46 protein-coding genes are annotated in these 51,262 nt (G+C 71.2%); 10 read left to right on the plus strand and 36 right to left on the minus strand.

Annotated features, from left to right (window positions below; translation table 11 throughout):
- The 13 genes from ACWEV3_RS39470 to ACWEV3_RS39530 all read right to left on the minus strand — a co-directional run.
- Positions 1–1,515, minus strand: a 1,515-nt coding sequence (locus ACWEV3_RS39470) for a Clp protease N-terminal domain-containing protein (RefSeq protein WP_452618803.1), incomplete at its 3' end; no start/stop codon positions are given.
- A 244-nt stretch (positions 1,516–1,759) separates the two neighbouring features.
- Complete coding sequence (locus ACWEV3_RS39475) at positions 1,760–2,632, minus strand: ABC transporter ATP-binding protein (RefSeq protein ID WP_452618804.1); 873 nt, start codon at positions 2,630–2,632, stop codon at positions 1,760–1,762.
- A complete protein-coding gene (locus ACWEV3_RS39480; protein ID WP_452618805.1) occupies positions 2,629–3,720 on the minus strand; it encodes a FecCD family ABC transporter permease in 1,092 nt (363 codons plus the stop codon). The genes ACWEV3_RS39475 and ACWEV3_RS39480 overlap by 4 nt, the downstream gene beginning before the upstream one ends.
- Complete coding sequence (locus ACWEV3_RS39485) at positions 3,717–4,799, minus strand: FecCD family ABC transporter permease (protein WP_452618806.1); 1,083 nt, start codon at positions 4,797–4,799, stop codon at positions 3,717–3,719. Before ACWEV3_RS39485 ends, ACWEV3_RS39480 begins: the two co-directional genes overlap by 4 nt.
- A gap of 289 nt (positions 4,800–5,088) precedes the next feature.
- Positions 5,089–5,442, minus strand: coding sequence for a histone-like nucleoid-structuring protein Lsr2 (locus tag ACWEV3_RS39490; RefSeq protein ID WP_358597049.1), 354 nt, complete (start codon positions 5,440–5,442; stop codon positions 5,089–5,091).
- A 185-nt stretch (positions 5,443–5,627) separates the two neighbouring features.
- On the minus strand, positions 5,628–7,082 hold the full coding sequence (lysS, locus tag ACWEV3_RS39495; protein ID WP_452618837.1) for a lysine--tRNA ligase: 1,455 nt from the start codon (positions 7,080–7,082) through the stop codon (positions 5,628–5,630).
- Between the two features lie 320 nt (positions 7,083–7,402).
- Positions 7,403–8,197: a type III pantothenate kinase gene (locus tag ACWEV3_RS39500; RefSeq protein ID WP_358567185.1), complete on the minus strand. Its 795-nt coding sequence runs from the start codon at positions 8,195–8,197 to the stop codon at positions 7,403–7,405.
- A 91-nt stretch (positions 8,198–8,288) separates the two neighbouring features.
- A complete protein-coding gene (gene panD, locus ACWEV3_RS39505) occupies positions 8,289–8,765 on the minus strand; it encodes an aspartate 1-decarboxylase (RefSeq protein WP_093267982.1) in 477 nt (158 codons plus the stop codon).
- 84 nt (positions 8,766–8,849) lie between these two features.
- Positions 8,850–9,761, minus strand: a complete 912-nt coding sequence (gene panC / locus ACWEV3_RS39510) for a pantoate--beta-alanine ligase (RefSeq protein ID WP_452618807.1) — start codon at positions 9,759–9,761, stop codon at positions 8,850–8,852.
- Positions 9,758–10,657, minus strand: a complete 900-nt coding sequence (locus tag ACWEV3_RS39515) for a Rossmann-like and DUF2520 domain-containing protein (RefSeq protein ID WP_358568441.1) — start codon at positions 10,655–10,657, stop codon at positions 9,758–9,760. Before ACWEV3_RS39515 ends, panC begins: the two co-directional genes overlap by 4 nt.
- Before the next feature lie 592 nt (positions 10,658–11,249).
- Positions 11,250–12,533 carry a PrsW family intramembrane metalloprotease gene (locus tag ACWEV3_RS39520; RefSeq protein WP_452618808.1) on the minus strand — a complete coding sequence of 428 codons (1,284 nt, stop codon included), beginning with the start codon at positions 12,531–12,533 and terminating at the stop codon, positions 11,250–11,252.
- Between the two features lie 50 nt (positions 12,534–12,583).
- Entirely contained in the window at positions 12,584–13,438 is an 855-nt protein-coding gene (locus tag ACWEV3_RS39525) for a DUF6779 domain-containing protein (protein WP_452618809.1), read from the minus strand.
- Between the two features lie 109 nt (positions 13,439–13,547).
- A complete protein-coding gene (locus ACWEV3_RS39530; RefSeq protein WP_452618810.1) occupies positions 13,548–14,033 on the minus strand; it encodes a DUF3180 domain-containing protein in 486 nt (161 codons plus the stop codon).
- Positions 14,034–14,124: 91 nt separating this feature from the next.
- Here ACWEV3_RS39530 and ACWEV3_RS39535 point away from each other — a divergent pair, with 91 nt between their 5' ends.
- Positions 14,125–15,072 (plus strand): MerR family transcriptional regulator, encoded by a 948-nt coding sequence (locus ACWEV3_RS39535; protein ID WP_452618811.1) that lies wholly within the window; start codon positions 14,125–14,127, stop codon positions 15,070–15,072.
- Positions 15,073–15,206: 134 nt separating this feature from the next.
- Here the strand turns inward: ACWEV3_RS39535 and folK are convergent, their stop codons facing one another.
- The 9 genes from folK to dacB all read right to left on the minus strand — a co-directional run bounded on the left by folK (position 15,207) and on the right by dacB (position 27,211).
- Entirely contained in the window at positions 15,207–15,701 is a 495-nt protein-coding gene (gene folK / locus ACWEV3_RS39540) for a 2-amino-4-hydroxy-6-hydroxymethyldihydropteridine diphosphokinase (protein WP_358305190.1), read from the minus strand.
- Positions 15,702–15,883: 182 nt separating this feature from the next.
- Positions 15,884–16,273 (minus strand): dihydroneopterin aldolase, encoded by a 390-nt coding sequence (folB, locus tag ACWEV3_RS39545; RefSeq protein WP_132484506.1) that lies wholly within the window; start codon positions 16,271–16,273, stop codon positions 15,884–15,886.
- Entirely contained in the window at positions 16,266–17,114 is an 849-nt protein-coding gene (gene folP / locus ACWEV3_RS39550; protein ID WP_452618812.1) for a dihydropteroate synthase, read from the minus strand. Before folP ends, folB begins: the two co-directional genes overlap by 8 nt.
- Positions 17,114–17,728: a GTP cyclohydrolase I FolE gene (folE, locus tag ACWEV3_RS39555; protein WP_452618838.1), complete on the minus strand. Its 615-nt coding sequence runs from the start codon at positions 17,726–17,728 to the stop codon at positions 17,114–17,116. The genes folP and folE overlap by 1 nt, the downstream gene beginning before the upstream one ends.
- A 78-nt stretch (positions 17,729–17,806) precedes the next feature.
- Positions 17,807–20,167, minus strand: coding sequence for an ATP-dependent zinc metalloprotease FtsH (gene ftsH, locus ACWEV3_RS39560; RefSeq protein ID WP_452618813.1), 2,361 nt, complete (start codon positions 20,165–20,167; stop codon positions 17,807–17,809).
- Between the two features lie 230 nt (positions 20,168–20,397).
- Entirely contained in the window at positions 20,398–20,952 is a 555-nt protein-coding gene (gene hpt / locus ACWEV3_RS39565) for a hypoxanthine phosphoribosyltransferase (protein WP_132484498.1), read from the minus strand.
- Positions 20,953–21,041: 89 nt separating this feature from the next.
- Positions 21,042–22,031, minus strand: a complete 990-nt coding sequence (gene tilS, locus ACWEV3_RS39570; protein WP_452618814.1) for a tRNA lysidine(34) synthetase TilS — start codon at positions 22,029–22,031, stop codon at positions 21,042–21,044.
- An 81-nt stretch (positions 22,032–22,112) separates the two neighbouring features.
- Complete coding sequence (locus ACWEV3_RS39575) at positions 22,113–23,240, minus strand: zinc-dependent metalloprotease (protein ID WP_452618815.1); 1,128 nt, start codon at positions 23,238–23,240, stop codon at positions 22,113–22,115.
- A gap of 212 nt (positions 23,241–23,452) precedes the next feature.
- Positions 23,453–27,211: a D-alanyl-D-alanine carboxypeptidase/D-alanyl-D-alanine endopeptidase gene (gene dacB / locus ACWEV3_RS39580; protein WP_452618816.1), complete on the minus strand. Its 3,759-nt coding sequence runs from the start codon at positions 27,209–27,211 to the stop codon at positions 23,453–23,455.
- Between the two features lie 146 nt (positions 27,212–27,357).
- Between dacB and ACWEV3_RS39585 the strand changes: the two genes are divergently transcribed.
- On the plus strand, positions 27,358–27,846 hold the full coding sequence (locus tag ACWEV3_RS39585) for an inorganic diphosphatase (protein WP_010308085.1): 489 nt from the start codon (positions 27,358–27,360) through the stop codon (positions 27,844–27,846).
- 272 nt (positions 27,847–28,118) lie between these two features.
- On the opposite strand, the gene ACWEV3_RS39590 is transcribed toward ACWEV3_RS39585, so the two are convergent.
- Both ACWEV3_RS39590 and ACWEV3_RS39595 read right to left on the minus strand, forming a co-directional pair.
- Entirely contained in the window at positions 28,119–29,738 is a 1,620-nt protein-coding gene (locus ACWEV3_RS39590) for an MDR family MFS transporter (protein WP_452618817.1), read from the minus strand.
- 173 nt (positions 29,739–29,911) lie between these two features.
- Positions 29,912–30,163 (minus strand): hypothetical protein, encoded by a 252-nt coding sequence (locus ACWEV3_RS39595; RefSeq protein ID WP_452618818.1) that lies wholly within the window; start codon positions 30,161–30,163, stop codon positions 29,912–29,914.
- A 157-nt stretch (positions 30,164–30,320) separates the two neighbouring features.
- On the opposite strand from ACWEV3_RS39595, the gene ACWEV3_RS39600 reads away from it, so the two are divergent.
- The gene (locus ACWEV3_RS39600) at positions 30,321–32,936 is read left to right on the plus strand and encodes a PEP/pyruvate-binding domain-containing protein (protein ID WP_452618819.1); all 2,616 of its coding nucleotides are present in this window, start codon (positions 30,321–30,323) and stop codon (positions 32,934–32,936) included.
- A 134-nt stretch (positions 32,937–33,070) separates the two neighbouring features.
- On the opposite strand, the gene ACWEV3_RS39605 is transcribed toward ACWEV3_RS39600, so the two are convergent.
- The 4 genes from ACWEV3_RS39605 to ACWEV3_RS39620 all read right to left on the minus strand — a co-directional run bounded on the left by ACWEV3_RS39605 (position 33,071) and on the right by ACWEV3_RS39620 (position 36,610).
- Positions 33,071–33,766: a hypothetical protein gene (locus ACWEV3_RS39605; RefSeq protein ID WP_452618820.1), complete on the minus strand. Its 696-nt coding sequence runs from the start codon at positions 33,764–33,766 to the stop codon at positions 33,071–33,073.
- Positions 33,767–33,928: 162 nt separating this feature from the next.
- Positions 33,929–34,741 carry an SLATT domain-containing protein gene (locus ACWEV3_RS39610; RefSeq protein ID WP_452618821.1) on the minus strand — a complete coding sequence of 271 codons (813 nt, stop codon included), beginning with the start codon at positions 34,739–34,741 and terminating at the stop codon, positions 33,929–33,931.
- 260 nt (positions 34,742–35,001) lie between these two features.
- Positions 35,002–35,589, minus strand: a complete 588-nt coding sequence (locus ACWEV3_RS39615) for a M23 family metallopeptidase (RefSeq protein WP_452618822.1) — start codon at positions 35,587–35,589, stop codon at positions 35,002–35,004.
- A gap of 478 nt (positions 35,590–36,067) precedes the next feature.
- The gene (locus ACWEV3_RS39620) at positions 36,068–36,610 is read right to left on the minus strand and encodes a YceI family protein (protein ID WP_452618823.1); all 543 of its coding nucleotides are present in this window, start codon (positions 36,608–36,610) and stop codon (positions 36,068–36,070) included.
- A gap of 100 nt (positions 36,611–36,710) precedes the next feature.
- Between ACWEV3_RS39620 and ACWEV3_RS39625 the strand changes: the two genes are divergently transcribed.
- Positions 36,711–37,565, plus strand: a complete 855-nt coding sequence (locus ACWEV3_RS39625; RefSeq protein WP_452618824.1) for a helix-turn-helix transcriptional regulator — start codon at positions 36,711–36,713, stop codon at positions 37,563–37,565.
- 101 nt (positions 37,566–37,666) lie between these two features.
- Here the strand turns inward: ACWEV3_RS39625 and ACWEV3_RS39630 are convergent, their stop codons facing one another.
- A complete protein-coding gene (locus tag ACWEV3_RS39630) occupies positions 37,667–38,311 on the minus strand; it encodes a TetR family transcriptional regulator (protein WP_452618825.1) in 645 nt (214 codons plus the stop codon).
- 89 nt (positions 38,312–38,400) lie between these two features.
- Between ACWEV3_RS39630 and ACWEV3_RS39635 the strand changes: the two genes are divergently transcribed.
- Complete coding sequence (locus tag ACWEV3_RS39635; RefSeq protein WP_452618826.1) at positions 38,401–39,327, plus strand: zinc-binding dehydrogenase; 927 nt, start codon at positions 38,401–38,403, stop codon at positions 39,325–39,327.
- Positions 39,328–39,343: 16 nt separating this feature from the next.
- Positions 39,344–39,532 carry a hypothetical protein gene (locus tag ACWEV3_RS39640; RefSeq protein WP_452618827.1) on the plus strand — a complete coding sequence of 63 codons (189 nt, stop codon included), beginning with the start codon at positions 39,344–39,346 and terminating at the stop codon, positions 39,530–39,532.
- A gap of 112 nt (positions 39,533–39,644) precedes the next feature.
- Here ACWEV3_RS39640 and ACWEV3_RS39645 read toward each other — a convergent pair whose 3' ends face one another.
- On the minus strand, positions 39,645–41,360 hold the full coding sequence (locus ACWEV3_RS39645) for a 2-isopropylmalate synthase (protein WP_452618828.1): 1,716 nt from the start codon (positions 41,358–41,360) through the stop codon (positions 39,645–39,647).
- Positions 41,361–41,535: 175 nt separating this feature from the next.
- Between ACWEV3_RS39645 and ACWEV3_RS39650 the strand changes: the two genes are divergently transcribed.
- Positions 41,536–42,219 carry a FadR/GntR family transcriptional regulator gene (locus ACWEV3_RS39650; protein ID WP_452618829.1) on the plus strand — a complete coding sequence of 228 codons (684 nt, stop codon included), beginning with the start codon at positions 41,536–41,538 and terminating at the stop codon, positions 42,217–42,219.
- Between the two features lie 45 nt (positions 42,220–42,264).
- Here the strand turns inward: ACWEV3_RS39650 and ACWEV3_RS39655 are convergent, their stop codons facing one another.
- The 4 genes from ACWEV3_RS39655 to ACWEV3_RS39670 form a co-directional block, all read right to left on the minus strand.
- On the minus strand, positions 42,265–44,409 hold the full coding sequence (locus ACWEV3_RS39655) for an MMPL family transporter (RefSeq protein ID WP_452618830.1): 2,145 nt from the start codon (positions 44,407–44,409) through the stop codon (positions 42,265–42,267).
- A gap of 165 nt (positions 44,410–44,574) precedes the next feature.
- Entirely contained in the window at positions 44,575–44,808 is a 234-nt protein-coding gene (locus tag ACWEV3_RS39660) for a hypothetical protein (RefSeq protein ID WP_132484466.1), read from the minus strand.
- Positions 44,805–45,137, minus strand: a complete 333-nt coding sequence (locus ACWEV3_RS39665) for an ArsR/SmtB family transcription factor (protein WP_452618831.1) — start codon at positions 45,135–45,137, stop codon at positions 44,805–44,807. The genes ACWEV3_RS39660 and ACWEV3_RS39665 overlap by 4 nt, the downstream gene beginning before the upstream one ends.
- Before the next feature lie 215 nt (positions 45,138–45,352).
- Entirely contained in the window at positions 45,353–46,522 is a 1,170-nt protein-coding gene (locus ACWEV3_RS39670; RefSeq protein WP_452618832.1) for an MFS transporter, read from the minus strand.
- Positions 46,523–46,609: 87 nt separating this feature from the next.
- Here ACWEV3_RS39670 and ACWEV3_RS39675 point away from each other — a divergent pair, with 87 nt between their 5' ends.
- Positions 46,610–47,494: a LysR family transcriptional regulator gene (locus ACWEV3_RS39675; RefSeq protein ID WP_452618833.1), complete on the plus strand. Its 885-nt coding sequence runs from the start codon at positions 46,610–46,612 to the stop codon at positions 47,492–47,494.
- On the opposite strand, the gene ACWEV3_RS39680 is transcribed toward ACWEV3_RS39675, so the two are convergent.
- The gene (locus ACWEV3_RS39680) at positions 47,491–48,390 is read right to left on the minus strand and encodes a LysR family transcriptional regulator (protein ID WP_452618834.1); all 900 of its coding nucleotides are present in this window, start codon (positions 48,388–48,390) and stop codon (positions 47,491–47,493) included. The two genes, ACWEV3_RS39675 and ACWEV3_RS39680, sit on opposite strands and share 4 nt — an antisense overlap.
- Before the next feature lie 123 nt (positions 48,391–48,513).
- Between ACWEV3_RS39680 and ACWEV3_RS39685 the strand changes: the two genes are divergently transcribed.
- A complete protein-coding gene (locus ACWEV3_RS39685; protein WP_452618835.1) occupies positions 48,514–49,881 on the plus strand; it encodes an MFS transporter in 1,368 nt (455 codons plus the stop codon).
- Between the two features lie 370 nt (positions 49,882–50,251).
- Here the strand turns inward: ACWEV3_RS39685 and ACWEV3_RS39690 are convergent, their stop codons facing one another.
- Positions 50,252–50,710 (minus strand): DinB family protein, encoded by a 459-nt coding sequence (locus ACWEV3_RS39690; protein WP_397527643.1) that lies wholly within the window; start codon positions 50,708–50,710, stop codon positions 50,252–50,254.
- Between the two features lie 137 nt (positions 50,711–50,847).
- On the opposite strand from ACWEV3_RS39690, the gene ACWEV3_RS39695 reads away from it, so the two are divergent.
- Positions 50,848–51,018 carry a VOC family protein gene (locus ACWEV3_RS39695; RefSeq protein WP_452618836.1) on the plus strand — a complete coding sequence of 57 codons (171 nt, stop codon included), beginning with the start codon at positions 50,848–50,850 and terminating at the stop codon, positions 51,016–51,018.
- Positions 51,019–51,262 lie beyond the last annotated feature (244 nt).

Genomic DNA, 51,262 nt, shown 5'->3' on the forward strand with positions numbered 1-51,262 from the left:
GCGCAGCAGGCGGGTCGTCTCCTCCTCGGTGAGCTTGAACACCGGGATGCCCGTCCAGTTCGCCAGCACCTCGGCGATCTGCTCGTCATCGACCTCGGCGACGACGTCGAGGTCACCGGCCTTCCACTGCTTCTCCCGCTCCTCCTTCTGGCCGAGGAGCTGCTTCTCCTCGTCCCGCAGGCGGGCGGCCCGCTCGAAGTCCTGCGCGTCGATCGCGGACTCCTTCTCCCGGCGCACGTCGGCGATCTTCTCGTCGAACTCGCGCAGGTCCGGCGGCGCGGTCATGCGGCGGATGCGCATCCGGGCGCCGGCCTCGTCGATCAGGTCGATCGCCTTGTCCGGCAGGAAGCGGTCGTTGATGTAGCGGTCGGCCAGGCTCGCCGCGGCGACCAGCGCGGAGTCGGTGATCGACACCCGGTGGTGCGCCTCGTAGCGGTCCCGCAGGCCCTTGAGGATCTCGACGGTGTGCTGCAGCGACGGCTCGCCGACCTGGATCGGCTGGAAGCGGCGCTCCAGGGCCGGGTCCTTCTCGACGTACTTCCGGTACTCCTCGAGCGTGGTGGCACCGATGGTCTGCAGCTCGCCGCGGGCCAGCATCGGCTTGAGGATGCTCGCCGCGTCGATCGCACCCTCGGCGGCGCCCGCGCCGACCAGGGTGTGGATCTCGTCGATGAACAGGATGATGTCGCCGCGGGTCTTGATCTCCTTGAGCACCTTCTTCAGGCGCTCTTCGAAGTCACCGCGGTACCGGGAACCGGCGACCAGCGAACCCAGGTCCAGGGTGTAGAGCTGCTTGTCCTTCAGCGTCTCGGGCACCTCGCCCTTGACGACCTTCTGGGCCAGCCCCTCCACGACCGCCGTCTTGCCGACGCCGGCCTCGCCGATGAGCACCGGGTTGTTCTTGGTGCGCCGCGAGAGGACCTGCATGATCCGCTCGATTTCCTTCTCCCGGCCGATCACCGGGTCGAGCTTGCCCTCGCGGGCGCTCTGCGTGAGGTTGCGGCCGAACTGGTCCAGCACCAGCGACGACGACGGGGTGCCCTCACCGCGGCCGCCGGCCTCCGCGGGCTCCTTGCCCTGGTAGCCCGAGAGCAGCTGCAGCACCTGCTGGCGCACCCGGTTGAGGTCCGCACCGAGCTTGACGAGCACCTGTGCGGCGACGCCCTCGCCCTCGCGGATCAGCCCGAGCAGGATGTGCTCGGTGCCGATGTAGTTGTGGCCGAGCTGCAGCGCCTCGCGCAACGACAGCTCCAGCACCTTCTTGGCCCGTGGGGTGAACGGGATGTGTCCGCTGGGGGCCTGCTGTCCCTGGCCGATGATCTCCTCGACCTGTTGGCGCACGCCCTCAAGCGCGATACCCAGCGACTCCAACGCCTTGGCGGCGACACCCTCACCCTCGTGGATCAAGCCCAGGAGAATGTGCTCGGTGCCGATGTAGTTGTGGTTGAGCATCCGGGCCTCTTCTTGGGCCAGGACGACCACCCGCCTCGCGCGGTCGGTGAACCTCTCGAACATTCGCACTCCCTGACTGCTGCGCCGGCGGTCTCGTTGGCGGGACACGGCTCCTGCATCGCCGATGCCCACGACGGGGTTCAGCACTCTTGAGGACCACTGTAGTAGCCCCACCCGGTCGCGGTCCGTGCCCGCTACGGCCTACTGCCCACATTCTTGTCCGGCACCCTGACCAACGGCACGCTGGCCTGCGAGATTCCGGATTTGGACCGATCGGATGGCCCTGTCCGCTCAGCGCGAACAGGCCTTACTGCTCGGACTGACCGGCGGACGAGCCGCGCCTCCCGCCGATCGGCACCACCATCGGGGTACCCGCGACGGGATCAGCAATCACCCGCGCCTTCAGCCCGAAAACCTCGGCCAGCAGCTCCTCGGTGAGCACCTCGCCCGGCTCGCCCTCGGCGACGATCGCGCCGGCCTTCATCGCCACCAGCCGGTCGGCGTAGCGGGCGGCCAGGTTCAGGTCGTGCAGCACCATCACGACGGTACGACCGCTCTCGTCGTGCAGCTGCCCGACCAGCTCCAGCACGTCCACCTGGTGCGAGAGGTCCAGGTAGGTGGTCGGCTCGTCGAGCAGCAGCAGGTCGGTGCCCTGCGCCAGCGCCATGGACAGCCAGGCGCGCTGCCGCTGGCCGCCGGAGAGCTCGTCCAGGGTGCGGTCGGCGAGGTCGGCGATGCCGGTCATGCCCAGCGCCTCGGCCACCGCCGACTCGTCGTCGGAGGACCACTGCCGGTACCAGGACTGGTGCGGGTGCCTGCCGCGGGCGACCAGGTCGGCGACGGTCAGGCCCTCCGGCGCCACCGGCGACTGCGGGAGCACCCCGAGCACCCTGGCGACTTCCTTGGTGGACATCTTGTGGATCTGCTTGCCGTCCAGCAGCACGCTGCCGCGCCGCGGGTTCAGCAGCCGGCCCAGCGCGCGCAGCAGCGTCGACTTGCCGCAGCCGTTCGGGCCGATCACCGCGGTGATGGTGCCGTCCACGACGTCGAAGTCCAGGCCGTCGACGATGACGCGGTCGCCGTAGGCCAGCTGCAGGTCGGTGGCGTGCAGCCGCTGCCGGTCGCCAGCGCGCACCGCGCGTCCGTCGTCGGTCGTCTTGGACGTGGCGGATGCGGTCATGCGCGGGCCTCCCGGTACCGACGGACGAGCAGGTAGATCAGGTACGGGGCGCCGAGGATGGCGGTGATGATGCCGACCGGCAGCTCGGTGCCGCCGAAGGCGGTCCGGGAGATCACGTCCGAACCGACGACGAGCGCGGCGCCGAGCACGGCCGAGGTGAGCAGCGGCGGCCGCGAGGTGCGCGCCACGCGCAGCGCGATCTGCGGGGTGGCCAGCGCGACGAACTGGATCGGCCCAGCCGCGGCGGTGGCGATCGACGCCAGCGCGACCGAGGCCAGCAGCAGCACGCCGCGCGAGAAGTCCATCCGGACGCCCAGGCCGCGCACCGTGTCGTCGTCGAACTGCAGCGCGCCGAGCACGTGCGCGCCGATCAGGGCCAGCGGGATCAGCACGACCAGGGCGATCCCCACCGGGATGACGTGCTCCCAGCCGCGTGCGTTGAGGCTGCCGGTCAGCCACACCACGGCCCGGCTCGCCTCGGTGACGTCGCCGACGGTGAGCAACCAGTAGGTCGCGTTGCCCGCCAGCGCGCTGACGCCGACGCCGACCAGCACCAACCGGAAGGAGTCCACGCCGCGGCGGTAGGCCAGCCCGTAGACGGCGATGCCGGTGACCAGCCCGCCCGCCAGCGCCACCAGCGGCAGGCCGTAGTCGGCCAGCGCGCCCGCGAGGCTGCCCGCGGTGCCGCCGAGCACGATCACCAGCGTCGCGGCGGTGCCCGCGCCCCAGGTGATGCCGAGCATGTCCGGGCTGGCCAGCGGGTTGCGGGCGAGGGCCTGCATGATCGCGCCGGCGAGGCCGAGCGCGGCGCCGACCAGCAGGCCGGTCAGCGACCTCGGCAGCCGCAGCTCCCAGATGATGATCTGCCGCGCCCGGTCGCCGCCGCCGAACAGCGTGTTGAGCACCTCCAGCGGGCTGATCTGGTACTCGCCGAGGCCGACGTTGAGCACGAACACGGCCAGCAGCACGACCAGGCCGCCCAGCAGCGCCACCAGCGGCCGCAAGCGCAGCACGCCGGAGAACGGGCCCACCCGGACCGGCCGGCGACCGGAGACGCCCGGCTGCTCGTCTTCGAGGACCTGGGTCACAACCGCACCAACTTCCGGCGGCGCACGAGCGCGATGAAGAACGGTGCGCCGACCATCGCCAGCATCACCCCGACCTGCACTTCGGACGGCCGCGCCACGACCCGGCCGAGCACGTCGGCGAGCAGCACCAGCGACGCGCCCAGCAGCCCGGCGAACGGCAGCAGCCAGCGGTAGTCGGCGCCGGTGAAGTAGCGGGCCACGTGCGGCACGATCAGCCCGACGAACCCGATCGGGCCGCAGATCGCGACCGCGCCGCCGACCAGGATCGCGATCGCGGCGATGCCCATCCGGCGGGCCCACTCGACGCGGTGGCCGAGCGAGCGGGCCACGTCGTCGCCGAGCGACAGGGCGTTGAGGCTCGACGCGTTGGCCAGCGCCAGCACCACGCCCACCACCAGGAACGGCAGCACCTGGGGGATCACCGCGGTGTCGGTGATCGCGATGGAGCCGACCTTCCAGAACCGGTAGGTGTCCATGGTCTGCTGGTCGGAGATCACCAGCGCCGAGGTGATGGCCTGCAGCAGGTGGCTGATCGCGGTGCCGGCCAGCGCCAGCGTCACCGGGGTGGGGCCGCCGCGGCCGAGGGAGCCGATCGCGAACACCGCGAGCGCGCCCAGCATCGCGCCGGCGAAGCCGAACCAGATGAAGCCGATCAGCGTCGTGACGCCGAAGGTGTAGACCGCGAGCACGACGGCCAGCGCCGCGCCCTGCGTGATGCCGAGGATGCCCGGGTCGGCGATCGGGTTGCGGGTGTGGCCCTGCATCAGCGCGCCGGCCAGGCCCAGCGCCGCGCCCGCGAGGACGCCGACCACGGTGCGCGGCACCCGCAGCTCGCGGATGATCAGGTCGTTCTCCGTGCCGGTCGGCGCGAACAGCCCGGCCCACACGTCCGCCAGCGGGATCGTCTTGGCGCCGATCACCACGCTGAGCACGCAGCTGACCGCCAGCACGACCAGCAGGACGACGATGCCCGTGACCCGGCGGCGCCGGCGTTGTCGCAGGCGTTCGCCGCTTGCAGCGGTGGACGACGCGGCCTGCTCGGACCCGGGAGGGCCGTCGACGGCCACGCTGCGACTCACGTCCCACTCCCTCTGTTCACCCGTCCGGACCGCACTTAGGTTAGGCCCACCTAAGGCCGAACCAACAGGGTGGGCCGGAATGTCCGATGTCACATGCCGGCGGAGGGCGGCGGTCTACCGGCGCCGGGGCAACCGGGAAAAAGGGCGACTCGGGTCGCAATCGGACAAGATCTCGCGTTGATCAATCGCCACTTTTCGGCCCGGCAAGCGGCGAATAGAGTTATCCGAACGCAACGAGGGGCGTTTGCGGGGCCCATCTGCCCGCAAACGCCCCTCGGCGTCGGTTACTTCAGTTCGCCTGGTGGTACTGCTCGACGATGTCGGCGGGGATACGGCCCCGGTCCGACACCTTCAGACCGCGCTTGCGAGCCCATTCCCGAATGGCCTGGTTCTGCTCGCGATCGGCACTCGTGGAACCACCGGCGGAACGCGCCGTGGCGCCCGGACGCGGACCCGGCTTCTTCCGGCCGCCCGCCCGGCGCGCGTTCGAGACGTAGTTCGCGAGCGCATCCCGCAACTCACCGGCATTGTCGGCGGAGAGGTCGATCTGGTACGAGACGCCGTCCAATCCGAACTCGACGGTTTCATCCGCCTGTCCGCCGTCGAGATCGTCGACAAGGGTGACTGTGACCTTCTGCGCCATCTTCGAAGTCCTCCCCGGAGCAAAAAATGTGCAATAGCGGGACAGCGACATCCGCCAGGAGCGCAACTCCCTTGCGAGTACGTCAATAAGCCGTCACCGGAACATTCTGAGCACAGGTTAGCGCAGTAACTGCGACAATGCACTCACCCGGGCCGGAAAATTCACCGCCTCCCGCCCTGATCGGGTCATTCCGGCCGGACCAGCGGGAACAGGATCGTCTCCCGGATACCGAGACCGGTCAACGCCATCAACAACCGGTCGATACCGATTCCGACCCCACCGCTGGGCGGCATTCCGTACTCCAGGGCGCGGAGAAAGTCCTCGTCGATCGGCATGGCCTCGTCGTCTCCGGCGGCCGCGAGTGCGGCCTGTTCCTCGAGGCGAGCGCGTTCCACGACCGGGTCGACGAGTTCGGAGTATCCGGTCCCGAGCTCGAACCCGCGAACGTACAGATCCCATTTTTCCGCCACGCCCGGCTCGGTGCGGTGCTGCCGGGTCAGCGGGGAGGTCTCCAACGGGAAGTCGCGAACGAACGTCGGAGCGGTCAAATGATCGCCGACCAGGTGCTCCCACAGCTCCTCGACGAGCTTTCCGTGGCCGTGCTTGGGATCGGCCTGCAATCCGTAGGAGTCCGCGTGCTTGCGCAGCACCTCGACCGGAGTTTCCGGGGTGATCTCCGAATCCAGCGCTTCCGACAAGGAGTCGTACATCCGCAGCGACGCCCACTCACCGGACAAGTCGTACTCGGTCCCGTCGAACCAGGTGACCACCTGCGAACCCGCGACCGCCTCGGCCGCTTCCTGGATCAGCGACCGGGTGAGCTCGGCCATGTCGTTGTAATCGGCATACGCCTGGTAGAACTCCAACATCGCGAACTCCGGCGAGTGGGAAGAATCACTGCCCTCGTTGCGGAAGTTCCGGTTGATCTCGAAAACCTTCTCGATCCCGCCGACCACGCATCGCTTCAGATACAACTCCGGCGCGATCCGCAGGAACAGGTCGATGTCGAAGGCGTTGGAATGCGTCGTGAACGGGCGAGCCGCGGCACCGCCTTGCAGCGTCTGCAACATCGGGGTTTCCACCTCGACGAAACCGCGCCGGTCGAACGAATCCCGCAGCGATCGCTGAACCGCGGCGCGGGTGCGCACCGTGTCGGCGGCCTGCTTTCGCACGATCAGATCGACGTAGCGCTGCCGGACGCGGGTTTCCTCGCCGAGGTCCTTGTGCATCACCGGCAGCGGGCGCAGCGTCTTGGCCGCCATCCGCCATTCGTCGGCCATCACGGACAGCTCGCCGCGCCGGGAGGTGATCACCTCGCCGTGCACGAAGACGTGGTCGCCGAGGTCGACATCGGCCTTCCAGGCCGCCAGCGAGTCCTCACCGACCTGCTTGAGGCTGAGCATGGCCTGCAGCTCGGTCCCGTCGCCGGCGCGCAGCGTCGCGAAGCAGAGCTTTCCGGTGTTGCGCAAGAACATCACGCGGCCCGCGACGCCGACCTGGTCGCCGGTGGCGGTGTCGGGCTCCAGGTCCGGGTGCGCGGCGCGCACCTCGGCGAGGCCGTGCGTGATCGGCAGGGTCACCGGGTAGGGGTCGACTCCGGCGGCGAGCAGGCGCTCCCGCTTCTCCCGCCGGATCCGCATCTGTTCCGGCAGATCGTCGACGCCGTCAGCGCTGGTTGCCGGAGGGTTGGGAAGGTCCTGGTCAGTCACGGCCTCCAAGGGTACGTTTCGCCCTCCGCGACGCCGCCACCAGGCGTCCTTTCAGCGGTTGACACCACGCGGCCCGTTTCACGGCCGGTGTGGAGCGAACGGACCGTTCGCCTCGGTGGGCGACGTGAACGGACCGTTCGCTCCACCTCCCCGATCCGCTGGAACGAGGTGAACGGACCGTTCGTCCCGATAGGGGAGGTCAACGGGCCGTTCACACCACCCACCGGAAGACGAGCCGCGCACCCCGGGTGTCAGCGGAAGTTGCGGTCGAAGACGAGGCGGAGGCCCAGCAGCGTCAGGTCCGGGACGTGGTGGGTGATCGTCGTCGACTCGGTGACCACCAGCGGCGCCAGACCGCCCGTGGCGAGGACCGTGGTGGGGCCGCCGTGGGTGGACTCCAGCTCGGCGACGATGCGCCGCACCAGCCCGTCCACCTGGCCCGCGAACCCGAAGAGGATGCCGGACTGCAGGCACTCCACGGTGTTCTTGCCGATCACCGAGCGCGGGCGGACCAGCTCGACCTTGCGCAGCTGCGCGGCCCGGGAGGCCAGCGCGTCCAGCGAGATCTCGATGCCCGGGGCGAATGCGCCGCCCAGGAACTCGCCCTTGGACGAGATCACGTCGATGTTCGTGGACGTGCCGAAGTCGACCACCACGCAGTTCGTCGCGTGCAGGTGGTGCGCCGCCAGGGTGTTGATCACCCGGTCGGCGCCGACCTCCTTCGGGTTGTCCACCAGCAGCGGCACCCCGGTGCGCACGCCCGGCTCCACGACCACGCGCGGCACATCGCTCCAGTACCGGCCGAGCATCACGCGGAGCTCGCGCAGCAGTGCGGGCACTGTGGACAGCGCCGCGATGCCGGTGATCTCCTCCGCGTAGTCGCCGAGCAGCCCGCGCATGGTCAACGCCATCTCGTCGGCGGTCATCCGCGGCTCGGTGCGCATCCGCCAGTCCCGCACCAGCGTTTTCGCGACGTCGGCATCCGGGCGATCGGCGTAGAGGCCGAGCACGATGTTGGTGTTTCCGACGTCGATGGCGAGCAGCACCGTCGTTCGTCCCTTCGGGAGATTCGTGCCAGGTCACGACTCGTGAGTGGTCGTTCCGGCCCGTGCCGGGACGACCACTCACGACAGCTGCTCAGTGCTCCGGCTGCTGCAGGAGGGCGTCCAGCTTCGCGGCGTCGTCCGTCTCGGCCGTGGGATCGGCCAGCACGGCGCCGCTGGTGAGCCCGGAGCCCTCCGGGGCGCGGGCCGGGTCCTCGCCGCGCTCCACGATGCGGTTGTCCGCGTCGACGAAGATCACCTTCGGCCGCACCGAACGCGCCTCCATCTCGTCCATCACCCCGTAGGAGATCAGGATGACGAGATCGCCGGGCTCGATCAGGTGCGCGGCCGCGCCGTTGATGCCGATCACCCCGGAGCCGCGCTCGCCGGTGATCACGTAGGTCTCCAGCCGGGCGCCGTTGGTGACGTCGACGATCGCGACCTGCTCGCCTTCCAGCAGGTCCGCGGCGTCCATCAGGTCCGCGTCCACCGTCACCGAGCCGACGTAGTGCAGGTCGGCCTGGGTCACCGTCGCACGGTGGATCTTGGACTTCAGCATGGTGCGGAACATCGCAGACCTCCTACTGCCGATACCGCGGCTTGCCGACGTATCTTGCGCGACACCCGATCGGGTCTGACGGGCGCCTTCCCCGACTCACGGCCGCGCCGCCACCCCGGGGCTGCCCAGCAGCACCAGCGCGTTGTCGAGCAGCCTGGTCGAGCCGACCTTCGCCGCTACCAGCAGCCGCGCCTCGCCCTCGGCCGGGACCGGGCCCAGCTCGGTGTCGCGCAGCTCCAGGTAGTCGACCGCCACCGACGGCTCGGTGGCCAGCACCGCACCGGCGGCTTCGAGCACCGCGTCCGCGCCGGCCGCACCCGCGTGTGCCCCGGCCGTCAGCGCCGCCGAGAGCACCAGCGCCGCTTCGCGCTGCTCGGCGGTGAGGTAGGCGTTGCGGGAGGACAGCGCCAGGCCGTCGGCTTCCCGCACGGTGGGGATGCCCTGGATCCGGGCGTCCAGGTTCAGCTCCCGCGCCATCCGGCGGATCAGCACGAGCTGCTGGTAGTCCTTCTCGCCGAAGAAGGCCAGGTCCGGGCGCACGATGTTGAGCAGCTTCAGCACCACGGTGAGCATCCCGTCGAAGTGGCCCTGGCGGGAGGCGCCCTCCAGCTGCTCGCCCAGCGGTCCGGAGTGGACGGTGATCTGCGGGTCGGTGCCGTACATCGCCTCGACCGACGGCGCGAAGACCAGCTCCGCCCCGGCCTCCCGGCACGCCGCCAGGTCGGTCTCGAAGCTGCGCGGGTAGCGGTCGAAGTCCTCGTTCGGCCCGAACTGCAGCGGGTTCACGAAGATCGACACCACGGTCACGGCGTTGATGTCCTGCCGGGCCCGGCGGATCAGCTCCAGGTGGCCGCGGTGCAGCGCGCCCATGGTCGGCACCAGGTGGATCTTGCGGCCGGTGGCCCGCAGCGCGCGGGTGACCCCGGCCAGCTCGGCGGGATCGCGGTGCACGGTCAGCTCGCCCCGCGCGAAACCCGGGCTTTCACTCATGACGACTCCAGTGCTCATGACGGCTCCTCGCCCAACGCCTCGCGGACCGCTTCGGCCCCGTCGGCGCGCAGGATTCCGGCGTCCTCGGCGCGCTCCGCGGTCCGCTTCGCCAGCTCGCGGTAGCTGGGCACGACCTCGGGGTTCGCGCCGGACAGCGCCGCGAGGTGGGCCCGGACCGTGCCGGCGTCGCCGCGCATCACCGGACCGGTGATGGCGCGGTCGCCGAGGCGCAGCGCGTTGTCCAGCGAAGCGGACAGGATCGGCGCCATGACCCGCTCCGGGACCTCGATGCCCGCGCCGCGCAGCAGCTCGGCGCACTCGTTGACCAGCGTGATCAGGTGGTTGGCACCGTGCGAGAGCGCGGCGTGGTAGAGGCCGCGGGACTCCTCCGGGACCCGCACCGGCTCCATCCCGAGCTCCAGCGCCAGCGCCTCCGCGACGTGCCAGCCGGCCTCGTCCGCAGTGGACGCGGTGACGGCCATGCAGGCGGTGGCGAGGCGTTCGACGTCTTCCGCGCGGCCGGTGAAGGTCATCGCCGGGTGCAGCGCCAGGGGCAGCACGCCGATGTCGGCGGCAGCGGCGAGGACGTCCACGCCGTGCGCGCCGGAGGTGTGCACGAGGATCTGCCCGCCGCGCAGCGATTCGGTGGCGACCAGGCCGCGGACCAGTCCGGCTATCGCGTCGTCCGGCACGGCCAGCAGCACCAGGTCGGCCTGCCTGGCGACCTCGTCGGGCGGCAGCACGGCGACCCCGGGGAGCAGCTCCTCGGCCCGGCGCAGCGAAGCCTCGGACACCGCGGAAACCGCGGAGACCTGATGACCCGCGCGCCGCAGCGCCGCGCCCAGCACGGCGCCCACCCGGCCGGCGGAGATGATTCCGACCCGCAGCCGAGGGCCCGTGCGACCAGCAGCAATCGCCACGTCGTCCTCCAATACCGTTCCAGTCCCAACCACCGGGTACCGGACAGCAGCGCGAGAGTAGCCCGCGAATCCCGCCGCCGTGCCCGTCAGGTGGCGAGGACCACGCAATCCGGTCCCGCCACCCACCCCAGCCCGGCAGTCTCCAGCCCCGCACCCCCGACGAACACCCGGGGCCCACTTCCAGGACCCCAGGACTCGGCGTCCCAGACCCCAGGACTCAACTTCCAGGACCCCAGAACTCGGCCTCCCACGGAACTCGGGGGGCCCGGCTTCCAGGACCTCAAGATTCAACTTCCAGGACCCCAGAACTCGGCGTCCCGCACCCCCGGACTCGACTTCCCGGGGAACTCGGGGCCCGGCTTCCAGGGAACTCAGGACTCCGCTTCCACGGACTCCGGGCCCAGTTTCAATTGAAACTGGGCCCGGGTTCCGGTCGAAACCGGACCCCGGTTTCCGTTGGAACCGGGCCGGGACCATCCACACCCCTCCGGTGTGTCGTGCCCCGACACGCCGTAGATCCGCAATTTCAAATGGAAATCGAAGGTCCGATTTCCATTGAAATTGCGGTCCGTCACCCGAGCAGCGGTCAGTCTCGGGAGCGCTGGATCGGGGGCTTGGGGCGGTTGCCGGGGTACGGCGGGCGCTTGAGGTTGTGCTGGGTGAGCTCGTTGATCTTGATGCGCGCCGTCTGGATCGCCTGCTGGGTGCCCGCCGCCGACCGCCGGGCCTGCTTCAGGTCCGCGATCAGCTTCTCCCGGCGCGCCCGGCGCGCCGCGCTGGTGGTCCGGCCCTGCTCCGCCCGGTGCTGCAGGAACGCCAGCTCGGTCACCGCGATCTGGTAGTCCCGCACCGCCTTCGCCGCCTCGTTCCCGGCGCTGCGCCGCACCTTGCGCAGCCAGCCGCGACGACCCGTGAGCGTCGCGAGCATCTCCATCTCGCTGCGCACGATCAGCCCGGCCCGCTCCAGCACCGGCAGCTGCTGGATGACGATCCGCTGCTCCCGCTTGCGCTGCCACACCACCAGCCAGAAGGTGCCCAGGAAGATCGGCACCATGATCAGGAAGTAGACGTTCAGGAACTCCGCGCCGCCGAACAGCGTGGACGCGTTCCACACCGCGTGCAGCAGCACCGCGCCGGCGAAGCCGAGCACCAGGTACAGCACCCGGATCCGCTTCCGGTCGGTGCGCGAGGCCAACCCGATGCCGATGCCGAACATCGAGCTGAACAGCGGGTGCGAGAACGGCGCGAGCACGCCGCGCACGATGAACAGCGCCACGACACCGCCGCTGACGCCGCCGAGCCCACCGGCCACGAACGCCTTGCCGAAGTACAGGATGTTCTCGGTGAAGGCGAAGCCCGCCGCGGTCAGCGCCGCGTACACGATGCCGTCGACGAGCCCGTTGAACTCCGACCGGCGGCGGAACCACAGCGCCACCACGAACAGCGCCTTCGCCGCCTCCTCGACCAGCGGACCCATCACGGCCGTGGCGAAGAACCGGTCGCCGCCCGCGCTGAACAGGACGTTGCCGAGCCCGATCATCGCGTCGTTGAGCAGCAGCGAGCACGCGGTCGCCCCGCCTGCGCCCCACAGGAACGCGCCGAGCAGCAGCATCGGCGGCTCCGGCTCCCAGCGGTCGATCCAGATGATCGCGGCGAACACCACGCCCACCGGGAGCAGCGCGGCCACCGCGCCGACGAGCGCCGCCGCCACGCCGACCTTCGAGGTGGTGACGCCGACCATCACCAGCCCGCAGATTCCGAGCACGATCAGGCCGGCGACGGGCCATCCGACGGCGTGGTTCTTGCGGGTCTGCAGCCTGCGCGCGCCGGAAAGATCGGCGGGCTGCCTCCGAAGGTCAGGACTCGACACGGACAAAACCCTAGAGAACGGCCTCAGGGCATGCCCGGATAGTCACCTTCTCAGGCGCGTCGGCGGCGTCGGCGCTGCGTGTCGGAGGGCCCGCCGTACGCGGCGAGCAGGTCGTTCACCGAGGTCCCCTCGGCGTGCGCGCCCGCCGGATCCGGCTCCGGCGGCGGTGCGGCGGCAGCCGGTTTGGGCTTGGGCGGCGGCTCCGGCCGCTCGTACTGCGCCCGGTCGGGCCGGCGGGGCGCGGCCTGGCGGGCCGGATGGGCCTGCGCCGGCTGCTGCTTCGGTCGCTGGCGCGGCTTGGGCCGCCGCTCCGGCTGCTCCCCGGCCAGCTTCGTGATCAGTTCGGTGTTGGGCTGGACGACGTTCTGCGGCGGCGCGGCGGGCAGTTCGCGCCCGGCCGGCGGCTGCACGAGCTGACCCTCGACCTTGCCGCGTTCGGGCAGCGAGCGGACCCGGGTGGACTCGGCGCGCAGGGCGACCCGCTCGAACAGCACGTCGCCGCCGAGCACCTGCTCCAGGCTCTCGCGCAGCCGGCGCAGCTCGGCCTGCAGCTCCTTGATCTCGCCCTCGGACTCCTCGGCCGCCTGCCGACGCGCTTCGGCCTCCGCCTCCAGCTCGAACTCGTGCCGGGCCGCGATCTCCCGCTCCAGTTCGAGTTCGTAGATCCGCTGCCGGTCCGCGACGAGCTCCTCGCCCTGCACCACCCGGTGCCGCAGCTTGGCGACCGCGAACGCGCCGATCAGCGCCGACCACAGCGCGGCGACCAACCCGAGCCGCAGGTAGCGGACGTCGTTGCTGACCACCAGCACAGCCGTGGCGGCCGCGGCGAGCACCAGCGCTCCGACCCACAGGGCCGTCGATCGCCCCTTGCCGGATTCGGTCTCGGTCCCGCCGCGTTCGGACATGCCCACCACGGTACCGGGCGGTTATCAGTTCGAGACCTCAAGGCGAGCGACCCGGCTCCACTTTGGTCGGTGTGGCGCAGCGCACCGCCCGCCGAACGGCCGAGCAACGTCACTCGTCTTCGTAGGGTTCTTCCGGCTCATCGGGATTGCGCAAGCAGTTCTCCAACCAGAGCCCGGCGCCGATCAGCGCGCCGGCGCTGATCAACCCGACCACCGCGGAGGCCGTGTCGGCCCGGGCGGCCTCGACCCTGCCGTACAGCGGCAGCAGGTAGGCGATCAGCCCGATCCACACACCGGCCATGATCGCGCCGGCCAGCGACGACGCCTTGGCCAGCGCGACGGCGCGCGCGGCGGTCAGCCCGTCGACCGGTTCGGTGCCGGGTTTGCGCTTCACCCGCGGCCGCATGTTCAGCGCCAGCAGCACGTCGACGAGCGCGATCAGCAGCAGCGTCGCCCCGGCCAGCACCGGCAGCTGCGGCAGCTCGCCGTACAGCAGCCGGGTGAGCAGGTAGACCACGACTGCCGCTGCCAGCCCGCCCGCGATGAGGTGCCGGGGCTTGGTGAAGGTCAAGTGCTCTGCCTGTCGCGGTGCCACGGTTCCAGCATGGCACCTCACAGCACCGGCACCATCCGCGGGCGAAAATCATCTTGAGTCTCCCCTGACTGGAGGGTCCAAGGTGAATCGCGTGGACGACACCGCGCTCTACACGATCGGCGAGCTGTCCCGGCGTACCGGGCTGAGCGTGAAGACGATCCGGTTCTACTCCGACAGCGGCGTGGTGCCGCCCACCGACCGAACCGCGGCGGGCTACCGGCGTTACGACGTGACGGCCATCAGCCGGCTGGAACTGGTGCGCACCCTGCGCGAACTGGGCGCCGGGCTGGACGAGGTGCAGCGGGTGCTCGCCCGCGAGACCACGCTCTCGCACCTGGCCAGGACGCACCTGGAGCTGCTGGAGGAGCAGATGCGCCTGCTGCAGACCCGGCGCGCGGTGCTGCGGGCGGTCGTGAAACTGGACCGTTCGACCGAGGAGGTAAGACTCATGCACAAGCTCGCGCAGATGTCCGACGAGGAGCGCAACCGGCTGATCGACGAGTTCTGGGACGAGGTCAGCGCCGACCTCAACATGACGCCGGGGTTCACCGAATGGATGCGCTCGGCCAAGCCGAACCTGCCGGAGGACCCGACGGCGGAGCAGCTGGAGGCCTGGATCGAGCTGGCGGAACTGGTGCGGGACACCGACTTCCGGCGCGCGGTGCGGGCGCTCTCCCAGGAGCACTCGGACCGCCGCGACGCGGGCGAGTCGATGGCGGTGGCGAACCCCGAGGACGCGCAGAAGTGGTGGGCGATCACCGACGAGGCGCGGGTGTCGGTCGAGGCGGGCACGCCGCCGGAGAGCGCCGAAGCGCAGGCACTCGTCGAGCGGATGATGGCGATGGCCGCCGTGGAGTGGGGCCGGCCCGACTCCGCCGAGTTCCGCCGCGAGCTGGCGGAGCACTACGACAACGACACGGACGAGCGGATGTCGCGCTACTGGGAACTGCTGGGGATCATCAACGGCTGGCCGACGCACCCGGTGACGGCGGCCAGCACCCGCTGGCTGGCCGCGGCGATCCGCGCGTCGATCAAGTAATCGGTCGCGCGAGCGCTTTCCGTTGCGTCAGAGGCCATTCAGGACTCGCGTGCGGCGATTTCGCGCGAAATCGCCGCACGCCACGCCTGGCAGATGGCGATTTCGCGCGAAATCACGGAACCAACTGATCGTCCTCAGTGGAGCTTCAGGTCGGCGCGGAGGTGGACGTCGGCGATCTCGTTGGCGGGCAAGGCATCCAGCAGATCGGCGACGCGGCCGTGCCCGGGCAGCTCGGCGCCCGGGTCGATCGCCAGCCACGGGATCAGCACCGTGGCCCGGCTCGGCGTGCCGGGGTGCGGCAGCAGCAGCTCCGGGTCGTCGCTGCGGACACCGTCCACTGTGACCACATCGACGTCCAGGGTCCGCGGGCCCCACCGCTGTTCGCGGCGGCGCTCCGCCTCCTGCTCCAGCGCCTGGCCCCGGCGCAGCCAGCCCCACTCGTCGAGCTCGGGGGATTCCACGATGAGCACCGCGTTGAGGAAGTCCGGTTGGTCGGTGACGCCCCACGGCGCCGTCTCGTACACCGGGGACGCCGCGACCAGCACGTCCGACAGGCCGTCGACGGCGAGCCGGAGGTAGGCCAACCGGTCGCCGAGGTTGGACCCCAGCGAAAGCACCGCCCTGCTCATCGCACCCTCCCGAACTCGCACGGCCCCGAAGGGGACATGCGATTTTGCCTGGAATTGGGAACTTCCACCCGAAACCGCGCGGCACCCCGGCGGCGGGGCTCCCGATTTTGCCTAAAATCGGAGCCCGCGACCGCGCGGCGCCCTGGCACCGGGGCTCCCGGTCTTGCCTGGAACCGGCCGTCTCACGCCGGGACGACGCTGCCGCGACCGCCTCGTCGGGAGCGGCGGATCGTCACCGCCACGTCCCCGAAGGTCAGCGGGATCGGCGCGCTCGGCTTGTGGATCGTGACCTCGGCTGCGTGCACCCGCTCGTCGGTCATGACGTCGTCCGCGATCTCGCCCGCCACGCTCTCGATCAGGTCGCGCGACGGCCCGGCGACGATCGCCGCCGCCCGCTCGGCCAGCTCGCCGTAGTGCAGCGTCTTCTGCAGGTCGTCGCTGGCGGCGGCCTCGCCCAGATCGATCCACACCGTGATGTCGACGAAGAAGTCCTGGCCGTCGCGCTTCTCGTGGTCGAAGACGCCGTGGTTGCCGCGAACCTTCAGACCCGTCAACGTGATCCGGTCAGCCACCGAGTTCCCCTCCGCTGCGCCACGCCGCGGTCACCGCGACCGCGTCCAACGACTGCAAGACGTCGTGCACCCGCACGCCCCAGGCGCCGCGATCCGCCGCCAGCGCCGACACCACGGCCGTCGCCGTCTCCCGCCCGGCGGGCGGTCGCGGCTTGCCGTCCGCGTCGGCGAGCAGCCGGCCGAGGAACCGCTTGCGCGAGGCCCCGACCAGCACCGGGAAACCCAGGCCGACGAAGACGTCGAGCCGCTGCAACAACTGCCAGTCGTGCGCGCCGGTCTTGGCGAACCCGAGCCCCGGGTCCAGCACGATCGCGCCCTCGGCCACGCCTGCGGCCAACGCCACGTCGACCTGCCGCAGCAGCTCGGCGCGCACCTCCGCGACGACGTCCTCGTAGACCGCGAGGCTGTTCATGTCCTTGCTGTGGCCGCGCCAGTGCATCAGCACCCACGGGAGCCCGGTGTCCGCGGCGACGTGCGCCATTTCCGGGTCGGCCAGCCCGCCCGACACGTCGTTGATCACCGCGGCGCCGGCCTCCGCCGTCACCGCCGCGACCTTGGCGCGGGTCGTGTCCACGCTCACCGGAACCCCGGCCGCGACCAGCTCGCGCACCACCGGCAGCACGCGCTCGATCTCGGTGGCGGCGTCGACCCGCTGCGAACCCGGCCGCGTCGACTCGCCGCCGACGTCGATGATGTCCGCGCCCAGCCGGTGCATCTCGACGCCGTGCGCGACGGCCGCCGCGCGGTCCAGGTAGCGCCCGCCATCGGAGAACGAATCCGGCGTCACGTTGAGCACGCCCATCACCGCGCAGCGCTGCGGATGGGGCAGCAGCGAATGCATCAGCGTCCCCTGATCAGCGACAGCGCCTCGGAACGCGAGGACGCCGAGCTGCGGAAGATGCCGCGCACGGCGGACGTGGTGGTCGTCGAGCCCGCCTTGCGGACGCCGCGCATGCCCATGCACAGGTGCTCGGCGTCGATCACCACGATCACCCCGCGCGGGTCCAGCCGGCGCACCAGGGCGTCCGCGACCTGCGAGGTGAGCCGCTCCTGCACCTGCGGGCGCTTGGCGTAGAGGTCGACCAGCCTGGCCAGCTTGGACAACCCGGTGACCCGGCCCTGCTCGTTCGGGATGTAGCCGACGTGCGCGTTGCCGTGGAACGGCAGCAGGTGGTGCTCGCACTGCGAGTAGACCGGGATGTCGCGGACGAGGACCAGTTCCTCGTGCGCCTCGTCGAAGGTCCGGTCCAGGACCTCGTCGGGATTCGTGTACAGGCCCGCGAACAGCTCGCGATAGGCGCGGGCGACGCGGGCCGGGGTGTCCCGCAGGCCCTCCCGGTCCGGGTCTTCGCCTGCCGCGATCAGCAGCTCCCGGACGGCCGCTTCAGCGCGGGCGTGGTCGAACTGGGGGATGTGGAAAGAGCCGTCGGGACGGAAGTTGCCTTCCGCCCCGATCGGCTCGTCGACCGTGCTGGTCAATTGTCTTTCCTCCACCGGCTGAGGCGCCCGGAGGCGCCGAGTGCACCGGAGTGTTCAGCGGCTGGTGTTGCCGCTGCCGTTGTCCTGAGCCTGGTCCTGGCTCGGCTCGGGGTTGGACCGCTGGTCGTCCGCCTTCGGCTCGCCCGGCTGCGGCGCCTGCTCGGCCGGGGTCTGCTGCCCGCGCTCCCAGGACGGCGTCCAGTTGTACTGGCCGCCACCACCCGGGTAGCTCGAACCGGACGGCGTGGTCGCCGGGGTCCACCCGGGCGGCGCGCCGTAGTTCGGCGGCACCGCCTGCGGCATCTGCCCGTGCTGACCCTGCTGCTGCGGCTGACCCTGGTTCGGGTTCTGGAACTGCACCGTGCCCTGGTGCGCACCGGCACCGGCACCGGCCGGGGTCGGCTGCTCGTGGTGCGGCGGGGCGCCGTTCTGACCGGCCGGCGAGGGCGCCGGAGCCGGTTCCGGCTCCTCCTTGACCGGGGGCCACGGCTCGCCGCGCTCCTTGGCCAGCTCGCCCCGCGTCTTGATCGGCGGCTTGTCCGACGGCGTCCGACCACCGAAGTCGTTGAACGCCGTGATGCGGGGCCGCTTCTCCACCCGGGCGAAGATCCGCTCCAGGTCCTTGCGGACCAGCGTCTCCTTGTCGATCAGCTCCAGCACCAGGTCGTCGAGGACGTCGCGGTAGGTGTTCAGGATCTCCCACGCCTCGGTGTGCGCGGCCTCGATCAGCCGGCGCACCTCCTCGTCGATCTCGTGCGCGACCTCCAGCGAGTAGTTCGGCTGCTGACCGGCGGTGCGGCCGAGGAAGGGGTCGCCCTCTTCCTTGCCGTACTTGACCGCGCCCAGCCGGGCCGTCATGCCGTACTCGGTGACCATCGCGCGGGCGATCTTGGTCGCCTGCTCGATGTCGCTGGACGCGCCGGTGGTCGGCTCGTGGAAGACGAGCTCCTCGGCGGAGCGGCCGCCGAGCGCGAACACCAGGCGGGCGATCATCTCCGAGCGGGTCATCATGTCCTTGTCGTCCTCGGGGACGACTAGGGCGTGCCCGCCGGTGCGACCGCGCGGCAGGATCGTCAGCTTGTACACCGGCTCCAGGTCGGGCATCGCCCAGGCGGCCAGCGCGTGCCCGCCCTCGTGGTAGGCGGTGATCTTCTTGTCGCGCTCCGAGATGATCTTGCTCTTCCGGCGCGGGCCGCCGATCACGCGGTCCACCGCTTCTTCCAGCGCGGCGGCGGTGATCAGCTGGCCGTTCTCGCGAGCGGTGAGCAGCGCGGCCTCGTTGACCACGTTCTCCAGGTCCGCGCCGGAGAACCCGACGGTGCGCTTGGCGAGGCTGTCCAGGTCGGCGTCCTGCGCCAGCGGCTTGCCCTTGGAGTGCACGCCCAGGATCGCGCGGCGGCCGCGCAGGTCCGGCGCGGACACCGGGATCTGCCGGTCGAACCGGCCCGGGCGCAGCAGCGCCGGGTCCAGGATGTCCGGCCGGTTGGTCGCGGCGATCAGGATGATGCCGCCGCGCGAGTCGAAGCCGTCCATCTCGACCAGCAGCTGGTTGAGGGTCTGCTCGCGCTCGTCGTGCCCACCGCCGAGGCCGGCGCCGCGCTGGCGACCGACCGCGTCGATCTCGTCGACGAAGATGATGCACGGCGCGTTCTGCTTGGCCTGCTCGAACAGGTCGCGGACGCGGGAGGCACCGACACCGACGAACATCTCGACGAAGTCGGAACCGGAGATCGAGTAGAACGGCACGCCGGCCTCGCCGGCGACGGCTCGCGCGAGCAGCGTCTTACCGGTGCCGGGCGGGCCGTAGAGCAGGACGCCCTTCGGGATCTTGGCGCCGAGGGCCTGGTAGCGGCCGGGGTTCTGCAGGAAGTCCTTGATCTCGTGCAGTTCCTCGACGGCTTCGTCGGCACCCGCGACGTCGTTGAACATCGTCTTGGGCATGTCCTTGGTGAGCTGCTTGGCCTTGGACTTGCCGAAGTTCAGGACGCGGTTCCCGCCGCCCTGGACGTTGTTCATCATCCACATCAGCAGCAGCACGAGCAGGCCGATCGGAACCAGGTAGAACAGCATCTGCACCCAGAGCGAGTCCTGGGTGACCTTGGTGTTCCAGACCGGCACGTGCGCGTTGCGGATCTCGGTGACCATCGTGTCGGTGGCACCGGCCGGGTACTGCGCGATCAGCTGGTTGCTGCCCTGGAAGTTCTGGCCGTCGTTAAGGGTCAGCCGGACCCGCTGCTCCTTGTCCTCGATGGTCGCTTCCTTGACCTTGCCCTGAGCGATCTGCTCCAGGGCCTGCGAGGTGGAGACTTCGCGGTAGGAGCGAGTCTCGTCGAAGAGCACGCTGAAGGCCCAGATCAGCAGAAACGCTGTCAGGATCCACAGCAGCGGGTTGCGGAGCAGGCGCTTTCGGTCCATTCACTTGCGGCCGGCGGGCGGCCTCGACCCTCCCTGACTGTCACTTCGGGCAAACGACTGTCGACAGACACAATTCGCCATCGCCGTCAACCCCTTCAGACCAGCGTACCGGCCGATGCGAGGACACGACCATGTCGAGCTCGACGCAGGACGCCCAGCGTACTCGGCCACCCGACCGCAATGGGGCGGGAGGGCCGAACCGGACACGCCTGCCCGGCCACTCCCCAGGCTCACACCCCGGACGTGTAGACCTTCGGATCCAGCGTGCCGATGTAAGGCAGATCACGGTACCGCTCGGCGTAGTCCAGCCCGTACCCGACCACGAACTCGTTCGGGATGTCGAAGCCCACGTACTTCACCGGGACGTCCACCTGCACCGCGTCGGGCTTGCGCAGCAGGGTGCAGACCTCCAGCGACGCCGGGTTGCGCGAGCTCAGGTTCTTCAGCAGCCAGGACAGCGTCAGCCCGGAGTCGATGATGTCCTCGACGATCAGCACGTGCCGGCCCGCGATGTCCCGGTCGAGGTCCTTGAGGATGCGCACCACGCCGGACGACGAGGTGGACGAGCCGTACGAGCTGACCGCCATGAACTCCAGCTGAGCGGGCTGGGGCAGCGCTCGCGCGAAGTCGGTCATGAACATCACCGCGCCCTTGAGCACGCCGACCAGCAGCAGATCACCACCGACGTGCTGGTAGTCGTCGTCCACCTGCTTGGCGAGCTCGGTGACCTTGTCGTTGATCTGCTGCTCGGAGATGAGCACAGAAGCAATGTCGCCGTCGTACACGGCCCGGCTTCCCCTCTATCGAATCGACGTGAACACCGGTCCTCCGGCGCCGGTATCCCACCGCCCGAGCCGAACGCCTCGGCATCCCGTCAACCATCCGGCGGCTTGCGGCCCGCCGCTTCCACCAGAAGCGTGCCATGCGCCCGGCGCAGCACAAAGTCACCCGGCAAGGCCGGTCCGCCCTGACCCCGCCAATCCGCCACCAACGCGTCCGCGGCGCGCAGGTGCTCGTCGGTGATCTCCGGAACCCCGCGCGCCAGCAGCCACGCGCGCAACACCCGGCGCCGCAGCGAACCCGGAACTTCCCGCAACGCCAAGGCATCCAGCGTCCCACCCGACTCGACGCGCCCGCGCACCCCGGCGGCCAACTCGTCCAACGCGTCGGCGTCCTCGCGCAGCTGCCGCGCGGTGCGCGCGAGCGCCTCGCGCACCCCGCCCTGCAACACATCTTCCAGCAGCGGAAGGACTTCTGTGCGCAACCGCACACGTGTGAAACGCGCATCCGAGTTGTGCGGGTCCTGCCACGGAACCAGCCCGAGCGCCGCGCAAGCGGCCTCCGTCGTCGCCCGGCGAACGCCCAGGAACGGGCGCGCCCACGGCGGATCCAGCGGCCGCATCCCAGCGATCGACCGGGATCCCGAACCCCGCCCGAGCCCGAGCAGCACGGTTTCGGCCTGATCGTCGAGGGTGTGCCCGAGCAGCACGAGCGAACCCGGCGGACGCTCCGCGCGCAGCGCCGCGTAGCGCGCGCGCCGGGCAGCGGCCTCCACGCCACCACCGCGGCCGACCTCCACCGCGATCACCCGGGCGGAACACCCCAGCTCGCGGAGCTGTTCGGCGGCCCGGGCGGCGACGCCGGCGGAGCCGGCCTGGAGCCCGTGATCCACCACCAAGCCATGCACCGCGACGCCCTCGCGGCGAGCGGCGTGCGACGCGGCAGCGGCGAGCGCCAGCGAGTCCGCGCCGCCGGAGCACGCGACCGCCAGCGGAGCGCCCCGGAACGGGGCCGCCTCGGCGGAGCCGAGGAGGCGCCGGACGGCGGAGCGGACGGCGCTGACGGCGGGATCGGGCGGCGGCACGGCGTCATTCTCCCGTTCCGCGCTCGTGAGCGGTCGTGCCGGTGAGAACCGGCGTTCGCGCTCACGAGGGTCGGTGGCGGGTCAGCCGTGGACGCGACGGATCCAGGCCTCCGGGTCGACGATCTCGGCGCGGGTCGGCAGGGTGTCCGGGGATGTCCAGATCGCGTTGAAGTCGGCCATCCCGATCGCGTCCACGACGTGCCGGGTGAACGCCGCGCCCTGCGCGTACTGGCGGATCTTCGCGTCCACCCCGAGCAGGCTGCGCAGCACGCGGTCCAGCAGGCCGCCGCCCTTGCGCCGCTCGGTGAAGCGCTGGCGGATCGTCGCCACGCTCGGCACCACCCGCGGCCCCACCGCGTCCATCACGTGGTCGGCGTGGCCCTCCAGCAGCGTGGAGATCGCGATGATCCGGTCCAGCGCGGCCCGCTGGCTCGGCGTCTGCAGCAGCTCGATCACCCCGAGCATGCCCGGGCTGGAGTCACCGCTGCTGGAGCGCGCCGAACGGACCTCCCGCAGCACCGCGGGCAGCCGGCCCAGCAGCTCGCCGGTGGTGCCCTCCATCTCGGCCAGCAGCGTGCCCAGGCTCTCCGCGAAGTGCTCGCGCAGCCACGGCACCGCGTTGAACTGCAGCCGGTGCGTCGACTCGTGCAGGCACACCCACATCCGGAAGTCGTCGCCCGGCACGCCCAGCGACTTCTGCGCCGCGACGATGTTCGGCGCCACCAGCAGCAACCGGCCGCGCTGCCCGGCCACGCCGGATTCGCCGTACGGGTCGAACTGGCCGAGCACCTTGCCGCCGAGGTAGGCGAGCACGACTCCGGCCTGCACCCCGGCGCTGCGCGCGCTGATGCCGCCGAGGAGGTCGTTGCCCCGCAGCAGCTGCGAGTCCGCTGTGGACAGTGCGGCATCGGTGAGCTCGGCGAGGCCGTCCGCCGCGCCGCGCACCCAGGCCGGCCGGTCGACGACGTCGCCCTCGGCGATCGGCAGGTCCAGGCCGAGGCCGGTCTGCTCGCGGACGTGCGATTCGGCTTCGACGCTGAACCGCCGCAGCGAGCGCACCGCCTGTTCGGCCTCGGACCGCGGCACCTCGGGTCCCGGCTTCATCAACCGGACCGCGGTGGCGACGGCGACGTTCCAGTCCAGCGCCCGATGCTCCCCGGCGGCGCCCCGGTCCTGCGGCGTGGGCAGGGTGGAAGGTCGGGCGTTCACACGACCGACCGTACCCGCTCGTCACCCCGGCAGGTACCTCACATTCGTGCGCCCACCGCCCGCACTCCAGGCCGTCCCCGGCGCCGCCTCCGAAGCTCCGCGATGCGGAACTCCGGTACCGCCAAGCCCGGCTTCACCTGAGCCCGGACACCTGTTCCCAGGCGGGAAAGTTCCCGATTTTGCCGGAAATCGGGAACTCCTGACCGGCCTCGCTAGCAGCCGCAGGCGCTCAGGGCTCCGGCCAGCTTGTCCAGGGCCGGTCGGGCCGCCGCCGAACTCGTTCCGTTCGAGACCAGCGCGAACACCAGCAGGCGGCCGTCCTTCGTCACCACCGTTCCGGCCAGGCTGTTCGCGCCGTCCAGGGTGCCGGTCTTCGCCCGCACCCAGCCCTGTCCCACACCGTCCTGGTAGCGGCTGGCCAGGCTGCCGCTGCCGCCCGCGATCGGCAGGCCGGGCAGCAGCGCCCGCAGCTTCGCGGCCTGCGGCGGCAGCCCGCCCTCCGGGCTCGCCGGGGCGGTCGCCGACGCCAAGAGCTCGGCGAGCAGTTTCGGCGTGACCCGGTCCTCCAGCGACAGCCCGCTGCCGTCGGCCATCGTCGATCCGCCCACGTCGAAGCCGTTCTGCCGGAGCACGTCGAACACCGCCTTGGTGCCGCCCGCGAACGACGGCTCGTTCCCGGTGGCGATGGCGACCTCGCGGGTCAGCGCCTCGGCGAGCATGTTGTCCGAGCGCTGCAGCGTGGTTTCGACCATGTCCTGCACGGTCGCCGACTGCACCTGCCCGAGCACCTGCGCGTTCGGCGGCGCCGTGCCCTCCGACACGTACGCCAGCCCGAGGCCCAGCCGGGTCGCCAGCTCCTGCGCGGTCTGCATCGCCGGGGTCTGCGAGCGCGGGCTGGTGTCCCGCGTCGGGTCGGCCCGGCCGCCGTCGAGCATCGCCGACTGCATCGGCGAGTAGAACCCGGCCGCCACGTCCTGCGGCAGCCAGCCCTGGGCGACCTCCGGTCCGGTGTACCGGCTGGTGTCGACCTGCACGGACGACACGTTCCCGCCGGTCGCGGCCATGACCTGCGCCGCCAGGTCGTCGAGCCGCGGCGCGCCGTCGTACACCGACTCCTCTCCCGCCGGGAGCTTCGACAGCGTCGGGTCGCCTCCGCCGACCAGCACCACGCTGCCCGGCGTGCTGCCGCGAACGACCTTGGTGGTGAAGCGGTGCTGGTGGTCGAGCGCGAGCAGCGCCGCGCTGGTGGTCAGCAGCTTGCCGGTGGACGCGGGCATGAGCGCCTGGCCCTGGTTCTGCTGCCACAGCACCGAGCCGGTCTGGGCGTCGAGCACGACGCCGCCGAGCGTGCCCAGGGACTGGGTGTCGGAGAGCGGGCCCGCCAGCGCCGAGCGGATGCCGGACTGCTGCGGCTGCGGCGCGTTCCGGTCGAGCGGCTTGATCGACGGGTCGAGCCGCACCGGTGCGGGCGGCTCCGCGATCTGCGTCTTCATCAGGGCGTCGACCAGCTGCGGGCCGAACGCGATGCCCGCCCCGAGTAGCACGACGACGGCCACGGCGACCGCGATCAGCGTCTTGCGCCGTCGCGGCGGCTCGGCCTTCGGCGGCTCCGCCCGCACCGGCGGCGTGGGCGGCACGGGCGGCGGGATCCGCTGCGGCTGCGCCCGCGAGCCGGTCAGGCCCGCGAAGTCCTCGGGGGCTGCCGGTTGCGGCGCGGCGAGACCGGCGAAGTCCGCAGGCGTTGCGGCCTGCGGCTCGATGCGCTGCGGCTGCGCCCGGGGTGGGGCCAGGCCCGCGAAGTCATCGGGCGACGCGGTCGGCCCGGGCGGCGGGAGCGGCCGGCCGGAGGGCTTGGCGTGCGGCGCGGTCAGGCCCGCGAAGTCCGCAGCCGACGCGGCGCGCGGCGGCGGGCCGTTGAAGTCGGGCCGGGCGAACTGCTGCGTCTGCTCGGCGGGAGCGACCGGCGGCACGGCCTTGAACTGCTGCGTCGCGGGCCCCGGGTCGGCGGCGCGCAGCGCTTCGAGGTCCTTGAGATCGATCCGGGTGGTCTTCTCGGACTCGGTCTCGGCCGGGATCCTCGCGATCTGCTGCGTCGAATCGATGGGCTCGGACTGCTTGGGCGCGTCGATCCGCGGGATCTGCTGCGTCTCGTGGATCTGCGGCTGCCCGGCGAGACCGGCGGCCTCGACCCGGCTGATCTGCTGCGTCTGCTCGACGCCGCTGGGCGGCGGTGCCGCCGGGGTGCCGCTCGGCGGCGGTGTCGCGTCGGTGATCGGCGAGAACTGCTGGGTCTGCTCGATCGGCGCGACCGGCGGCTCGACGACCCGAGCTTTTTCTCCGGCGCCGTCCGCGGGCTCGGGTTCCGGCTCGGCGGCGTCTTCGCCGGGCGGAGCCGGCTCGGCGGCGTCTTCGCCGGGCGGAGCCGGCTCGGCGGCGGCACCGGTCTCCAGCTCGGGCGTCGTCGCGGTTCCGGCATCCGCTTCGGCCTCGGCGGTCGCCGTGGTCTCCGCGTCGTCCGCCCCGGCTTCGGCCGCATCGGCTGCCGTGCCGGCGGCGGCTTCGGCCTCGGTGGCGTCTGCCGACTCGGTGTCCTGAGCAGCCTCTTCGGACTCGGTCCCCGAGGACGGCTCGGCCTTGGTGTCGGCCTGCTCCGGGGCGGAGTCCGCAGTCGCGGCAGGGGCCTCGGTGTCCGCAGGTTCCGCATCGGGCTCGGAGTCGCTCGGCTCGGCTTCCGCTTCTCCCCCGACCGGAGCACCGGATTCGGCGGGCGAGCCGGCTTCAGCAGCGGTTCCCGACTCCTCTTCGGCACCGGTCGTCCCGGTCTCGGCTTCCGCCGCGGCTTCGGCACCGGTCGTCCCGCCCTCGGCCTCCGATTCCGCAGCGGCTCCGGCTTCGGCCTCGCTGGCTTCGGCTTCGGGCTCACCAGCGGATTCGGGGCCGGATTCGGCTGCCTCGCCCGCATCCGTCGCCTCGTCGGATTCGGCAGCGAGTTCGGCTTCAGCCGCAGGTTCGTCGGCAGCGGGTTCGGCTTCAGCCGCAGGTTCGTCCAGTGCGGAGTCGGCTTCTACCTCGGCGTCGGTGCTGGGGAAGACCGGTTCGGCTTCGTCGCCGGACTCGGCAGCACCGGATTCCGCGCCGACGCCTTCCTCTGCCGCCGGCTCGGGCTCGGAGGCCGGATCCTCGTCGGCTTCGGCCTCGGCCTCGTCGGCCTGCGCTTCCGCCTCGTCGTCGGCCTGCACTTCGGCCTCGTCGTCGGCCTGCGCCGCCGCATCCGACGCGGGTTCTTCGCCGAGGCTTCCGGCGACGCGCTTCGTCGAGCTCGCAGCCTCTTTCGCCGCCCCGCCGGCCTCGGCGGTGATCGGCATGGTCTCCTGGACCGCGCCATCCTCGGCGGCCTGCGAAGACGCATCAGCGGCGGCCGTCTTCAGCCGCGCGGTCTGCTGCACGGCGGCCTCGTCGTCGTCCGAAGCCCCGGCCTGCGAGTCGCTGTCCGGCTCTTCGCGATCGACGGTCTTCAACCGCGCCGTCTCCACCTCCTGAGGAGGCTGTTCCTCACTCCCGGCGGCGGTCTTCAGCCGCGCGGTCTCCGGCTCTTCCGAAGGCTGCTCGTCGGCGACGGTCGACAGCCTCGCGGTCTCCGCCCCGGCGTCATCCTCGTCAGGCTCTTCGAGGCTGCCCGCGACCCGCTTCGACGCGGTCGCCGGCTGCTCGGCCGATGTGTCGTTGATCTCATCGGATTCGCCGGAATGCTCGGAATCCGCGGCGTCCGACGAGGTCACGGCCTCGGTCGCCGGCTTCGGGTCGTTCCGGGGCGGGGTGCTCTTCGACGGCTCCGCGTCGTCGGCGGGCCGGTCCGGCGGCGTGCCGTCCTGGGACGACGCAGCGGTTCGGGTCGGGCTCTCGCTATCCGGTGCTGACGCGCGGACGTCGGTTTCGGCCACCTCACCCCCGGTGTTCTGGGGTTCGGGCACGTGCTCCTCCTCGACGGATCGTCAGCCTGCCAGATTGCGAGCTCCCACACTGCGGTGGGGCTCGGTGAGCCACCGTGGTCCACACTAGACGTGGTCGCGCGCGCGAGCGGGCGGCCGCATCCGACGCAAGACGAGTGAGGAACCGCGTGGACTTCGACGTCACGATCGAGATCCCCAAGGGGAACCGGAACAAGTACGAGGTGGACCACGAGACCGGACGCATCCGTCTCGACCGGACGCTGTTCACCGCCACCCAGTACCCGGCGGACTACGGGTTCGTCGAGGACACCCTGGGCGAGGACGGCGACCCGTTGGACGCGCTGGTCCTGGTGCAGGAGCCCACGTTCCCCGGCTGCCTGATCAAGTCCCGCGCCATCGGCATGTTCCGGATGCGCGACGAGAAGGGCGGCGACGACAAGGTCATCTGCGTGCCCTCGGATGACCCGCGGCAGGAGCACCTGCGCGACATCCACCACCTCGCCGAGTTCTACAGGCTGGAGATCCAGCACTTCTTCGAGGTGTACAAGGACCTGGAGCCGGGCAAGAGCGTGGAGGGCGCGACGTGGGTCGGCCGCACCGAGGCCGAAGCGGAGATCAAGCGCTCGTACGAGCGGGCCAAGGAACAGGGGCACTGAACCACCGCCCCGCAGGAGGGCCCCCACCGCGCTGGATGCGGTGAGGGCCCTTCGCTTTTCCGGGCGAACGTTTCCGCAGGTGATCGCCCGTGCGCGCGTTGGATCGCTATGGCACCCCACCGCGCTCACGGGCCCTGACCAGCGGCTCGGCAAACTTATCCACAGGCTTGTGGATAACAGGGTTTTCTGTGGATAAGTCGCCGTCCTGTGGATAACTCGTGCAATTTCAATGGAAATCGACGGTCCGATTTCCATTGAAATTGCGGCGCCGGTCAGTCCAGGCGGATGTCGCGCAGGAACCAGGTGAGCGCGAAGGCCACCAGCACCACGCAGCCGCCGACGAAGAACACCGTGTCCATCGAGCTGGCGAAGCCCTCCAGGACCGGCCGCGCCAGGCGCGGGTCCAGGCCGTACAGGAACGACGTGTCGTTGATGTCGATCCCGGCCGCGCCGCCCGACTGCAGCGCCTCGACGAACGTCCTGTTCACCGGGTTCGCCAGCACCTCCGGGTCGCGCAGCGCGGCGGTGAACTCCGGCGTGGCGAACGCCGCGCGCGTCGAGTCCGCGATCCGCCCGCCGACCGTGCTGAACAGCACCGACAGGAACGCCGCCGCGCCGACGGTGCCGCCGGTCTGCCGGAACAGGTTCACCGACGCGGTCGCCACGCCCATGTCGCGCGAGGTGGCGCCGGTCTGCACGACGAGCGTCAGGGTCTGCATCAGCATGCCCAGTCCGCCGCCCATGATCACCGCGGTCAGTCCCACCTGGACCAGCGAGGTGTCCACGCCGATCAGGCTGAACAGGAACAGCGCGGTGGCCATGAACGCGGCGCCGACGATCGGGAACACCTTCAGCCGGCCGGTCTTGGAGATCAGCTTGCCGACGACGCCGGTCGACACCATGATCCCGGCGGTCATCGGCAGCAGCATCATCCCGGCCTCGGTCGGGTTCAGGCCCTTGACGATCTGCAGGTACAGCGGCACGGAGCTCAGCCCGCCGAACATGCCGATGCCGACCAGGAAGTTCAGCAGGTTGCCCATCCGGAACGACGGCCGCCGGAACATCCGCAGCGGCAGCAGGGCCTCGGCGCCCGCCCGGTTCTCGGCGAACACGAACAGCAGCAGCCCGACCGCGCCGATGCCGTACATGGTCAGCGAGGTCGACGACAGCCAGCCCCACTCGCGGCCCTGCTCGGCGACGGTCAGCAGCGGCACCAGCAGCACGACCAGCGCCACCGCGCCCAGGTAGTCGATGCGGTGCCGGACCCGCTCGGTGGTCACGTTGAGCACCTTGGCGACGACGGCCAGCGCCGCCAGCCCGACCGGCAGGTTCACCAGGAACACCCAGCGCCAGCCGTCGATGCCGAGGAAGCTGTCCAGGCCGGCGAACAGGCCGCCGATCACCGGGCCGATCACGCTGGCGGTGCCGAACACCGCCATGAAGTAGCCCTGGTAGCGGCTGCGCTGCCGGGCGGGGACCATGTCGGCGATGATCGTCAGCGCCAGCGACATCAGCCCGCCGCCGCCGAGGCCCTGGATGGCGCGGAACGCGGCGAGCTCGTAGATCGAGTTCGCCATCCCGCACAGCAGCGAGCCGGCCAGGAACAGCGAGATCGCGGTCAGGTAGAGGGGCTTGCGGCCGTAGATGTCGGAAAGCTTGCCGTACAGCGGCGTGGTGATCGTGGCCGTGATCAGGTAGGCCGTGGTCACCCAGGCCTGCGCGGTCTGCCCGTGCAACTGGTCGGCGATGACCCGGATCGCCGAGCCGACGATGGTCTGGTCGAGCGCACCCAGGCCCATGCCCAGCATCAGGCCGGTGAGCACGGTCAGGATCTGGCGGTGGGTCAGTGCGGGTGCCGGGGCCTGCGCCGGGGGCACAGCCGTTTCCGACATGGCTTTCCCTTTCAGGGGTTGCTCCTCGGGATGGGCCGGCGTGCGAGGCCGGCGGGAGCGCTGCGGCACGAACATCCCCAGAAATTTGCTTGCAGCACTCAACTAGTTGGCGCGGTCAAGCATGACCTCGGATCAAATGCGAAGCAACTTCGTTTCCTGTGCCCTGGGCCACGTCAGCGCCGTCGCGACGGCCTGCCCATCCCCAGCGTCGTGCCGTCGGCCCGGCGGAGCACGACGACCGGAGCCGTCGCGGCGTGCTTGCCGCTGCCCGGCGTGAACCGCTCGCGCGGCGAACGCGGTTGGTAGAACCAGGCGAGCTCGGTCCGCGCCCGCGCCACCGCGCGCCGCCGGCGCAGCTGCCTGCCGATCGCCGGGGCGAGCACCGCCAGGCCGGACATCGTCGCTACCGCCATCCACCAATGCATCCCCGCTCCCTTCCTCAGGAGGAGGAATGGCACTCGGCCCGGCTCGTGATGCGACGGCCGTCGATACCCCCCGAATGGCCTAGCGGAAAATTCAACGCATGTTGATTTCTTGGCCATCGGCGAGCTACCTTGCTCCCAACGGCGAGGGAGGTACGCGATGAGCACCCTGGAGACCCGAACCCTGCTCGACCTCGGTGAGATCGGCGCCGGCGACGGCGAGCTCGTCGGCGGCAAGGCCGCGAACCTGGGCGAGCTGTCGGCGGCCGGCTTCCGGGTGCCACCCGGCTTCTGCATCAGCACGCACGCCTACGACGAGGTCTGCCGGGAACCGGCCGAGGACCTGCTGGACCGGCTGCCCGGCTCGGCCGCCGAGATCCGCTCCCGCCTGGCCGGCGCCGAGCTCCCGGCCGGGCTGGCCGCCGAGATCACCGCCGCCTACGCGGAGCTCGGCCCGGACGCGCCGGTGGCGGTGCGCTCCTCCGCGACCGCCGAGGACCTGCCGCACGCCAGCTTCGCCGGCCAGCAGGACACCTACTTGAACGTCGTCGGCGAGGCCGCGCTGCTGGACGCGGTGCGACGCTGCTGGAGTTCGCTCTGGACGGACCGGGCCGTGGCCTACCGCGCCGCCAACGGCATCGACCACCGCACGGTGCGGCTGGCCGTCGTCGTGCAGCGCATGGTCGACGCGACCGCGGCCGGCGTGCTGTTCACCGCGAACCCTGTCACCGGGCGGCGGTCCGAGGCTGTGATCGACGCGAACACCGGGCTCGGCGAATCGGTGGTATCGGGCTCGGTCACCCCGGACCACTTCGTGGTGGAGTCCGGCCGGGTCACCGCGAAGCGACTCGGCGACAAGCCCGCCAGCATCCGGCCGAAGCCCGGCGGCGGCACGGAATCCGTTGCGCAGCAAGCCGATCTGCCGTCGATCACGGACGACCAGGCCGCGGCGCTCGCCGCGCTGGGCGCGGAGGTGGCGCGGCACTACGGCGCGCCGCAGGACATCGAGTGGGCCATCGACGGCGACGGCACCGTCTGGCTGACCCAGTCGCGGCCGGTCACCACGCTGTTCCCGCTGCCCGCCGAGCCGCTCGGCGGCCTGCACGTCTACCTGTCGATCAACGTGGTGCAGGGCGTCTACCGGCCGATCACGCCGCTGGGCGCGGCGACGCTGGCGCTGATGCTCACCAACCTGATGCGCAACATCGGCATCCCCGCCGAGGGCCACCGCCCGAAGCCGTGGCGGCAGGCCGACGGCTGGCTGTTCGCCGACATCACCGGCATGACCCGCAGCAGGATCGGCCGCGCCATCGGCCTCCGGTTGTTCGCGGTGGCCGAAGCCCGCGCCGGCAAGGTCTTCGAGTCGCTGCTCGACGATCCGCGACTCCCCCTGGACCCGAAGATCCCGTGGCCGCTGCTGCGCCGGATCGGCGGAATCCTGTTGCGCACCAAGGCACCCATCCAACTCGCGCGCACGCTGCGCGATCCCGCGCGCACCCGCGAGCAGCTCTTCGGCATGGTGCCGGAGATCCGGGCGGCCCTGGCCGCCGATGAGCCGTCGTCCGCACGCGAGCGGCTGGCCGCGGCGCGGCGGGGCATCGCGGAGGTCGCGGTCCCGCGCATCGCACAGATCCCGCCGCGGATGCTGCCCGTCCTCCTCCTCAGCCGGCTGCTGCCGAAGCTGGTCGGCCGGGCCGCCACCGCCGAGGAGGTGCAGATCGTGCTGCGCGGCATCCCGCACAACGTCACCACCGAGATGGACCTGGAGCTGTGGGGCATCGCGCAGCTCGCCCGCCGGGATCCCGGAACCGCCCGGCTGTTCGGCGAATCCTCCCCCGACGAGCTCGCCGCGCGCTACCGGGACCGGGCACTGCCCACCGACGTCCAAAGTGGACTCGATGACTTCCTGGCGCGCAACGGGCACCGGACGGTGGCGGAGATCGACGCCGGCGTGCCGCGCTGGTCCGAGGACCCGACGCACGTGCTCGGGCTCGTCGCGAACTACGTGCGGACGGGCGGGAGCGGGCACGACGCCGACGAGCAGTACCGGCGTGGTGTGGCCGAGGCGGAGCGGACGGCCGCCGAGATCGTGTCCCGGCTGCGGCGCCGGAATCCGCTGCGCGCACGGGTCGCCGGGTTCGCGGTGGACCGGGTGCGGCAGCTCGCCGGGCTCCGCGAACTGCCGAAGTACTGCATCGTGCTGGCGATCGCGAACGCCCGCCGCCACCTGCAGGCCGTGGGCGAGGAACTCGCCTCGAACGGCCGCCTGGAACGCGCGGACGACGTGTTCTTCCTGGAATACGAGGAGATCGACGCGGCCATCTCCGGCGCCGACCACCGGGATCTGGTGGCCCGGCGCCGCGAAACGCATGAGAGGGAGCTGCGGCGCCGGAACCCGCCGCGCGTGCTGCTCTCGGATGGCACCGAGCCCGAGGCGGCGCTGCCGGTGGCGACGGTCGACGGCCAGTTGGCCGGGACTTCGGCTTCGGCGGGCACCGTGACCGGGACGGCGCGCGTGGTGCACGATCCGGTCCGCGCGCAGCTCGCGCCCGGCGAGATCCTGGTCGCGCCGTCCACCGATCCGGGCTGGACGCCGCTGTTCCTGACCGCGGGCGGCCTGGTGATGGAGATGGGCGGGCCGAACTCGCACGGCGCGACGGTGGCCCGGGAGTACGGAATCCCCGCGGTGGTGGGCGTTCCCGACGCCACCACCCGCATCGTCGACGGCCAGCGGATCACCGTGCACGGCTCGGCCGGAACCGTCGAGCTCGCCTGACGACGATGGCCCCCGCCGGTTCGGCGGGGGCCATCGAGTCGTCATCGGGGGCGCCGTCGGCGGAAGCGTCCGCCGGTGCAGCGGTGCAGTCGATCGCGTTCTTCGGTTGTCGACTTCCGGTGTGGCAGGCGCGGTCAGGCGCCGAGCTGGTTGACGCCGCCGAGCGGGCCGTGGCTGACCACGTCGTTGACCTTGTCCAGCGCCGTGGCCGGGTCGGTCTTGCCGACCGGGAGGTTGCCGGTCAGGCTGCCCAGCGGGCCCTGCGGGCCGGCGATGCCGCCGAGCGCGTCGCCGCTGCGGGACAGCGGCAGCTGGCTATCGGCGAGCGGGGTGCTGGACGCCACGCCGTTGACCGCCTCGCCGACCATGTCGACGTCCTGCTGCGCGGGCTTGGTCTGCGGCCCGCCCGGCAGCGCCGAGTCCGCGCCGACCGGCAGCAGGTCGTTGGTCGGGCCGCCGGTGCGGGCCACGGGCGAGGCCTGCAGGGCGGGGACGACGCCGCCGACCGGCGTCGCGCCGAGCGCGCTGCTCGGGTCGAGGCTCTTGCCGCCGGTCACGCCGCCGAGCAGGGCGCCGGCCGGGGTGCTGCCGAGCGGGTCGCCGCCGCTGCGGCCGGCGAGGTGCTCCTCGACCGGGACGACGTCGCCCACGGTCTGCTGCGCGGAGTGCAGCGTGCCCCCGAAGTGGTAGGCCGTCTGCGCGAGGTTGTTGTCCGTGGGCAGCTCCGCGGGCAGCTGCGGGGTCTCGGCCGCGTTCGCGGTAGCTGCGAAGCCGACCGCGCCGGCGCCGCTGACCAACACAGCGGCCGCTGCGGTAAGGGTGCGCTTCATCGCAATGCTCCTCTCTGCACAGGCCGATTCCTGTGCGCCGGGCCGGAGATTACGGAAGGATCACCCACCACCATTCAGCGATCACATAAGTGGGAAATGTGGACATTCAGTGATCGTTTCCCGCTAAATAACGCCACTTTCGTGTATATGACACGGAAGTGATTACTGGCCGATTCCCTCCGTCGATGCCGACGGCAATCGGCGCGCCCGCTCGGCCCGCAGCGACTCGACCGCGTCGGCGAACTCCGCGTAGGCCTCGCTCTCGCTGTCGAACCGCCGGTACCGGCCCACCCGCAGCTCCACCGACTCGTACTCGCGCTCCAGCGCGTCGCCGGCCTGCTGGCACGCGGCCGACCGGTCGCGGTACTTGGCATGCCCGGCGAACGCCGCCGCCACCGCCACCAGCAGGCACAACGCCACCGCGACCCACCGGAAGTCCACGGCGGACACCGATGCCGCCGTCGCGGTCGCGGCGACGATCGAGCCGCCGATGATCACCGTCTGCAGGACGTTGTCCTTCCAGCGGTCCCGCCGGGCCTCGCTCCGGTAGCGCTCGATGAGCTCCGGCAGCTGCGCCCGGTAGCGCTTGTGCGCCCCCAGCAGATCCCCAGGCCCCAGTTCGTCCAGCAGGTGCTCGCGGTGCGCGTACTCCAGCGCGCGCAGTTCTGATTCCACCGCGCGAACCTTAAAGTGCTGCTGGTAGAGGAATTTCGCCGACACCGCCAGCGAGGCCAGTGCCAGCGCGAACACGATCGCGGCCGGCAGTGCGGACGTCCATAACCACAGCGCGGCCGCGGCCGCGCCGATCAGCAACAGATTGCCCGGCACCGCCCAGACCAGCAGCAGCCGCTGCACCAGCCGCGCCCGGTAGTGCTCCTCGGATCGCTCGGCGATCCGGCGTTCCCAGTCCGCCGGCCGACCGCCCCCGGCGAGCACTCCACCGCCGACGATCCCGGCCGCATCCACTCGCTCCATCACATCGATCCTTCCAGCGCGTTAGTGCGATCGAAGTAGCTCCCGGAGCACCACGACAATCGACCAGGAGGGTGATGATCCATTCGGCCGATCGGTCCACTGCCGGATGTGCCGGGTGATCGTCGCTGAGTTCGCGCGACGCTGCACGATCGATAACGCGCAGTGATAACAGCGAGTACTGCCGCGCCCGACGCCGTGGGCGCGGTTTCCGGGGCCTGCCACTCTGACAGCGGCCGCGGCGCACCGGTCGACTGGGGGCGCTACCGGTCCGTCAGCTCGGCGTCCACGTCGCGGTAGAACTGCTCCGGATCCACCGGCTGCCCGGCGACCTCGATCTGGAAGTGCAGGTGCGGTCCGGTGGATTCGCCCCGATCGCCCATGGTCGCGATCTGCTCCCCGGCGCGCACCTCTTCCCCGACCTCGACGAAATCCTCGTCGATGTGGCCGTAAATCGAAACGACGTCGCCGCGGTGCGCAATTCTGATCCACATGCCGTATCCGGAGGCCGGGCCGGAATCGATGACGGTGCCCCGGGCGGCGGCGCGGATCGGCGTGCCGATGTCGTTGGCGATGTCCACGCCGTTGTGCATGGTGCCCCAACGGCCGCCGAAGCCGCTGCTGATCTCGCCGTCCGCCGGAGACACCCACGCATCGTCCGACTCGTCCGCCGGCGCGGGCTTGGCGGGTGAGCGCGCGGCGAAGTGCACGGCCAGGTCGGGCCTGGGCTTCGGGGGCTGCTGGTGGGCATCGTGCACAACCGGAGCGGCAAGGGCTCCTGCGGTGCAAAAAGCGCCGCCGAGGAGCAGGCCGGTCAACACGGCGGCCGCGGTCTTCTCTCGCATTGCCATTGCGCTTTTCCACTCCTCCCGCCGCCGCGGTATTCACGCGGCGGCCGGGCCGAATTCCGCACCTGATCGCCGGTCATTCGAATCCGGCAGGCGAGCGGTTCCGGGCAAGATTGGAGCTGAACTGCGGAGGAAATGCATTGGGAACTGGCTCAATGGCATGAATGCCGGGCAATTCGCGGTGTCCCGCACGCAGGTGTCGGCGAATCCACCACAAGGAATCGCCACCGACACCGAGCGTCCACAGTGGTCGCAAGTCTCGGTGAACGGCGCGCGGCCCGGACCCGAAGCCCCTTCACCCGACCACGGAGGGTGCCGGGCGCGTCCATTCCGCCCGGTCACCTCCCCGGTCGGCACACCACCCGACCGGCAGTCACACGATCGAGTTAGAAACGGGCCCGCGCGGCGGTGCGGGTAGCGGCCCCGGCCGCCGGGTGCGCGACCGCGAGCCTCCCGGGCCGCCCGGGAGGCTCGCGCCCGGTCACCTGGGCTCGACGAACTGGACGTCGAGCTGGATCTTCACCACGTCGCCGAGCAGCGCCTCGCCGGCGCCGAAGTTGATGCCGTAGTCGCGGCGGCGGATCTCGCCGTTGGCCTCGAACCCGGCGTGCCGGCTGCCGTCGGGGAGGTCCTGCACGCCGCCGAACTCGACGTCGAAGGCGATCGGCCTGGTCACCTCGCCGATGGTCAGCTCCCCTTCGAGGGTCCAGTCCTCGCCTTCGCCGCTCAGCCGGGTGGAGCGGAAGGCCAGCGTCGGGCGCTTCTCGACGTCGAGCAGGTCGGGGGCGAGGACGTGCGCGTCGCGGTCGGCGTTGCCGGTGTCGATGGACGCGACGGCCACGGTGGCGTTGATCGCGCTGCCGTCGAGCGTCCCGCCGACCACCAGTTCGGCGTCGACCTCGGCGAAGCGGCCCCGCACCTTCGAAACCCCGAGGTGGCGGATCGCGAAGCCGACCGAGGAGTGCAGCGGGTCCAGCGCCCAGCGGCCGGTCTTGAGGGGCAGTGCGGTCGTTTCAGTCGTCATGGCTCGAACCTGCCCGGCTCGCCGCCGCGGAGGGAGACCGCGCTGAGACTGTCCCTGGCAGGGCCACCACCGGAGTGCCGCGAGCAGGTAGGTTCCGATCGTGCGCGACAACGAGTTCGGAGCCTTCCTGCGCGCCCGCCGGGAGGCCATCACCCCGGCCGAGGTGGGCCTGCCCACCGGGCCGCGTCGGCGGACGCCCGGGCTGCGGCGCGCCGAACTGGCCACGATCGCCGGGATCAGCGTCGAGTACCTCACCAGGCTGGAGCAGGGCCGGGACCGCCACCCGTCCCCCGAGGTGCTGGGCGCCATCGTCGACGCCCTGCGGCTGTCCACCGAGGATCGCGAGCAGCTGTGGCTGATCCTCGGCCACGACAAGCCGACCGCGCTGTGCCCGCGGGTGGCCGAGCCGCCCGGCCAGGCCGTGCGCCCGAGCGTGCAGGCGATCCTCGACCGGCTCGAACCCGGCCCGGCACTGGTGATCAACCGGGTCTGCGACGTGCTCGCGTGCACCGGCGGCTACCGGCGGCTGGCGGGGCCGCTCGGCGTCCTGGACGCCGATGCGCCGAACCTGCTGCGCTACGTGTTCACCGACGACCGCGCCCGCGCCGCGCATCCCGAGTGGCCGCGCATCGCCGACGGCCTCGCCAACTTCCTGAAGCACGGGTTCCGCGTCGACGACCCGCACTCCGCGGACCTCGCCGCGGAGCTGACCGATGCCGCCGGGGCGTCCTTCACCAGCCGGTTCGAGACGCCCGCCGCCGTGCTCCAACGCACCGGCGCGGAGCGCTGGGTGCATCCCGAGGTCGGCGAGCTGCTGCTGGGCTTCGAGATCGTGGAACTGCCGGACGTCGACCAGCGGATGATCATCTACCTGCCGGCCGACGAAGCGACCTCCGCGGCGCTCGACCGCCTCGACGGCCGCCAGCCCGGCGCCCTCCGGGCGGTCTCCGGCTGACCCGCTCGTGAGCGCCGAGTCCGGTTCTTGCCGGACTCAACGCTCACGACAGCGCGCCCCGGCTCGTGAGCGAAGGCTCCGGTTCTTGCCGGACTCAGCGCTCACGAACGCCACTCGCCCGGCGACAGCGTGAGGACGCCTGGGATCGCGGCGAAGGCGCGCCGGGCGCAGTCGACCAGGTCGTCGCGGGTGTGCGAATCCTCCCGCGCCAGCCACATCTCCATCGCGCGGTGGAACGCGGCGATCAGCAGGTCCATCACCAGGCGGGCGCGCACGTCGGCCTGATCGGGCAGCCCGAAGCGGCGGTGCAGGGTCTCCATCGCGGCACGGGTGGTCCGGCCGCAGAACTGCAGGCCGTGCGCGTCCATCGACGGCGTCGCGGCGGCCAGCCGCCTGCTGAGCAGCACCCGCTCCGCCCAGCCTTCGGCGGGCATCCGCTGCAGCGCCGCGAGCAACACGTCCTGCGCGACCTCCAGCAGCGGGCGGTCGTCCGGCTCGCGGGTTTCGAGGGCGGCCAGGAACTCGGTCCAGAGGTCTTCGGTCGGTGCCAGCGCCACGTCTTCCTTGCAGCCGAAGTAGCGGAAGAACGTGGTCTTGGAGACCTCGACCGCCTCGCACAGCTCGTCGACCGTCGTGGCGTCGAAGCCCTGCTCGGTGAACTTCGCCAGGGCGGTGTCGATCATCGCCTGCCGGGTGCGCAGCTTCTTGCGCTCGCGCAGCGAGACGGGGCGGGACGGGGCGCTCATCGCGGACAGATTACCCGAGCCCTAGTGTGACCCGAAAACTTATGGTACTCAGTTACATAAGTAACTGGATCACATTCATGCGAGGAACCATGCGCGCACTGCTCGTCGACCGCTCGGCACCCGGCGGCCTCCGCCTCGGCCTGGCCCCGGATCCCGTTCCCGCGCCGAACCAGGCACTGGTGCGGGTCACGGCGACCTCCCTGAACTACGGCGAAGTGCGGCACATCCTGGAGGAATCCCCGGACGGCAGCGTCCTCGGCTGGGACGCGGCGGGAGTCGTCGAGCGCGCGGCGGCCGACGGCTCCGGCCCGGCGGAAGGCACGCCGGTCGTCACCCTGGCCCCGGACGGCGCGTGGGCCGAACTCCGAGCCGTCGACACCCACCTGATCGGCACCGTCCCGCAGGGCGCCGACCTCGGCGCGATCAGCACCGTTCCGGTGGCCGGCGCGAGCGCACTGCGCGCGCTGCACCGGATCGGGCCGATCCTCGGCAAGCGGGTGCTGGTCACCGGCGCCACCGGTGGGACCGGGCGATATGCCGTGCAGCTGGCGCGGATGGGCGGCGCGCACGTCACCGCGTCCACCGGGAATCCGGCCGCGCACGGCGACGGGCTGCGCGCGCTCGGCGCGCACGAGGTGGTGTCCAACCCGGCCGAATCGGCCACAGTGGACGGTGTGGTCGACCTGGTCGGCGGCGAGCAGCTGGTGGCCGCCCACGACCGGCTCGCCGAGGGCGGCACGCTGGTGGCGGTCGGGCACACCACCGGCGGGGGCGAGAACTTCCCGTTCGGCGCGCTCTTCGGCGCTCCGGAGCGGCACGACCGCGCGATCGCCACGTTCTTCCTGCTCCGCTGCACCGGCCTGGCACCGGACCTGACCTGGCTGGCCGAGCGCATCGCGACCGGCGACCTGGACCCGCAGGTGTCCTGGCGCGGCGCCTGGGACCGCGCCCCGGAGGCGATCGAGGCGCTGCTCGGCCGGAAGCTGCACGGCAAGGCGGTCCTCGAAATCTCTTGAGGACCACCTAGGTTCGTTGCCATGGCAAGGAAGATCGTGGTTATCGGGGCGGGCATCGTCGGGGCATCGATCGCGGCGCTGCGACAAGCCGTCGAGCTTCCCCGGCCTGGACGGCCTCCGCCCGGACCGCTTCGCCGGTCAGGACCCGGCGGACCTCGAAGCCCGCGCACTTCGGCTGTACCGGGACATCTACGCCAGCCTGTGACCCGTGTGTGTTTCGTGCTGCTATGGCAGCACAAAGCACACACGGGTCACCGCAACGGCTCGTGAGCACTTCGGGCTGCCATAGCGGCCCGAAGTGCTCACGGTGCAAGGCTTCAGCCCGCGGCGGCCATCACGGCCCGCAGGCTCGACGCGACGACCGAGACGTCGATCCCGACCGCCCACGCGGTGCCCTCGGCAGTGCGGTGCTCCAGGTACGTCGCGGCGCGCGCCGCACGCCCCGGCTCGATCGACTGCTGGACGAGGCTCACGATGTCCACCGTCCGGTCGTGCTCCGCCAACATCTGCACCAGTGCGGACACGGCACCTTCCGCGGTCACCTCGTGCGTTGTGGTCTCGCCGCCGATCTCCAGCGTCGCGGTCAGCCGATCACCCGACGGCCCGTGGCCCACCGACCAGCCCGTCAGCGCGATCGACCGGTCCGGGTTCTCCAGGTAGGTCGCGGAGAACAGCTTCCACAACGTCGCCGCGTCCACCTCGGTGCCGGTGTCGTCGGTGTGCCGCTGCACCACCTGCGCGAATTCCGCCTGCAACCCCCGCGGCAGGTCCAGCCCGTGCTCGGTTTGCATGAGGTAGGCGATGCCGCCCTTGCCGGACTGGCTGTTCACCCGGATCACCGCCTCGTAGTCCCGGCCGACGTCGTGCGGATCGATCGGCAGGTACGGAACCTCCCAGCCCGCCTGGGATTCCGGGACTCCGCTCTCCCGCGCGCCCAGCGCGTGCCGCTGGAACCCCTTCCGGATCGCGTCCTGGTGCGTCCCCGAGAACGCGGTGTAGACGTACTCGCCGACGTACGGGTGCCGTTCGTGGACGCCTATCCGGTTGCAGTGCACGACGGTGTCCCGGACCGAATCGATGTCCGACAGGTCGATCATCGGGTCGACGCCCTGCGAGTACAGGTTCAACGCGAGCGTGATCAGGTCGACGTTCCCGGTCCGCTCGCCGTTGCCGAACAGGCAGCCCTCGACGCGCTGCGCACCGGCGAGCACCGCCAGCTCCGCGCACGCGACCCCGGTGCCCCGGTCGTTGTGCGGGTGCACCGACAGGATCACGTCGTCGCGCCGGTCGAGGTTGCCGCTCAGGTGCTCGATCTGGTCGGCGTACACGTTCGGCGTGGCGACCTCGACCGTCGCGGGCAGGTTGATGATCACCGGGCGGTCCGCGCACGCGTCCCACAGGTCGATCATCATGTTGCAGACCTCGATCGCGAAGTCCGGCTCGGTCAGGTTGAAGACCTCCGGGGAGAACTCGTACCGGATCCCCGGCCGGTCCCCACCGCAGCGGAGCACGTCCTCGCCGGCCTTCCGGATCAGCTCGCGCAGGTCGCCCCGCCCGGTGCGCAGCACCGCGTCCCGCCACAGCGGCGCGGTCGGGGTGTACATGTGGACGACGACCCGGTCCAGGCCGGCGATCGATTCGAAGGTGCGCTCGATCAGATCCCGGCGAGCCGGGGTGAACACCGCGACGGTGACGTCGTCCGGCACCAGATCCGCTTCCGCCAGCAGCCGGACGAAGTCGAAGTCGGTTTGCGACGCGGACGGGTATCCGACCTCGATCTCCTTGTACCCGACCGAAGTCATCATCTCGTAGAAGCGCCGCTTGCGCGCCGGGTCCATCGGTTCGGCCAGCGCCTGGTTGCCGTCGCGCAGGTCGACGGGAACCCACAGCGGCGCCTGCGTGATGCGGTTCCGCGGCCAGGTCCGGTCGATCTCGGCGACGGCGACGCGGTCGAACGCGCTCCGGTAGCGGTGGTGCGGCATTCCCGACGGCTGCTGCGGGTTCCAGCGCGCGGGGATGTGTTGGGAGGTCATGTCTGCCTTCCGGGTTCGAACGGTCTCCACCGGCGCGCGACAACACCCCGCGACAGGGGGCGCCGGTCCGGTCAGCCCCTGCCGCGGCCGCTAAGGCCGCGAGCTCCCAACCACATGGCAGGCAACGTACAATACGTCAGGTCCTCAGACAACCTGATAATTCGGGAGGCTGTTCGTGTCGCTGCGTCGATACCCGCTGTCGGAGCAGGCCACCGAGGCGATGTTGCGGCGCATCGGTTCCGGCGACTGGCCGGTCGGCGAGAAGATCCCCAGCGAGACCTCCCTCGCCACCGAGTTCGGAGTCGGCCGGTCGACGGTCCGCGAGGCGGTCCGCGAGCTCGCCGGCCGCGGGCTGCTCGAATCCCGCCACGGCTCCGGCGTCTACGTCATCCGGACCGATCCCGTCGAGGACTGGGCGACGACCGTCCGCAAGGCGGTGATCTCGGACGTGGCGGAGGGCCGCATCGCGGTGGAGGTGGAGGCCGCCCGCCTCGCGGCCGCGAAGCGCACCGGCGAGGACCTCGCCGCGATCACGGCGGCAGCCACCCGGCGCGAGGCGCTCCAGCACGCCACGTCCGAGGAGTTCGTGGACGCCGACCTCGCGTTCCACCGGGCGATCGTCGAGGCGGCGCACAACACGATCATCACCGGCCTGTTCGATTCCCTGGCCGAGCGCGTCCGCGAGGCGATGCTCGACATGCTGGGCCTGATGCGGGAATCCGACGCGCAACGACCGGTGGACCAGCACGAGCACCAGGAGATCGCCGATGCGATCCGGGCCGGCGACCCCGAAGCCGCGGGCCGGGCCGCCCGGAACCACCTCGCGAAGATCCTCTCCTACGTCCGCCCGGAACCGTGAGCACTTTGGAGCGTCATTGCGATCCAGAGTGCTCACGAGCGTTCGTCAGCCGACCGGATCGGCCTGCCGGACCGGGATCGGGGTGGTCGGCGGTTCGGCGCGGTGCATCAGCCGGGACGGCCACCAGGTCGCCCGGCCCAGGAGGGTCAGGGCGGCCGGGAGGACCAGGACGCGGATCACGAAGGCGTCCAGCAGGACCGCGACCGCCAGGCTGAAGCCGATCTGCTTCATCTCCGCCAGGTGCAGGAACATGAAGGTGGCGAACACCGTGACCATCACGATCGCCGCGCTGGTCACGACCTTCGCCGACTGCCCGACGCCCTGCAGGACCGCCTGCCGGGCCGGGACGCCGCGCAGCGCGGCCTCCCTGATCCGGCTCACCACGAACATCTGGTAGTCCATCGACAGCCCGAAGAGGATGACGAACAGGAACAGCGGCACCCGCGAACCGATCGCGCTGGTGGCGCTGGGATCGAAGCCGAACAGCGCCGAGGCCAGCCCGTACTGGAAGAAGATCACCAGCAGCCCCATCGACGCCGCCGCGGACAGCAGGTTCAGCGCGACCCCGACCAGCCCGATCACCACCGAGCGGAAGACGACCACCGACACCACGAACGTCAGCACCAGCAACGCGATGATCACCAGCGGCAGCTTGCCGTTCTGGTGGGCCAGGTAGTCGACGTCCCCGCTGACCGCCACCTCGACCCCGGGCAGCGCGCGGAAGGCCGCGGGCACGTAGTCGGACCGGAGGTGCGTCAACGACCGGGCCGCCTCCGCCGAGCTCGTCTTGAACGGCACCGGGACCTGCAACACGGTCACCCGCCCGTCCCACGAGGTCTGCGGCGGCGCGGACGCCATGAACAGCGGATCGCCCTGGACGCGCCGGCCGAGATCCACCAGCGCGGCGCGCACCGCCTCGGCTTCGGCCGGTTCAGCGCGGACGACGACGTCGTGCCGGGTCCGCAGCTCGGGGAAGGCGGCCGTCATCCGGTCGAAGGTCCGCATCGCGGGGATCTCCCGGGAGTGGCTGTCCTGGTTGAGGACCCGCATCTGCATGCCGAGCACCGGTAGCGAGAGCAGCAGCAGGATTCCCACCGAAACGCACAGCGTGAGCACCGGGCGCTTCGCCGCCGGGCGCAGCATCGCGTCCCAGATCCGTCCACTTCGGACCTTCTTCGGCTTCGCGGGCTTGGCGCGGCGCTCGGCGCGCCGGCCGAGGACCACCAGCAGCGCGGGCAGCGCGGTGACCGAGCTGACCACCGAGACCAGCACGACGGTGATCGAGCCGGTGGCCAGCGACGAGAAGATCACGTCGGCGGCCAGGTAGAGCGTCGCGGTGGAGACGATCACCGCGATGCCGGAGACGACCACCGTCCGACCGGCGGTCTCGGCCGCCAGCCCGACGATCGCGGCCGAATCCAGCCGGCCGTCCGCCCGATCCCGCTCCTCCCGCTCCCGCTTGAGGTAGAACAGCGCGTAGTCGACGCCGACCGCCATGCCGATCAGCAGGATGATGTTGTTGCCCACGCCCACGTCCGGCACCACGTGCGACACCAGCATCGACAGCCCCATGGCCGCCGCGATCGACGAGAGGGCGAGCAGCAGCGGCACCCCGGCCATCAGGACCGAGCCGAAGACGACCAGCAGCGTGATCAGCGTGACCGGCAGGGTGATCGCCTCGGACAGCGCCAAGTCGTCGCCGCGCTGCTGATCGACTCCCGCGCTGGTGGAGACGTTGCCGGTCTCCGCCACCAGCAACGCCGAGTGGCGCTGCTGCACCTGCTCGGTCAGCGCGAGCAGCGAACCGATCTGCTTGTCGGCCTCCTCGTCGGGCCCCTTCATGATCACTTCGACCCGAAGCATCGCGCCGTCCGCCGAACGCACCGGCGGCGCAACGGTTTCCACAGCCGGCAACGCCCGCATCAGGCTCGCCACCTCGGCGGCCGCCGCCTCGGCGCGGGCCTGGTCCAGCGGGCCGGAGCGGGCGGCGATGGTGATCTGCTCGATCGGCTTGCGCTGCAGGCCGCCGGATGCGGCCATCGCGTCGGCGCGCCCCGCCTCGCCGACCCAGTGGTCGGCCACCGTCGCGCTGTTCGTGCCCGTCAGCGCGCCCGCGCCGAGGCAGAGTCCGACGAACAAGAACCAGCCGATCAGGGCGCGCACCGGATGCTCCGCGCTCCACCTCGCCACCCTGACGGTCCTCGACTTCCCCACTCGCCCCAGCTCCTCGAATTCTTCCGCCTGTAAGATCAGACTTACAGGTGGAAGATAGTGAGGTCAAGCGAGCCGATCCGAACCGGGGACAGCAAAAGCGGGAGGGTCGAAAACGACCCTCCCGCTGGGAAAAGCTGCGCGTCAGCCGACGCTGCGCAGCAGCGACTCGACCTCCTTGAGCCGCCCGTGCATCTCGGCGATCTCCCGGCGCAGCTCCTCCTGCTCGGCGGTCGCCCGCGCCGCGAACTCGCGGTACTCGGCCATCGCCTCGGCGTCGGCCCGGTGCCGCAGCATCCGGAAGTAGGCGATGAAGCCGATCGTGATGCCGGCGACGATGATCAGGACGATCGCGATGCCGACCACGGCATTGGTCATTTCCGGGTCCCCTTCCCGTCGTTCGAGCCCGCTTCGTCGCCCGGCTCCCGCACCGCCGCGCGGATGGTGGCCACGTCGAGGCGGAGTTCGAAGGGACGCAGTTCGAAGTACTTGAGCGCCTTGCCGTCGGCGGACAGCTCCAGGTGTCCCGCGACGAGATCGGCCTTCTCCAGGCGCTCCAGGTGCATGTAGAGCAGCGGCCGGGACATGCCGAGCCGGCGCGCGAGCTCGCTCACGTACAGCCGCCCGTCGGCGAGCTCGGCGATGATCCGCAGGCGCTGCGCATGCCCCACGGCACCGAGGAACGCCAGCAGCTCCTCGCCGTCCATCAACCCACCCCGATCCGTCAGCCGATACTTTCGCATGACATGCCGGACTGTCATGCACCCAGGGCCGGGTCGATGCCGTCCGGGAAGTCGCCCTGCGCGCCGGTTTCGCGCGAAATCGCCGTTCGCCACGCCTGCGGGGTGGCGATTTCGCGCGAAATCGCCACCCCATCACTTCAGGAACTCCAAGCGCCCCGGACCTGGTCGGGCAGAACGGGTCACCGGGAGGTGCGCCCGGCGACGGCCACGACCAGCGCGGCCAGCGCCAGGGCCGTGGCGAGGAAGAAGGCGCTGGGCGGGGAGATCGCGTCGACCATCCGGCCGCCCAGCAGGGCGCCCAGGGCGATCGCGACGTTGAAGACCGCCACGAACAGCGACGATGCCGCTTCCCTGGCGTGCGGCGCCGCGGCGAGCAGCCAGTTCTGCGTGCTCACCGAGACACCGCCGTAGGCGACGCCCCAGACCAGCAGCGCCGCTGTCGCTCCGACGACGCCGAGCGGCAGGCCGAGCGCGAACACCGCCACCGCGAGCACCGCCGAGATCAGCAACAGGGTGCGGCGAGGATTGCGGGCCGACGCCGCGCCACCCGCGAAATTCCCCGCCACCCCGGCCAATCCGTACGCCAGGAGCAGCGCGCTGATCAATCCGGCGTCCACAGAGGACACTTGTTCCAGCACGGGCCGCACGTAGGTGTAGGCCGCGAAATGCCCGGACACCAGCAGCAAGATGACGAACAGCCCGACCCGCACCGCACCGCTGCGCAACAACTGCGGCACGGCGCTGAAGCGCATCGGCTCCTCGGCGGGCAACGGCGGCAGCAGCACCGCGAGCGCGACCGCCACCACCAGCGACACAACGCCCATGACGGCGAACGACGCGCGCCAGCCGCCGAGCTCGCCGATGAACGTCCCCGCCGGGACGCCGAGCACCGAGGCCACCGCGATCCCGCTGAAGATCAGCGACGTCGCAGCGCCCACCGACCGCTCCGGCACCAGCCGCACGGCCGAGCTCGCCGCGATCGCCCACACCCCGCCGATGGACACGCCGACGAGCACCCGCAACGCGACGAGCAGCGGCAGGTTCGGCGTCACCGCCGAGAGCAGGTTCGCCGAGGCCAGCAAGGCCATCAGCGCGACCAGCACCCAGCGCCGGTCCAGCCGCCCGGCGGCGACGGTGAGCAGCGGCGCGGCGAACGCCGCGATCAGGCCGGGCACCGTCATCGTCAGGCCCGCCACGCCTTCCGGCGCGCGGAGCTCCGCGGCGAGCGACGTGAGCAGGCCGACCGGCAGCATCTCGGTGGTGACCACGGAGAACGTCGCCGCGGCGACCGCCGCGACGGCGGGCCAGCCCCGCACCACGGGCGGGGTCGAGGTGTCGGTCGTTGTCATGGTCACAGCCTCGGTGGCCCGCCTACCGGGAACAACGCCGAAGTCCTCATCCTTGGATCAGCTGTGCTCATCGAGCGGAGGAGGGACATGGGCGGCCTGGAGGTTCGGGAGCTGGAGTGCTTCCTGGTGCTCGCCGAGGAACTGCACTTCGGCCGCGCCGGCGAACGCCTGTACGTGTCGCAGAGCCGGGTCAGCCAGCTGCTGCGCTCGCTGGAGAGCCGGCTCGGCGCGCGGCTGATCGACCGCACCAACCGCAGGGTCCGCCTCACCGCGCTCGGCGAGCGCTTCCTCGCCGAGCTCCGCCCGGCCTACGACGGCCTCAAGGACGTCGTCGAACGAACCCGAGCGGAGGCGCGAGGCGTGCGGGGCGTGCTGCGCCTCGGTTTCCAGGGACAGGTGTCCGAGCCCGTGATGGCCCGGATCGACGCCTTCCAGTCGCGATTTCCCGACTGCGCCACCGAGATCACCGAGATCCCGCTGAGCGATCCGTTCGGCGCGCTGCGCCGCGGCGAGGTCGACGCGGCGATCGTGCTGCTGCCGGTGCAGGAACCGGATCTCGTGGTGGGACCGACGTTCTCGCGCCAGCAACCGAACATCGCGGTCTCGCTGCGGCATCGCTTCGCCGCCCTGGATTCGGTACCCGCCGAAGAACTCGCCGACTCCGAGCTGATCGCGCCCGCCGAACCGGCCCCGCCCTACTGGCGCGACGCCCAAACGCCGCCGCGCACGCCGAGCGGCCGCCCGATCCCGCGCGCGAGCACGATCACCACCCTGCAGGAAGGCATCACCCGCGCCGCCGCCAACCGCGGCGCGATGCTGCTCTGCCGCCCCTGCGCGATCTCCCACGCCCGCAGCGACATCGCGTTCGTGCCGGTCACCGGCCTGCCGGACTCCGTCCTCGGCCTGGTCTGGCCCCGCGCCGCGGCGACCACCCGCGTCCTGGCGTTCGCCGACGTCCTCGCCGACGCCTAGCGGCTCGCCAGGTCTCGTGCGACCGCGTTGGCGGTGCGGGCGAAGGCTTGCACCGCTCCGCTGTTGTCGGCTGATCGCCAGACGAGGCCGTATCCGACCGGCTCGGCGTCCATGAACCGCACGTACGAGACGCCGGGCCTGGCGAAGTAGGTGGCGGTGTGCGCCGCGCACAGCAAGGCGCCCCTGCCCGCCGCGACGAGCATCAGCGCTTCCTGCATGTTGGTGACCGCCGGGCCGCGGCCGATCGGCCGGCCGCTCGGCGTGTGCGTCGGCACGTGGTGTTCCAGCAGGTAGTCCGGCAACGCGCCGTCGATGGCCAGCAGCGGCACCTCGACGAGGTCTTCCACCGACACGGCGTCCTTGTCGGCCAGCGGGTGATCGGCCGCGATCGCCAGCGTGCGCGGCTCCGTGAACAGGCCCGGGCTCCCGCTGAGATCGTCCTCGCGCACCGGGAACTCCGTCAGCTGCACGTCGAACTCGCCCCGGCGCAGCTGGCCGTACGGGTCCGCCATCGGCACCTCGCAGATCTCCACGGCCAGTTCCGGGTGCTCGGTGTGCATCGCCTCCGCCACCTTCAACACGATCTCGCCGGCCAGCGGGTTGGAGAAGCCGACGTGGAGCACGCCGTTGATGCTCCGCGCGTTCGACACGGCACGCGCCAGGGCGGCGTCGATCGCGCGGTAGTGCGGTTCGAGGTCGTCGCGGAGCTGGCGGCCGAGCGGGGTGAGCGCGACGCGGCGGCTCGTCCGGGCGAACAGCGGCGCGCCGACGCGGCGTTCGAGGCGCTGCACGAGCTGGCTCACCCTGGCCCGCGACAGGCGCATCCGGTCGGCGGTCCGGCCGAAGTGCAGCTCTTCGGCGAGGATCAGGAAGCACTCCAGTTCATCGCGCTCCATGCGCCGCCCTCCCCATCGGTAAGCCTGGTTGAACGAACGTCGAGGTCTTCGCCGTTGTTCCCGCCGGGCGGTGGCTCGACGCTGGTGTCATCGGAAATTCCCAACACCTTTGAGGAATCGCAGATGACTGCGCGCAACTGGGGCGTGCTGATGGTCCTGTGCGGGGCGATCTTCCTGGAAGGCATCGACGTGGCGATGCTCAACGTCGCGCTGCCCGCCATCAGGGCCGAACTCGGCATGTCCACCGGCGAACTGCAGTGGGTGATGAGCGCCTACGTCCTCGGCTACGGCGGGTTCATGCTGGTGGGAGGCCGGGCGGCGGACCTGTTCGGGCGCCGCCGGATGTTCATCGGCTGGCTGGCCGTCTTCCTGGTCTTCTCCGGCCTGGGCGGGCTCGCCTCCGATGGCTGGATGCTGATCGTCGCCCGGTTCGTCACCGGTGTCGCCGCCGCCTTCATGACGCCTGCCGGGCTGTCCATCATCACCACCAGCTTCGAGGAAGGCCCGCAGCGCAACAAGGCCCTGCTCGTCTACTCCGGCACGGCGGCGGGCGGCTTCTCGATCGGCCTGGTCGTCGGCGGCCTGCTCACCGCGATCGGCTGGCGGTGGGTGTTCTTCGCGCCGGTCACGATGTCGTTCCTCATCCTCGTCGGCGCGCTCGCCCTGGTGCCCAAGTCATCGGAGCCGGAGCGTCGCGCCGGACGCGTCGACGTGGCCGGCGGCGTCGCCATCACCGCCGCGATCGTGCTGCTCGTGCTCGGCGTCGAACGCGCCACGCACACCAGCATCGAGTGGACGCTGATCACGTTCGCGACAGGCGGCGCCCTGCTGGCCGCGTTCGTCGCCATCGAACGCCGTGCCACCGCACCGCTGGTGCGGCTGGGCATCTTCCGCAGCGCTCCCCTGCTGCGCACCAACGCCATCGGGCTGCTGCTGTTCAGCGGATTCTTCGGCTTCCAGTTCTTGGTGGTGCTGTACCTGCAGGAGCTGCGCGGCTGGTCGACGCTGCAGACCAGCTTCGCGCTGATCGCTCTCGGCCTCGACGCGGTGCTCGCGCCCACGCTCACGCCTTGGCTGGTCCGGCGGTTCGGCAACGCCCGGCTGATCTTCGGCGGCCTGCTGGTCTCCGCGCTCGGGTACGTGCTGTTCCTGCCGCTCGGCGCGGACTGGACGTACGCCGCGATGGCCCCGGGCCTGGTGATCCTCGGCGTGGGGTTCGCGCTGGTGTACGGCCCGCTGACCATCGTCGCCACCGACGGCGTCGATGACTCCGAGCAGGGCCTCGCCGGCGGCCTGCTCTACACGTCGTTCCAGTTCGGCGCGGCGCTCGGCCTCGCCGGCTCCGCCGCGGTCAACGTCGCCGCGCTCGGAACGCCGCTCGACGGCTTCCGCGCGGCGCTCGCGGTCCCCTTCGCCGCGGCCCTGATCGCCACCGCGGTCGGCGCCTTCAGCCTCCGGACCGGCAAGCGCCAGGAGCCGGTCCCGGCGTGACGAGCAGCGGCGCCCCGGACCTTTCCCCAGTGGCAGGTGGAGTCTTCCGCGCGCCAGGCCGTCCGCGGAAGGGATCTTCGATGCGGCTTCGCGGCGGATTGAGAGCCTCGCGGCTATGGCGAAGCTGGGCGCTTCTGGGAAGAGCGGCCTGCAGTTGATCGCCATGGGCGGCGGGCTGCTCTTCCCGCCGACGGTCGGCCGGAACCTGTACCCACGGCCGGACGTGTCCTATGTGGACGTCACCGGCCTGGAGCCGTGGACGTCCGGCCTGGCTGCCCGCCAACCACGACAAACCGTTCGTCGCCGCCCCGCGGAAGGCGGCGCGGGCGGTCCTTGTCCCGCACGTGCGGCTGACGGTTCCCGGGCGCGCTCAGGCCCCGACGACCCCGTCGATGCCCTCCCGCAGGAAATCTGCGTGGCCGTTGTGCCGGGCGTACTCGTGGATGAGGTGCAGCATCACCAGCCGCAGCGACACGTCCTTGCCCCACCTCGGCTGGGGCGCGGTCACGTCGAGCGACTCGGCGGCGGCTTCGATCCGGCGCGAGTGCTCGACCTCCGCCTGCCAGGCGTCGAACGCCTCGGAGCGGGTGGCCGCGCTCGCGTCGTAGGCGACCTGGAAGTCGCCGTCGTCCGACCACACCAGCGGAATGTCCTCGCGGTCGATCACCCGCCGGAACCAGGTGCGCTCCACCTCGGCCATGTGCCGCACCAGGCCGAGCAGCGAGAGCGTCGAAGGCGGCATCGACTGCCGCCGCAGGTCGGCGTCGGACAGCCCTTCGCACTTCATGGCCAGGGTGGCCCGGTGGAAGTCGAGGTATGCCCGCAGCATCTCCCGCTCGCCCCCGACCACGGGCGGATCGATCCGCTCAACCACAGCAATCCCCTTCGCTCGACGAACGCCCACAGTCTTCCGGCCCCGGCAAGGCCGAGTCGAACCATTATCCGGTCGAGGTCTGGACGAATACCGTGATCGGCCGACTGCGGTGGCGCGATGAGGAGGTGGAGCGCATCCTCGGCCTCGGCGCAACGCTCTACGAAGACCACCGAACCGCCGACGGCCTCGGCTGGGTCACCCTGCTGGACCCGGAATCCAACGAGTTCTGCGTGGAACGCAGCAGCACCGAACGCGGCGGCTGAACCCGCACCAAGCCGTTCGAGCAGGCCGGACTGTCCGCAATGGACACCGCGAACGTGCAGGCCTACGCGCGCACGGACAGAGCTCCTGGTTCGGCCGGCGGGCCGTGCCGGGGTCCGGGGTTCCGCAATTTCCATTGAAATCGAACCATACATTTACAAGGTAAAATAGGACGATCAGGGGAGTACTTCGGAGCCGATGTTGGGGTAGACGTTGGGGTCCAGGTTTCTGCCGCGGATCGTGGCC

The sequence above is a fragment of the Saccharopolyspora sp. NPDC003752 genome (assembly GCF_053605825.1).

Bases quoted from the DNA above. Each gene is read 5' to 3' on its own strand.
- ftsH (WP_452618813.1), bottom strand. From the start codon at position 20,167: ATGGACCGAAAGCGCCTGCTCCGCAACCCGCTGCTGTGGATCCTGACA.
- ACWEV3_RS39665 (WP_452618831.1), bottom strand. From the start codon at position 45,137: ATGGACGGCGAGGAGCTGCTGGCGTTCCTCGGTGCCGTGGGGCATGCG.
- lysS (WP_452618837.1), bottom strand. From the start codon at position 7,082: ATGCGGATCCGGCGGGAGAAGCGGGAGCGCCTGCTCGCCGCCGGAGTC.
- ACWEV3_RS39635 (WP_452618826.1), top strand. From the start codon at position 38,401: ATGCGCGCACTGCTCGTCGACCGCTCGGCACCCGGCGGCCTCCGCCTC.
- ACWEV3_RS39685 (WP_452618835.1), top strand. From the start codon at position 48,514: ATGACTGCGCGCAACTGGGGCGTGCTGATGGTCCTGTGCGGGGCGATC.
- ACWEV3_RS39525 (WP_452618809.1), bottom strand. From the start codon at position 13,438: ATGTCCGAACGCGGCGGGACCGAGACCGAATCCGGCAAGGGGCGATCG.
- ACWEV3_RS39675 (WP_452618833.1), top strand. From the start codon at position 46,610: ATGGGCGGCCTGGAGGTTCGGGAGCTGGAGTGCTTCCTGGTGCTCGCC.
- panC (WP_452618807.1), bottom strand. From the start codon at position 9,761: ATGAGCACTGGAGTCGTCATGAGTGAAAGCCCGGGTTTCGCGCGGGGC.
- ACWEV3_RS39690 (WP_397527643.1), bottom strand. From the start codon at position 50,710: ATGCTGCGGGCATACCTCGACTTCCACCGGGCCACCCTGGCCATGAAG.
- ACWEV3_RS39490 (WP_358597049.1), bottom strand. From the start codon at position 5,442: ATGGCGCAGAAGGTCACAGTCACCCTTGTCGACGATCTCGACGGCGGA.
- ACWEV3_RS39680 (WP_452618834.1), bottom strand. From the start codon at position 48,390: ATGGAGCGCGATGAACTGGAGTGCTTCCTGATCCTCGCCGAAGAGCTG.
- ACWEV3_RS39605 (WP_452618820.1), bottom strand. From the start codon at position 33,766: ATGAAGCGCACCCTTACCGCAGCGGCCGCTGTGTTGGTCAGCGGCGCC.
- folK (WP_358305190.1), bottom strand. From the start codon at position 15,701: ATGAGCAGGGCGGTGCTTTCGCTGGGGTCCAACCTCGGCGACCGGTTG.
- panD (WP_093267982.1), bottom strand. From the start codon at position 8,765: ATGTTCCGCACCATGCTGAAGTCCAAGATCCACCGTGCGACGGTGACC.
- ACWEV3_RS39660 (WP_132484466.1), bottom strand. From the start codon at position 44,808: ATGACCAATGCCGTGGTCGGCATCGCGATCGTCCTGATCATCGTCGCC.
- folP (WP_452618812.1), bottom strand. From the start codon at position 17,114: ATGCATTCGCTGCTGCCCCATCCGCAGCGCTGCGCGGTGATGGGCGTG.
- ACWEV3_RS39610 (WP_452618821.1), bottom strand. From the start codon at position 34,741: ATGGAGCGAGTGGATGCGGCCGGGATCGTCGGCGGTGGAGTGCTCGCC.
- ACWEV3_RS39630 (WP_452618825.1), bottom strand. From the start codon at position 38,311: ATGAGCGCCCCGTCCCGCCCCGTCTCGCTGCGCGAGCGCAAGAAGCTG.
- ACWEV3_RS39645 (WP_452618828.1), bottom strand. From the start codon at position 41,360: ATGACCTCCCAACACATCCCCGCGCGCTGGAACCCGCAGCAGCCGTCG.
- ACWEV3_RS39670 (WP_452618832.1), bottom strand. From the start codon at position 46,522: ATGACAACGACCGACACCTCGACCCCGCCCGTGGTGCGGGGCTGGCCC.
- ACWEV3_RS39590 (WP_452618817.1), bottom strand. From the start codon at position 29,738: ATGTCGGAAACGGCTGTGCCCCCGGCGCAGGCCCCGGCACCCGCACTG.
- ACWEV3_RS39475 (WP_452618804.1), bottom strand. From the start codon at position 2,632: ATGACCGCATCCGCCACGTCCAAGACGACCGACGACGGACGCGCGGTG.
- ACWEV3_RS39615 (WP_452618822.1), bottom strand. From the start codon at position 35,589: ATGGCAATGCGAGAGAAGACCGCGGCCGCCGTGTTGACCGGCCTGCTC.
- ACWEV3_RS39620 (WP_452618823.1), bottom strand. From the start codon at position 36,610: ATGACGACTGAAACGACCGCACTGCCCCTCAAGACCGGCCGCTGGGCG.
- ACWEV3_RS39600 (WP_452618819.1), top strand. From the start codon at position 30,321: ATGAGCACCCTGGAGACCCGAACCCTGCTCGACCTCGGTGAGATCGGC.
- ACWEV3_RS39595 (WP_452618818.1), bottom strand. From the start codon at position 30,163: ATGCATTGGTGGATGGCGGTAGCGACGATGTCCGGCCTGGCGGTGCTC.